Source organism: Clostridium paraputrificum AGR2156 (assembly GCF_000424025.1).
GTDB classification, from domain to species: domain Bacteria; phylum Bacillota; class Clostridia; order Clostridiales; family Clostridiaceae; genus Clostridium; species Clostridium paraputrificum.
In genome coordinates this window covers 173,014-230,684 of record NZ_AUJC01000001.1, presented here as the reverse complement: position 1 = coordinate 230,684, position 57,671 = coordinate 173,014, and the positions used below count along the sequence as shown (strand labels likewise).

The following is a 57,671-nucleotide window of genomic DNA, read 5'->3' as shown; positions in this document are numbered from 1 at the left end:
TAAATAATCAATTGATTTAACAAAGTCAAAGGAAGTTGGTTGAAGATACCCCATATAATGAGCGTATAATCCACCAGCAAGTCCTGCAAAGAAAGCTCCTATAATGAAAGCAGTCATTTTATACTTGAAGGCATTAACTCCCATAGATTCAGCTGCAATTTCATTTTCACGTACAGCTAACATTGCACGCCCTTGAGATGAGTGGATTATGTTATAAATAATTATTACTGTAAGTGCCATGACCCAGAAACTTATTGAAATAGTTGTTTTTGTAGGGATTCCAGTAAATCCTCTAGCACCACCTACATAATCAATATTCATAATTATTACTCTAATGATTTCACAGAAAGCTAAAGTAGTAATTGCAAAATAGTCTCCTGTAAGTCTTAATGTTGGAAAACCAATCAAAGCAGCAAAGAAAGCAGATACTATTGCACCAACTATAATCGCTAAGAAGAAAGGTAAGTTAGCTTTAGTACTTATAATTGCAGAAATATAAGCACCTATGGCCATAAAACCAGCATGTCCCAAACAAAGCTGACCAGTAAAGCCTACAATTAAATTAAGTGATACAGCTAAAATTATATTTATAAACGTTAAAAGAATAATTCCTTCATAGTAAGCACCTATTACTCCTGTTTTTAATAAGGTAAATAGGATACCGTAAACAAGTAGTATTACACCAAATATTAATAATGATTTTTTTTCTGATAATTTTTTCATTTATATCACCTACACTTTCTCTCTTGTTACCTTACCAAGTAAGCCAGAAGGTTTAATTAATAAAATAACAATTAGAATACCAAAAACTATTGCATCTGAAAAAGTAGTAGATATATATGCCTTTGAAAGTGTTTCTAATAAGCCAATAGATAATCCTCCTAGTAAAGCACCAGGTATACTTCCTATTCCTCCAAGTACTGCTGCAACAAAGGCTTTTAGACCAGGCATAACACCCATATAAGGAGTTATGCTAGGATAGGATATTGCTACTAGAACACCAGCTATACCAGCTAGAGCAGAACCAATAGCAAAAGTTAGTGATATTGTATTGTTAACGTTTATTCCCATCAAAGATGCAGCCTCTATATCAAAGGAAGCTGCTCTCATTGCCTTTCCAACCTTAGTTTTAAAAACAATAAATTGAAGGAGAAGTACAAGGATTGCAGATACAGCAAACATAAGTAGTGTCTTCCATTCTATATGAAGTGCACCTATTTCTAAGTAACCAGCTTTAATTAGGTCTGGAAATGGTTTTGGATTAGCACCAACTAAAACTCTCATACTATTTTGTAATAACAAAGAAACACCTATTGCAGTAATAAGTAATGTTATTCTTGGTGAGTTTCTTAGTGGCTTATATGCTACTTTCTCAATTATAATACCAGCTAGTGCAGATGCAGCCATTGCAGCTAATAACGTAGGTACTAGTGGTAAATTTAGTGTGGTAGCACAATAGAAGCCTGCAAAGGCTCCTATCATGTATATTTCACCATGGGCAAAGTTTATTAATTGAATTATTCCATATACCATTGTGTAACCTAAAGCTAGGAGTGCATATACGCTACCTAAAGCTAAGCCATTAATCAATTGTTGTAAAAATTCCATAGTAACTCCTCCTTTAGTTAAGTATTATATTAAGGATTAACCTTATCATTTAATTCCTTCTTGTCTCCATTAATTTTTATAATAGCTGCGCTCTTAACGGCTGATCTTTCTTCATTAAATTTTATATTTCCAGTTACGCTATTAATTTCCATTCCGGCTAAAGCATCTCTTATTGCAGTTCCATCTGTACTATTTGCTTTTTCTATAGCTTTAACTAAAATTTTAGCTGTATCATAAGAAAGAGCAGCAAAGCAGTCTGGAGTTTTGTTATATTTCTTAGTATAAGAATCAACGAAGCTCTTTACATCTTCATCAGTATCTTCAGCATAGTAGTGGTTAATGTATATAGCACTATCTACAGCAGTTCCACCAATTTTAGTTAATTCTTCAGATTCCCATCCGTCTCCACCTAAGAATTGAGAAGTTATGCCCATATCTCTAGCTTGTTTAGCTATTAAACCAACAACGTTGTAGTAATCAGGCAATACAATAACCTCTGGATTAGCAGATTTTATTTTAGTAAGTTGTGCTTTAAAGTCTGTTTCTTTATCACTACTATAAGATAAGAATTCTACTACTTGTCCACCATTTTTCTCTAAAGTTTCTTTATATGCATTTGCAATTCCTTTTGAATAGTCAGAAGAGGAATTGTATAAAACGGCAGCAGTAGTCTTTCCTAGCTTTTCCTTAGTGTATTTAGCTAATATCTCACCTTGGAATGAATCTACAAAACATCCTCTAAACATGAAATCTCCACCTACATTAGTTATTGTTGGTTCAGTTCCAGTAGGTGTAATCATAGGAATCTTTTTATTTGTTGAATTAGGTGCTATTGCTAAAGTAGTACCAGATGTAACTCCTCCAAGAATTGCACAAACTCCATCTTTATCAACTAATTTGTTAAATGCTGAAGCAGCTACAGTATTATCACTTTGATCATCTTCAAAAATGAATTCAACTTTCTTGCCATTTATACCTCCAGCTGCATTAATCTCTTCAGCTAAAAGATCTGCCCCTTCTTTAACTGATATACCGTAAGTTGAGTTTGGACCAGATAAAGGCCCTATTCCTCCTATTTTTATAACCTCTGAGTCAGCCCCGCCTTCAGAGTTACCTCCACATCCTGCAAGTACTGAGAAAGCCATAGCAGACGCTAAAATTCCACAAAGTAATTTCTTTTTCATAATAAGTCCCCCTTTAATATTTAATTCTTAAATAATAACAAAAATGATTAATAAATTATTATTGAGATTTAATAAATAGTATCAATATAATATCATACAAAGTAAAATATTACAATATTGTTATTTAATATTTTATAACAAATATAATAAAAAGTTCCATAAACATAAATAATTTGTAAATGTAAATGTTATCTTGAAGTTTAATAAAAAAATTTCCTGATAATTAAACAAAAATGAATAATATACGTCTTACTAATGTAGCTGTGATAAAATCCTTAATAAGGGAATGAGTATGTCCATATTTAGTAGTAGGAAAAGAGAAAAGATATTAGAAAACTACTTAGAGTCGAATAGCGATAAACTATATAGGCTTGCTTTTGTATATGTTAAAAATAAAAATGAATCCTTAGATATTCTTCAAGACTCTATAGTTAAAGCGTACAAAAATATTAATAAGATTAAAGATATGAAAGCATTAGAAAAGTGGATTAATAAAATATTAATTAATACAGCTTTGGACTATTTAAGGAAAAGGTCAAGGATTGTCTATTGTGATGATATATTTAAGAATATTGAATTAATAGAAGATAATAACAGTGAATTAATAGAATCTGTGGATAACTTACCTGAAGATTTAAAAACTGTGATTATTTTAAAATATTTTCATGGCTACACCATAAATGAAGTAAGTGAGATTTTAGAGATATCTGTTCCAACTGTAAAGAATAGACTTCATAAAGCACTTAATTTTCTTAGAAAAGAATTTAAGGAGGGTAGTTATGAGTAAGAATATTTTTGAAGAGGAAAAAAGAAATTATGAGAATATAGAAATCCCTGAAGAATTAAACTTTAGAGTTAAAAAAGCTATAATTATAGGGAAAAAGGAAAGATTGAAAAAACGTATATACAATGTAGGAAAAAGTGTGGCTGCATTATTTATAATTTTCGTTGCAAGTGTAAATATATCAGCTACAGCAGCAGAAGCATTCAGTTCAATACCAGGATTTAAAAAGTTAGTGGAATTAGTTAGATTCAATGGTGGTGATGATGGTTTTGAAAATGCTGTGGAGTTTGGATTGGTTCAAAGTATTAATTATTCTGAACAAAAGAATGGTATTAAATTTAAATTAAATAGTTTATCAGGAGATTATAAAAGGCTTTGGATCAATTATGAAATTGAAGATATAGATAAGTATGATGTTGATATAATGGTAAAACCTGATTATCCTATATCAAAGCAACTGTCAGTGGCTCAAGGAATTTTTAATATAAATGATAATTATTTTGAAACTACATTTAATGAGTTTCCATATGAAATAACATTTGAATTCAGGGTATACAAAAAAGGAGAAGGTGGATATTTAACAAGTTATGAGCCTATTTCAACATTTATAGTGCCAGTAAAGTTAGATGAAGCTTTCAATGTAGACATTAAAGAGTTTGATAGCAAAGCAGAACCATTAAAATTAGATGTTGGAACTATAAAATTTGTAAAGTTTGAAATAAGTAAAACTAGAACAGTTCTTAAATTTAAGTTTAATAGTAATTATTATGATAGTCTTATGTTCTTGCAGTGTAAAATAATTGATAAAGATAATAAGGTGTACGTGACAAGTAGTGTATCTATGAATAGTGAAATTTAATATGGTTATATGGAGTTCAATGGTGAAATTCCTTTTGATAAAAAGGAATTAATTATGAAGTTTGATGAAATTTATGTTCATCCAAAAGAAAAAGTAAAATTAAAGGTAGATATAAATAATAAAACAATAGATGAAAATTCATTTGGAATAGAAGTGGATAGCATTGATGGAAGTTATGTAATACTTAGAAGCAAAGTTGTAGAAGACTTTTCTATAGTGAGAGAAATTGAAGATGGTATAAGTGTTAATGGCGGGAATAAAGAGGGTGACTATGTTTATAATAATATAAGTATTTATGAAGCTAAAGAAGGTTTTGAAATATATAGTGTAATCTTTAAAGATGAAAGAGAAGTGAAATTAAAAATTAGTGAATGAAGAAGCTGCGAAAGCAGTTTCTTTTATTTTTATGAAGAAAAGAATGTAAGAACTTTTAAAGGTAAGAAGATAAGGAGTAAATAAATCGTCAGTGGAGGGATGAGAGTTCTATTCTTTATTTTGTATAGTCATTAATACATTAAGATGTATAAGTACTATACATTATAAAAACAATATTAATAATAAAAATAATATTATTTTTATAAATAAGATATCTTATAAAAGAATTTTTCTAAGAGAAATTCTTTTATGTCATAAAAATATAAGAACTTAAGAACTTTACAATATATAAATATATAAATATATAAATATGCTAAAACAATTCGAGAAAGAAGCAATAGTCTTTTGATAAGAAAGAGAAGCTTATGGAATTAGAAGTTTTCTGAAAGAAAATTATATTTAACTTTATTATTCTAATTATCTTGATTAACTAAAAAAGCTTTGCATCAGCAAAGCTTTTTCCAAATATCTATTTCTTCTTTCTTTAAGGTTTCTTTTTCTAAAAGTTCAATAGAGAACTTCTCTAATAATTCTTTATTATTATTTAGAAGTTTTAAAGTGTCATCATATAAAGAGTTAATTAAATCCTTACATTCTTCTATAACCTTTGTGCTATATCCAGATGCCATTGATCCTAAGGAAGAAAGTTTTAATAAGCCCAAGGTTTCTCCCATTCCATATTCACTAATCATTCCCATAGCAATGTTAGTAGCGTTGTTTAAATCACTAGAAGCACCAGTTGTTATTTTTTCTTTTCCAAAGATAATTTCTTCAGCAGCACGCCCACCAAGCATAACCATTATCTTTTTCTTTAAATAATCAGCTCTTTGGTAATTAGTATCTTCTGGTATAGTTAATGTGTATCCTCCAGCACCTTTAGTAGTTGGAATTATGGATATCTTTGAAACCTCATCTTCAGGTAATAATAATAATGATGTTAAAGCATGTCCAACTTCGTGGTAAGAAGTAAGTAATAGATCAGATGCTTTTAAGTGTGATCTCTCAAGTTTTTCATGTCCTGCTAGAACTATTGAATATGCTTTATCTATATGAGTTTCAGTTATACACTCAGAATTATCCTTAGCAGCAAGTATTGCAGCTTCATTAATTAAATTTTCTAGCTTAGCACCAGAAAAATAAGATGTCTTCTTTGCAATATCTTTAATGTTTAAATCAATATGAGGCTTATTGCTTAAATGAAGATTTATTATTTTTTCTCTTGCAGAAACATCTGGGAGAGCTACTTCTATATGCCTATCAAATCTACCAGGTCTAAGTAAAGCTTGGTCTAAAATATCTAATCTATTTGTAGCTGCCATTACAATTACACCTTCACTTTCTCCAAAGCCAGACATTTCTGTTAATAGAGCATTAAGGGTTTGATCCCTTTCATCATTTCCGCCAGCAGTTTTACCACCATCTCTATTTTTACCTATAGCATCTATCTCGTCTATAAAGATTACTGCTTTTCCGTGACTTCTTGCTTTTTTAAATAGATTTCTAATTCTAGCGGCACCAACACCCACATATACTTGCACAAAGTCTGATCCGCTTAAAGCATAGAAAGGTACTTTAGCTTCACCAGCAACAGCCTTAGCAAGAAGAGTTTTTCCTGTACCAGGATCACCATAAAGAATAACCCCTTTAGGCATTCTTGCACCATAACTTTTATATTTTTCAGGATTAGATAGAAAATCAACTATTTCCTTTAAACTTTCCTTTGCCTCCTCATTTCCAGCAACATCTTTAAAGCTTAGAGCTTTGCTACTATCTTCACTAAAATCTGTTAACTCTATTGATGTAGCAGAGGACATTCCTTTAGATTTATTTGTACTCATAAAAACTAGTGTTATTATTGAACCTAGCAATAAAAGACCAGCAAAGGTTTTTGTAACATTTATATTATTATTCTCATTTATAGAGATATTCTTACTTAATAGTTCTTCCTTTAAAGTAGGACTATTAGGATTGTCAGTCTTATAGCTTGTCCCATCTTTTAAATAAATAGTCATATAGGGGTTATTGCTTAAAGCAACTTTTAATACTTGGTTTAATTCTAAATCAGATTTAAAAGTATTATATGACTTATTATTTTTTGTATTAAAATTTACTGATGAGAAGAGTAGTATACCTAATGATAATATTGAAGTTATTATTGGAATTATAATATAATTTTTCTTTTGTTTATTCATTGGGTACCTCCAAAATATATTTATACTACTATTATAAATATTTTGAATATTATGTCTAATTAAAATCATAACATTTACCAATGTAAGTTATGGTATGTATTAAAGAAGGAAAGTTATTTTACAACTGATGAAATAAAGGGTAAAATATAAAAAGATTAGTAATATTGGAGGAAATACTATATGAAAATTTCAGGTGTACAAGCCCAATTGATTGGATCAGATATACTTAGTATAATTAATGAGTTTGTTAAGGTTGATGGATTAGAATTAAAGGAAGTAACAATAGATAATGCTATTAATATAAAAGGAACTTTTAAAAAAGGGGTTTCTATTGATTTTGCAGGACAGTTAACAATAGAAAAGGTAGAAAATTCAATAGTTACTGCTAAAGTTTCAAAGTTAAAACTTATGAAATTGGGATTCTTTAGGCCTATAAGAAGTTTAGCGTTAAAAATAGGATTAGGACAATTAAAGATAATTGGAATAGATGCAACAAAAGATAGAGTTATACTAGATATTAAAAAGTTGCTTAAGGATATTCCGTATGTAGATATAGATTTAAAAGCACTTTATATAAAAGGACAAGCGCTTCATGCAGAAGTAGAGAATATAAATATATCTTTAATGGGTAATATTATTAAAGTAGAAGAACCAGAAGTAATTACAGAAGATGCGGATGAGGTTGAAGAACCTGTAAATAAGGTGGCTGATTACTATACTTTAGGTAGAGACAAACTTCAGGAAAAGTTACCTGATGGAGCAAAGAAGATTTCAGATTATATATTTGTAGTTCCTGATATTGTTGCATTAATTTGCAGAATGCTTAAAGATAGTAGGGTACCAATAAAAACAAAGTTAGTTGTTTCTGCATCTTTAGCTTATGTAATTTTTCCTACAGATTTAATACCTGATAAAATACCTTTTATAGGAAAGATAGATGAAATTGCAGTTGTATTTTTTGCTTTAAATAGAATAGCAACAGATGTTCCAACAAAGGTTATTCTAGAAAATTGGGCAGGTAAGGATGAACTTGTTTTAGTGCTTAAAAATGGTCTAGAATATGTTACTAACTTTACTGGTGCAAAGAATGTAGAAAAGCTTTATAATGTGGTAGAAGAATTAAGTACGTTATAGAAAGGAATAATACTATGTCAAAATATTATTCAATATATAGAGGTAAGTCTGGAATTCCAATGATAGTTAGAACATGGGATGAATGTAAAGAAGAAGTAATAGGATGTAAGGGAGCAATATATAAAAGTTTTAAAAGTGAAAAGGAAGCAATAGACTTTTTAGCTTTAAATTCTGAAGGAAAGCCTAAAACAGTAAAGAATAAAAATAAGGCGGAAGTTGATTCAGATATAGATAATTCAGGACTTGTTGTTTATGTAGATGGTAGTTTCTCTTTAGAAAAAGAGAATTATTCTTATGGATTTATAGCTATCGATAATGGAGAAGAAGTTTTTGAAGATTGTGGAGTTGGGGAAGATAAAGACTCTGTTTCATTAAGAAATGTTGCAGGGGAAGTTTTAGGTTCTTTAAAAGCTACAGAGTTTGCTATAAATAAAGGATATGAAAAAGTTACTATAGTATATGATTATAAAGGTGTAGAATGTTGGGCCTTAGGCACTTGGAAAAGAAATAAAGAATTAACACAAGCTTATCATGAAAAGATGCAAAATAATATGAAAAAGATTGATATAAAATTTGTTAAGGTAAAGGGGCACAGTGGTGATAAGTACAATGATATTGCTGATAAATTAGCTAAAAAAGCATTGGGAATTATTGCATAGGTTAAAATATACTAAAGTACACACTCTATATTATGAGAAATATTATTTTATTAAAGAGGTGTGTACATATGGGAAGATATATTAGTGGAATGGTAGCTGGATTAGCTGTTGGAGCAACTATAGGAATGATAGTAATGCCTCAACTAGATAGAAAAACTCAAAAAAAAATTAAAAAAGCAGGATGTAAGTTATTAGATTTTGCTGAAGATTCCTATGGGGATATAATAGATTTCATTAATTAATAATATGAGAAAGAGAAGTTGATTTACAACTTCTCTTTTTTATGTACGCCCAGCATGGATGTACACTAATCGGTGAAAGTCCGTAACGGGGACTGATAGTGCCAACTGTATAGCTTAAGACAAGGGTGCCTATCGTGAGGTAGAATCTGAAGGAAGTCGGCGGCAAACCTTTGGTCTGAGGAACACGAATCACATGAGGCTTAATTTAGTGGGTAAGCTTGCCTAACAAAGCAAAGCCCAATAACTATCCGAAAACTAATTAAGTAAATGTGGCAGATAGATGAATGGAAAGTGTACGTTTTTACCTGGGGAGGTCTGATAATACATCAATAAGTAGATGAAATTTCGAAATTGATAACCTATATAGTGATGTATAGCTGAATTATCAGAAGTCAGTAGACGGCATAGTACTTTCTCTAATCGCGATAGCAAAGGGAAGGACTGAACATTAGAAGGTTTACAACTTTGATAAATCTAAGAATTATGGAGAGTGCAGAAATTTCCATAAGGAATCTGACTGTGGAGGTAGAAATGGAAGTTCAAGATAAACAGAAGGCGCAGAGTAAAACTGTAGATTTATTAAATAGAGAAAGCGTAAAAGATGAGTTATTTGATGCTAATAGGTTACTTGAAGATGTGCTTGAAAGAAATAATATGCTTAAAGCAATGTATAGAGTAATTATAAATAAAGGTAGTTATGGAATTGATGGTATGAAAGCCGATGAACTTTGAGAGCATGTCAAAAAGACTTGGGTTACAGTTAAAGCTAAACTGCTAGAGGGAAAATATAATCCATCTCCAGTAAGGAGAGTAGAAATTCCAAAGCCTGATGGAGGAGTAAGATTACTTGGAATACCAACAGTACAGGATAGAATGATTCAACAAGCTATTGCCCAAATACTTAGTAAATTATACGAGCCTACTTTCTCTGAAAGTAGTTTCGGATTCAGATCTAATAGAGGTGCAAAGAATGCTATTAAACAATCAGAAACATATATAAATCAAGGATATAAATGGGTTGTAGATATGGAATTAGAAAAATTCTTTGATAAAGTGAACCATAACATACTAATGGGGAAACTTGAAAAGAAAATTAAAGATAAAAGACTTCTGAAACTTATAAGAAAATATCTAGAAAGTGGAGTTCTTATAAATGGAATTAAAGTATCAAGTGAAGAAGGAACGGCACAAGGTGGGCCACTTAGCCCATTGTTAGCAATTATAATTTTAGACGATGTTGGTAAGGAACTTGAGAAAAGAGGGCATAAGTTTTGTAGATATGCCGATGATTGCAATATATATGTCAAGAGTAAAAGAGCAGGTTTGAGGGTAATGGATTCTATAACAAGAATCATTGAAAATGAACGTAAATTAAAAGTAAATAAAGATAAGAGTGCAGTTGATGTTGTAAGTAAAAGAAAGTTTTTAGGGTTTTCATTTTATTTCATTAAAGGTGTAGCCAAAATAAGAATACATGAGAAATGAATTAAAATATTCAAAGAGAAGGTAAAATCCATAACTAATAGAAACAGAGGAATCTCTATGGATTTAAGATTACTTAAATTAAATGCTTCTATTAAAGGATGGATTAATTATTTTGGAATAGCTAACGCTAAGCGGAAGCTGTTGGAACTAGATATAGAAATTTAGTGAAATTAGGAATCGATAACTGGAAGGCATGGGAATATGCCAATATAAGAAAAGACCACTGGAAAATCTCCGGTAGCCCAATTCTAAGTAAATCGCTTCATAATAAATATCCATTAAATTCTAGTGAACCGCCGTATACCGAACGGTACGTATGGTGGTGTGAGAGGATACTGAATAAAATAATTATTTAGTTCCTACTCGATTGTCTAGGAAAGTAAGAAATTTCGATTTGCTATAAATCAAAGGTATTATCACATCTTAATATTAAAAATTATAGATAATAATTTCCTTACTTTTAGTAGGAAGGAGATAGACGTTTATTTTTCGTGATTTGGAGCTTGCGACGGAAAGAGAAAAATAAATATCCACACTGCCTTCTTTATTGATAGAATGTTTTAAAGTTAATATAAGGATATTCGACAAAATTTTAAATGAAGCAGAGATTACCTATATATTAATAAAAGTATATATATAGTAAAAGAAAATAGAAATATTTATATAAATTTTTAGTATTTATTAAAGAAGTAGCAAATAAAATAAGAAAAAAACCCTAATAAAGTTACAAGTTGTTGTTTTCTTTTGCAAATTTATGGTATAATTTATGTAAAATTGATTTATTTATATCGTGATATCAATACTATTAAAAAGGAAGAGTGCAATATGGAAATTCTATCGTTAGGGGAAAAAATTAAAAGAAGAAGAAAAGAATTGAATATGACTTTAAAAGATTTAGCAAAAGATAGAATTACTCCGGGGCAAATAAGTCTTGTAGAGTCTGGTCGTTCTAATCCTTCTATGGACTTATTAGAGTATTTAGCTAATAGCTTGAATACTACAGTGGAGTATTTGATGGAGTCGGAAGAGAGTCAAGCTGAAAAAATATGTACATATTATGAGCAAGTTGCAGAGTCGTATATTTTAAGTGGAGATTATGTTACAGGGGAAAAATATATTGAGAATGCTCTGTATTATGCAGAAAGGTATAATTTAGAATACAGAAAAGCTAGAATATTATTCTTAAGAGCAGAAATTCATATTTCAAAGGGTGAGCTTGCAGTTGCACAGCAGTTCTTTTTATCATCTAATGTAATTTTTATAAAAAACAATGAATATGAAGAGATAGTTAAAACATTTTTAAAGTTAGGAAAAATTACTTTAGAGTTAAATGCATATCATTCTGCTAATAGTTATTTAAAGCAAGCAGAAAAGGTATATTTAGATAATAATATAGGTAATGATTTCTTATTGGGAGAAGTATATTACAATATGTCAAAAACTTACTATATTATTGAAGACTTACAAAAAGCAATGGATTATGCTTTTTTAGCAAAAGAAAAGTTTGATCAAATTCACAATAAAAAAGAGTACGCAAAAACACTTCTACTTTTATCAGAAGAATATAATAGAAGAGGTGATTTAAACAATGCTATAAAGTATTCCACAAAAACATTAGAGGTATATCATGAAATAAATGATCTTAAAAGTGTTTCTGATATAGAAAATAACCTAGGAAAATTATTTTATAACTTTGAAAATATTGAAGAATCTTTCAAGCACTATGAAATGGCTAGAGAAATTAGAACTAGAAATAATGATGACAGCTTAATAGAGACATTAATTAACATATGTAAAAATTATCTTAAGATAAAAGAAATAGATAAATGTGAAAAGCAATTAGAAGAAATATATCACATATTAAAAGATGATGATATAGATGGACGCATCGAATGCAACTTAATAAAATACAGAGTTTATACAATAAAAGATGAACTTAGCGAAGCTGAAGATGTTTTAGTTAATACGTACAAGCTTTCTAAAAATACAGATAAATTAAGAAAAGCAGGAGAGTTAGCAATAATGGTTGGGAAATTCTATATAGATCATAAGAATGATACTCAAGCAGCTAAATATCTTGATGAAGGGGTTAGCATATTTAAAGAATTAGGTATATTACAAAACTAATATTAAATGGGTGATTAAGATGGAGATATTATCTACTGGGGAAAAAATTAAAAGATCAAGGATTTATAAGGGAATAACGCTAAAGGAACTTTGTGGGGATAAAATTTCTATTTCTAAAATGAGCTGTATTGAAAATGGTAAGGTGAAAGCAGATAGTGAAATTATAAAGTATGTGGCTGATAAAATTGGGGTAGATTATGATTATTTAATTCAAGATGTATACGAACAAATATTAAACAATCTTAATTCAATAAAGAAGTCTACGAAAAAAGATTTGATATTTGAGGACAATATAAGGCATAACCTAGAGTATGCAATTGAATATGCATATTATGACTTAGCCTTTGAATTAATACATATAGTTTTCTCCTATTATTTAGAGGAAAATAAATGGGAGAAAATTCAGCTGATAATTTCACAATATTATGATCTATATCAAAGAACTAATACAGAAAGCAATACAGTAACTTATTTTAGAGATATGGCACAATATCTATTCCAAAATAGAGAGTATACTGAGGCGATAACTTATTATGGTAGGCTTAGAGAAATTATTTCTGAAAATGGAATTAAAGAAAAAAATACATATGCTTTTATTGCCTACAATGAAGGGATTTGTTATTGGAAGCTAAATAATTATGAAAAAGCTTACAAATTCCTATGTGAAGCAATAAAATATATTGATAGTATAAAAGACGATATAAATAAAGGGAAAATATATCATGCCTATGCTTTAATCTGCATAAAGTTAGGTCATAGTGAAGCAGAGGGGTACATAGAAAAAGCTTTTCAATGTCAAAAGGATAATCCTATATTAGTTGCAACTTCAAAAGGTGATTATGGTGAAGCATATTTTACTGCAGGTAATAGAAAAAAAGCTATATCAGAAATTGAAGAGGGAATTAAGCTATTTCCTAAACACAGCAAAGAAAAGTATGTTGAGTTTTTAAGTGAATGCATAAATGTTTTTCTTAGTAATAAGGAGTATGAAAAAGCATATGATTTGTCAGATGAGTCTTTAGACTTAGCAATAGAGACTGACAATATTAGGTTGATTGAAAAGGCTTATTCTTTAAAGGGAAAAGTTTTACAAAAAGAAAATAGATATAGAGAATCAGAAAGATATATGAATTTGGCATTAGATTCATTGTTTAAGTTTGGTACTAAAAAAGAAAGACATGATAGATATTTAGAAATGGCTAATATGTACTATAAATTAGGCGAAGTTAGAGATGCAATTAAATATTTTACATTAGCAATGAGCAAGGAAAAAAGTATATAAATTAAAAAGGGGGCATTCGGAAAGAATGCCCTTTTATTAGTTAAAAGAGATAAAAAACTTTTTGTACAAGTTTTATTCTTATCTTTATTATTCTTATTATCTTAATTAACTTTCATTATTTTTTTGTTGGTTTAATTAATATAAGTGTTGCTCCATATCCTTTTAGTTTAGTTATTATATTTAAAACAGGACTCTTTTTAGCATACTTAAATTCAATTTTTGGAAAAGATGCTTTTGAAAGTATCTCCATTTCTTCTTTGTTTAGTCGCTCAGGTTTACCCATAGATACCCAGTAGTCATATGAAGAACCCACCTTTTGATTTATTTCATAGAAGGTTATTCTAGAGTCGCTAGGTACATTAAATAAGTTTAAAGAAATTTTTCTTTCAGCAGACTTTAATTTTGAACTGTTTTTAAATAAGTCATCTATGTTTTCATTATAGGTATATAAAAGAATACTATATGTATCTCTATCTTTGGTTACTATATATCCATCATCCTTTGCTACAACATTTCCACTTAATTTGCTTAGTAGATAATATGCATAGTAGGAAGGTTTACGTATATCCATATCATTAATTATCCCAGATGCTCCTATAAAAACTTCATTATTTAAGTAAATTTCTTTTTCAATAACATCAAAAGCCCTAAGAAAACTTAAATCTTTATGGGTAAATATACTACTATGAATTATATAAGGTAGCATATATGCTGTATCATAAATAGGATTTAATTCTTTAAATGGAACAAACTCTTCTTCTAGTAAACTAAATTTACTATTATTAAAATATTTTCTTAGTTCCTCTTTTATCTCTAGAGAAAGAGTTGAGTTTAATTGAAATTTTACATCAGATAAATAATAGTATTCTATTTCTGAGAAATAAGAATGGAAGCTTTCTATAGTGTGAATATAGTCTTCTATTTCAAAATCATAATTATCGATAACTATAAGAGGTTTCAGTTCAATTGATGCCATAAACTCTAATACAGTTTTAACTCTGTTCCAATTTATAAAGTCACTACTCTTAAATATTCCCATATTATTATGGAAAAAATATTCTATCCTTCCGTATTCAAAATGAATTTCATTTTGAAGAGATTCAAGAATATCCTTATTATCTTCAATCATTAAATCAAAAATATCTCCAAGACTAATAATTTCTCTAAATTTATCACTATATTTTTCGATGTTGTTATTTATGTCTACATCAATAGTCCAAAGTTTATTTTCGTAATTAAATCTTTCATAGTTTTCTAAATAAGTAGATAAAATATCAATAGAATCTTCAAGTGGAAGAAGGGTAATGTCCTTCATTTTTTCTAAAGTAGCTTCATCAAACTTATTTTTTCTTCTAAATTGAAGAGGGGTACAGTTATAATAGCTTTTAAAGTGCTTATTAAAGTACCTAGTATGTGAAAATCCAACCTCTTCAGAAATTTCATATATACTCATATCTGTATCTAAAAGTAGCTTAACTGATTCTTCAACTCTAGTTAGGTTTATAAGGTCAGTAAAGCTATATCCAGTTACATTTTTTATTTCATGTGAAAGATAGTGGGGGCTTAAAAACTCTTTTTTAGCAATAGCTTGAAGAGTAATATTATTATTGTAGTTATTAAAAATATATTTTGAAATTCTATGATATCTTTCAAGTTGCTCTTTGTTATCTTTTAGCTCTTCTTGGTCATAGATTAAGTAATGAAAATTATTTATTAGGTGGAAGAGTAAGTCTATTAAAATAGATTCTATCTCTTCATCATAATTTTCAACCTTTTGAACTGACTCACAAAGTAGTTTTGCAAGTAATGTTCTAAATATAATGTATTCTTCACCTTCTTGAGCTCCTAAATCTGATGTATTTGTATAAAAATAAATATTTTTAATATCTTTATAGTACTTTTCAAAAAAGCTTTGGTCTATATGAAATAGTAGGATTTTATTATCCTCATTAGAATAAAGTCTATGAGATTCATCAACATTTATTATTTCTAGTTCATTTTCATAAAGTTCAAAGTTATCTGTATCTATAGATATATTTATTTTTCCTTTTAACACATAGACTATTTCAATGGCATTATGCCAATGTAGAGGATATTCTTTGATAGTAGCATAAGTAATTTGTATTGGTAGGTCCGAGTTATATGTAACATACTCTTTCCTCATAAGCTTCACCTCATAAAAATTGTAATTAATAAAATTATATCAAAAAGAACAAAAAAATAAAATATAACTTTGACTTTCTTTGACTTTTGTATTATTATAAAAATATAGAAAAGAATATTAAAAGGAGATTAAAGGAGGAAAGATTTATGAATGTTGATAAAATGACAATAAGAGTTCAACAAGCATTAAATGATGCTAATTTAATTGCTGTTAAGTATAATCATCAACAAATAGAAGTAATACATCTTTTTGCTGCTCTTGTAGAACAAGAGGATGGATTAATTCCTAATATTCTAACAAAGATGAATGTTGATGTAAGAGGTTTAAAGAGTACGTTAAACAGAACTTTAGATAATATGCCTAAAGTTTTAGGTGAAGGTGCTAATAGTTCAGGAGTATATATAACTAGAAAAGTTGAGGAAGTTTTAATAAAAGCAGAAGAACTTGCTAAAAAGTTTGAAGATTCTTATATAAGTGTTGAACATTTGATGTTAGCTATTCTAGATAAAGAAAAGTCAGGAGCTGTAGGAGATATTTTAAAATCTTATAGCATTACTGAAAAGAACTTTATGAAAGTTTTAAGTGAAGTTAGAGGAAGTCAAAGAGTAGAGACAAATGACCCAGAAGGAACTTATGATGCTTTAGCAAAGTATGGTACAAATTTAGTTGAGTTAGCTAAAAAGCATAAATTAGATCCTGTAATAGGAAGAGATGAAGAAATTAGAAGGGCAGTTAGAATTCTTTCTAGAAGGACTAAGAATAATCCAGTGTTAATTGGTGAACCTGGTGTAGGTAAAACTGCTATTGTAGAAGGATTAGCTGAAAGAATAGTAAGAGGAGATGTGCCAGAAGGATTAAAGGATAAGATAATTTTCTCATTAGATATGGGTTCTTTAATTGCTGGTGCAAAATATAGAGGAGAATTTGAAGAAAGATTAAAGGCTGTTTTAAAGGAAGTACAAAATAGTGAAGGTAGAATAATTTTATTTATAGATGAAATTCATACAATAGTTGGTGCTGGTAAAACAGATGGAGCAATGGATGCTGGCAATCTAATTAAGCCTTTACTTGCAAGAGGTGAACTTCACTGTATTGGTGCAACCACTTTTGATGAATATAGACAATACATCGAAAAAGATAAGGCTCTTGAAAGAAGATTCCAACCTGTCATTGTAGATGAACCATCAGTAGATGATACAATTTCAATATTAAGAGGATTAAAAGAAAAATTTGAAATTCACCATGGAATCAGAATTCATGACTCTGCTATAGTTGCAGCTGCGAAATTATCTAATAGATATATTCAAGATAGATATTTACCAGATAAAGCTATAGATTTAATTGATGAAGCAGGTTCTATGATAAGGTCAGAAATTGACTCTTTGCCAACTGAATTAGATGTTATACGAAGAAAAGTATTCCAATTAGAAATTGAAAAGGAAGCTCTAGAAAAAGAAAAGGATGAAGGTTCTAAAAAGAGATTAGAAGCTTTAACTAAGGAGTTAGCTGAATTAAAAGAAAAGAATGATGAAATGACAGCTAAATATGAGAAAGAAAAAGAGCATATAACATCTTTAAAAGATTTAAAAACTAAGCTTGATGAAGCACGTGGTGACCTTGAAAGATATGAAAGAGAATATGATTATAATAAGGTTGCAGAAATTAGATACTCAGTAATTCCTAAGATAGAGGAAGAAATAAAAACAAAAGAAGCTGAGGTTAAGGAAAACTATGAAGGTGCATTATTAAAAGAAGAAGTTACTGAAGAAGAAATTTCAGAGGTACTTTCAAAGTGGACTGGAATTCCCGTAAGTAATCTTCTTGAAGGAGAAAGAGAGAAGTTATTAAGATTAGACTCTGAATTACAAAAAAGAGTTATAGGTCAAGATGCAGCAGTTGAAGCAGTATCTAACGCTATATTAAGAGCAAGAGCAGGGCTTAAAGATGTAAATAAGCCAATTGGTTCATTTATTTTCTTAGGACCAACAGGCGTAGGTAAAACAGAATTAGCTAAAACTTTAGCTAGAACTATGTTTGATAGCGAAGATGCTATGATAAGAATTGATATGTCTGAATATATGGAGAAGCATGCTGTATCTAGATTAGTTGGAGCGCCTCCAGGATATGTTGGATATGAACAAGGTGGTCAGCTAACAGAAGCTGTTAGAAGAAAACCATATAGTGTACTATTATTTGATGAAATTGAAAAGGCACATGAAGATGTATTTAATATGTTCCTTCAAATTTTAGATGATGGTAGATTAACGGATAATAAAGGTAAAACTGTAGATTTTAAAAATACAATTATAATAATGACTTCAAATATTGGTTCTCAATATTTATTAGATAACCAAGGTGATGAAATAACTGATGAAAGTAAAGATAAAGTTATGGCTTCTTTAAGAAATAAGTTTAAACCAGAATTCTTAAACAGAGTTGATGATATTATTATGTTTAAGCCTTTATCAGAAGAAGGAATTAAGAAGATAATTGATATATTCTTAGATGAAGTAAGAGCAAGACTTGTTGATAAGAATATAAAACTAGAAGTAACAGATGAAGCTAAGAGTATTTTAGCAAAAGAAGGATATGATCCAGTATATGGTGCAAGACCACTTAAGAGATATATCCAAAATACCCTTGAAAATAACTTGGCTAGAAGAATTATTAAAGGTGATGTTCATTATGGTTCAACTGTAGTTGTAGATGGACAAAACAATGAATTGACACTTTATACAAGGGAAAAATAGCTTGTATACAAAACCTCCTTTAGGCAGAAAATAAGAATAGGTAGTAGGTAAGAAGGTACTAGGTAAAAAATTATAAGATTAAAAGGTATTAAACTAAGTTTTGGTTTGTACTTAGCATTATGTATTTTACCTTGTACCTCGTACCTTGTACCTTACTTGTTACAAGGAGGTTTTTTATTATGGATTACATTACGCCTTTTAATAATTATATAGTGGTTTCTCAGACAGGAGATGTTACTGGTTTTGTAGAACTTTCAAATGCACGTGGGTATATAACTACACTTTATTTAGAAAGACTTTTATCCATATCTCATTTTGGAAAGTATTCTTACTTTGATATGACACAAGAAAGGGACATGGAAGATTCGGGTTTAATAGCTGGTGTATACGAAGGAGAAGCATATATTTATAATTTAGATGAGTTTATAGAAAAGATTAGAGAGAGTGCAATGTTCCAAGATGAAAAGGATGAGCTGATTTCAAAGCTTTTAGAAAAAGAGATAAAAATGAATATTAGAGATTATGCAATAGAGCATCTATTAACTGAAGTTGAACAAAAGTGGACAGTATAAATAAAGTAATTTCGCCACGTTTTAGAGAAGAAATTTATTTTTCAGCCATACCACAGTTTCCAAGATTGCTTTTAGTATTTTGTGGTGGCACTATATTCTAATAATTTTTAGACGTTAAAAAGGATTACGGATAATCCGTAATCCTTTTTAAGTTTTATTTTTGGTTAATTATTTTAACCCTTGTTCGTATTGTTGAACCATTCTCTTAACCATTTCTCCACCAACGCTACCGCATTGCTTTGAAGTTAAGTTTCCGTTGTAATCTGTGAATGGAACTCCCATTGCACCTGCAACTTCATTCTTGAAATTGTTTAATCCTTGTTTTGCTTCTGGAACTAAAGCTCTGTTATTATTGTTTGACATACAAATTCCTCCTTTAACGGTACAATATTTTTTGCTAAGCTTTATTTGCTTTGCACTATTATTGTGTGTAAAGTAGTTTTATATAAACTATGAAGTGAGAGGCAAAGAAGGAAAAAAGTACAAACTATACTTGTACAAAAGTTGGATATAATATATATATAATGCATATTTTTAGAACTCAAGGTTCTGTGTTCATAGGGCTTTATCACTTAAAAATGGTTATATTTTTCTAGATATTAAAAAAGTTTGTGGAGAAGTATCCACAAACTTTTTACTTTATATAATATTTCAAACAATTATAAGTTAATTAATAAAATCTATACTACTTGTTATAACCATTATAAAATTATCTTCTTTTATTTAATTTAAATAAAGCTAAACATACAGGTACTACAATCATAACGGCTACTATACATTCAGGAATTCCGTTAGATACTGCAATAGTTCCTAGTGCACCTGCAACAGCTGCTGAACTAATTTCTTTTAAAGTTGCAAACTGTTCCATAGCAAGTATATATGTTAATCCTAAAACACCAGCTGTATTAGTAATTGTACCAGCTATAGCTGCTAGAATTAGACCTAACTTTTCTTTATTAAACTTTTCTTTCATTATCTTGAAAACATAATAAGATACAATACCAATTAAAACTCTTGGAATTATTGCTATTATTGGATTCATAAATATTGGTGATAAAAGTACTGGTTGACTCATATTTAGATACATAGAAAATAGACCAAATATTAAACCAACAATTCCACCAATAATAGGTCCTTCAACAATTCCACCAATTATTACAGGTAAATGTTGAATAGTAATTTTCATCCAAGGTGTTGGAATCATACCAAAACCTGTAAGTCCCATAAACATTGATATTCCCGAAAGCATACCAATTACCACTAATTGTCTAGTTCCAAATTTTTTATTTACATACGATCTTTCCATTTTAATTCCCCCGTTCTTATTCCTTTTGGATATAATTCGGCAAATAGTAAGTATAGATTTAATGTTCAGTTTCTTAAAAAAGAATACCGACGATTTTAATTTTATCACGATATATAAATTTTGCAATACACTTTTGTTAATTTATTAACAAAAAATGAAAAAGTAGGATTTTATTTAAAGTGAATATAATAAAAGACATTATCATTATTGAATTGAATTAAGAGCTGTTATACAATGAATATAACAGAAGTTAGGGTGGTGAAAAAATGTTTCTAAGAATCGATTTAGAGTCAGAAGAACCTATTTATCTTCAAATAAGAAATGAAGTAATTAAGGGAATAGCTAAAGGAGAAATAGTAGAGGGAGATGAACTTCCTTCAGTTAGAGCTTTAGCAGAAGAAATTGGGGTTAATATGCATACAGTAAATAAAAGCTATGCACTTTTAAAGGAAGATGGATATGTAAGGATGGATAGAAGAAAAGGTGCAGTAATTTCCTTTTCTTTAGATGATAGTAATAGAAAGTTTATAAGAAATATGGAAAAGGATATGGAGCTGATGGTAGCTCAATGTATAAATAGAGGAATAAGTGAAGAAGAAGCGAAGAAAAACATAGAAGAATTATTTAAGAAGTTTAATTCTTAGGGGGTGACATTGATGGATTTATTTATAGGATATTTAACTTTAGTTTTAGTAGTAGGTATGTTATTTTTCCAAGGTCTTTTTGTTGAGAAGTTTTCTAATAACGGAATAATATATGGAATTAGAGTTCCAGAAGAATATAAGAATTTAGAGGCAATAAATTATATTAAGAAAAGATATAGAAAAAGATATTTAGTTACAATGACTATTTTATGCTCTATTTTATTTTCTATAATTTATATATATGATAAGGCCTTTTTGTTATCTTTAGGGGTTATAATATTTTTGGTAACTAATTATACTATTTATTATTTCTCATGGAAAGAAATGAAGGGATTAAAAAGAAAATTTGATTTTAATTCTTGTGGCAATAATATATTAGTAGTTGATATGAATATAAAAAAGAAAGACATAAAAACTAATGAACCCTTATCAGTAAAGTATTATTGGGGATATGGAATAATTATTTTAATGACTTTACTTTTTACAGTAGTATTTTATAAGGATTTACCACATACTTTTCCAACACATTTCAATGGAAAAGGCATGGCAGATAGTTTTGCTGTTAAAGGTACATTAAAGGGGTACTTAGGGGTATTGTCTCTTCCGTTAACTCAAATAGGAATGACAATAATGTTTATATTCCTTCATAGGTATACAATAAGCTCCAAGAAAATAATAAATAGTGGAACTGCTAAGGGAACATTGGAACAGCAAAATAAGTTTAGAAGATATGCAGCTGTATTCTTATATGTAATGGGACTTGATACAATAATAATGTTTTTTGCTATGCAAATTGCCATATTAAAAGGATTAGAAATGAAATTAATTGTAGGTGTATTTGGAACGATAACAACATTAATAGGCATTATAGGAGTAGTTATATTAATATACATTGGTCAAGGTGGGAAAAATATAAAGGTTAAAGATGAGGGAGAAATAATTTATCGAGATGATGATAGATTCTATAAGATAGGACTGTTTTATTATAATAAGCAAGATCCAGCTATTATGATACAAAAGAGAGTTGGAATAGGATATGACTTAAACTATGGAAATCCAATATCAAAAATATTAGCTATAATAGTAGGAATAATTCTTATAGGTACTGTGATTTGTTTATTTATTAATGATCAAAGTATAATAGAAAGCTTTATGAAGTAGAGAGGATGATAAGCTTTTGGGAAGTGGATACACAATAAAGACCTATCCAGAAAAGTCGTGGAGTATATCTAAGATGAAAGTAATGGAGAATTGCTATAGGGAGTATTATTATACATATTATGGCTCTCATAATGGGTGGATAGATAATGTTACAGATGAACAAAAAGTTGCTTGGAGATTAAAGAAGTTAACGAATATATGGTTAATGTTTGGAGATAAACTTCATGATGTTATAAAGAAAACAATTAAAAATAAACATAATTTAAATATAACTCCTAATTACTTAAAGGAGTATATGAGGAAAGTTTTAAACCATGGAGTAAAGGAAAGTATAGAAAAGTATAAGGATGGATTATGGGATGACTATCCTAGAGGAGAAATGCTTCAAGAGTATTATTATGGTGAGAAACTTGATGAGGAAAGTGTTAAAGAGGTAAAAAGAAGAATAGAATTATGTATAGACGGATTTTTTAATTCAAAAAGTTATAAAGATATTTTAAAGGAAAAGTCTATAGTATTAGAGGTAGATGAAGGTAACTTTGATTATATATTTGTACATGGTGTAAAAGTATTTGCTTTAATAGATATGCTTTATATTAATGAAGATGGGTATTATGTTATAACGGATTGGAAGACAGGAAAAATAGGAGAGCATGATAGAGAGCAACTTTTAGTTTATGTGCTATATGTAATGAAAAAGTATAATGTTTCCTTAGATAAAATTAAAGGAAGAGTAGAATACTTATTACTAGGAGAAAGTGCAGATTATAAATTTAATGAAGATGATTTAATGAATATTAATCATAGAATAGGTTTAGATTTAAATGTTATAGATGCATTTTTAATAGACAAAGAGTTAAATCAACCAAGGGATAAAGAGTACTTTAGAAAATGTGACTCTTTAAACAAGTGTAAAAAGTGTAGATTTAAAAAGTTGTGTATGAATGAAGAGGTGTTTTAGTTATGAAATTAGAGGGTATAGAACAGTTAGAAGACACAAAGTATTTAAATATGTATAAACTTAAACTCATTAATAAGGTTGGAAACATTAAAGATTATTTTATGGTAAGTAGACGTAAAAAGGAAGAATTAATCTGCGTTACAAAAGATCATTCTAAGTGTGATGGAGTTATGATACTTCCTATAACTGAGAATGAAGAGGTTATAATTTTAAAACAATATAGACCGGTTATAGATGATTATTTATATGAATTACCAGCTGGAATTGTTGATCCAGGTGAAACAATTGAAGAAGCAGCTAGAAGAGAATTATTTGAGGAAACAGGATTAAAGTGCAAGAGTTATGAACTAATATTAAAACCAAGTTATTCATCTGTTGGAATTACAGATGAGACTACTGCTGTTGTGAAAATGATAGTAGAAGGAGAGATAACTAAGGATAATTTAGAGGAAAATGAGGAGATTGAAGTTCTAAAGGTAAAAAAGGAAAATGTAAAAGACTTTGTGAAAAAACATAATTTTTCTATAAAAGGAGCATTAGTATTATTAGGACTTTAATAGGGAAAGTTAATAAATATTGTAAAAAGAGATTGCTTAAGCAGTCTCTTTTTATTATTAGATAATTTAAATAATATAAAATTTTTTTGGAAATTTATATTGACAAAAGATGTAAAGAATACTATATTACAATTAAAGAGAGTGAAAATCATTATCAATAGAATAGGGGGAGGAAAAATGAAAATATTATTTTGGAGTGGTACAGGCAATACAGAAACTATGGCACGTTTAATTTCAAAGGGTATTAAAGATACTGGAAAAGAAGTAGAGTTAATTAACATTTCCCATAATACAATACCTGATATTAAGAATGAAAGTATAATTGTTCTAGGATGTCCATCAATGGGAGAAGAAGAATTAGAGGAATCAGAATTCTTACCATTCTTTGAAAGCATTGAGCCATATTTAAATGGTAAAAAAGTCTTACTGTTTGGTTCTTATGGATGGGGAAATGGTCAATGGATGAGAAACTGGGAAGAAAGAGTTCAAGATCTTGGAGCAGTTGTCTCTTTAGATCCAATAATAATAAATTATGCTCCAGAAGGGGATACTGAAACTGAATGTATTGATTATGGCAAACAAATTGCAAAGTTGTAATTTTTACGGAGGAAGATAATGACTAACAAACTAAACAACTTTTATAAATTATTAAATAATTTAAATGATAAGGAATATATAGAAATGCTTATTTCTTATAATGTTTCTTTAATAAGTGCTAGATTAAAGCCTTCAATAACTTTAAATTTAGCTAAGAGTAATAATAAAAATACTTATGAATTGTGGCACGAATATGGTGAAGATTATTTAGAGAGTTTAGGAATAAAGTTTATAAAGTTAAGAGAGTCGGAAAAATCTTTAGTAATTTTAATATATGAGCATGAATTATTGGAAACATTTATAAATATTCCTGAAAATAAAAACTTTCTAAGGTCTTTAGGGTATCCAAATAAATTTTCTGTAGAAGAAGCATTAGAGATTTTACAAGAAAGATATAAACTATATAATTGTCCACATGAATTAGGAATTTTTTTGGGTTTTCCATTAGAGGATGTTAAAGATTTTATGACTTGTTCTGACAAAAAGTGTTTAGTTTGTGGTTATTGGAAAGTTTATAATAAATGCAATAAAGCCAAAAGAATTTTCAACCTATTTGATAGAGTTAAAGAAGAGACTTTAGATAATATATTAGATGGACATAGACATTGTATATTATCTAATAATTTAAAGAATAAATTTGAATCACATCAAAAATTAATTTTAAATTAGAACATACAAAAAATTATTTTGTATACTTTTCTCTAAATAAGAATCCTTTCATAAGGATTCTTATTTTTTTGTATTTATAAGTAGTTATTTCTATATATACATTGTGTTAGTTAATATTAGGAAAAAACTTCTTGTGTATCATTTACATACACTTGTATTCAAAATAGCTACATGATATTATACTATAAAAGGAATGTGTGACAAAAAATGAAAAAATATTTGGGGTGATTAAATGAAATTTCAAAGTACAAGAGGGCTAGAAAGAGATGTAAAATCTGCAGAAGGTATTATAAGAGGGATTGCAAAGGATGGTGGGTTATTCGTTCCAGATTCATTTCCTAATTTATATGAAATTCTAAAAAAGAACAAGGGCTTATCTTATGAAGAATTGGCTTTTAAAATAATAAAAGAATTCTTTACAGATATAGATGAAAATGAGTTGAGGGAAGCTATTGATGAGGCTTACAATAATAGATTTAAGCCAGAGTTAAATAAGAATTATCTTGAACTTTATCATGGACCAACTTGTGCTTTTAAGGATGCAGCATTACTATTTCTTCCACAAATAATGAAAAGAGCAAAGAAGTCTTTAGGAGTAAATGAGGAAATAGTGATTTTAACAGCTACTTCAGGGGATACTGGTAAGGCTGCTTTAGAAGGGTTTAGTAGTGTAGATGGATTTAAGGTGGTTGTTTATTATCCTAAAAACGGTGTTAGTGCTATTCAGGAGAGACAGATGGCAACACAAGAAGGGGAGAATGTAAAAGTATTTGGTATAAATGGTAACTTTGATAATGCACAGACTGGGGTAAAAAAGATATTTGGAGATGAAAAATTAAAAGAAGAATTAAAAAAGAATGGATATATCTTATCTTCAGCTAACTCTATAAATATAGGAAGATTAGTTCCTCAAATTGTTTATTATTTCTATGGATATTTTAAGCTAATAGAACAAGGTAAGATTAAAGAGGATGAGGAAATAAATGTAGTAGTACCTACGGGGAATTTTGGCAATATATTAGCTTCTTACTACGGAAAGCAAATGGGATTACCAATAAATAAGTTTATATGTGCATCTAATGAAAATAAGGTTTTAACAGACTTTTTCCAAACTGGTATTTATGATAAGAGAAGAGAACTTATTTTAACTCAATCTCCTTCAATGGATATTTTGGTATCTTCAAATTTAGAAAGATTACTATATGAAGGTAGTGGCAGAGATGGAGAAGAAATAAAAGCATTAATGGACGGACTTATGGCAAATGGAGTATATGAAGTATCTTCAAAAGTTAGAGAATTCTTAAAAGAATTTTATGGAAACTTTGCTACAGAAGAAGAAGTTCATAAGACAATTAAGAATGTATATGAAAAAGAAAATTATCTAATGGATACTCATACTGCTGTAGGGAAGACTGTTTGGGAAAAATATAAGAATGAAACAGGAGATGACAGAGAAGCTTTAATAGCCTCGACTGCTAGTCCTTATAAGTTTCCAGTTAATATTTGTAATGCATTAGGCATAGATATAAGTAATGTAGATGATTTTGGAGTTTTAAAGGAATTAAATAAGGCAACAAATGTAGATATACCTAGAAATCTAAAAGGTTTAGATAAGAAAGAAATTCTTCATAATGAAGTTTGGGATAAGGATGAAATGTTAGATGCCTTATTATCTTTCTTGAAGTAGAGGAGATAAGAATGATTAGGGTAAGAGTGCCTGCAACATCCGCTAATATGGGACCAGGATTTGATTCTATAGGAATTGCAGTAGAATTATATAATGAATTTGGATTTGAAGAAACAGAGAGTGGTTTAAAGTTTAATGGAGTAGCAGAAGAATTTTGTAATGAAAATAATGTAGTTTATGAAGCTATGATGTTTTGTTTTAATAAAGGAAAATATAACCCAAAAGGGTTAGAAATAAGTACAATTAAGCAAGATATCCCTATTTCTAGAGGCTTGGGAAGTAGTTCTAGTTGTATAGTTGCTGGTCTTATTGGTGCAAATGCAATAATGGGAAACAAGTTTTCTAAAGATGAGATATTACAAATGGCTGTAGAGATAGAAGGACATCCTGATAATGTTGCACCTGCTGTTTTAGGTGGAATGGTTGTTGCTATAATGGAAGGAGGTAGGGTATACTATGATATAGTGAAGGTTCAAGAACATGTTAAGTTCATTCCTATAATACCTGATTTTAGACTTTCAACTAAGGATGCTAGAGTGGTTTTACCTAAGGAAATATCCTTAAAAGACGGGGTATATAATGTGAGTAGAGCATCTCTAATGGTAACTGCATTAACTAACGGAAATTATGATTTATTAAAGTATGCATGTCGGGATGCTTTTCATGAAAATTATAGGAGTAAGTTAATAAAAGGATTTTATGAAGTAAAAGAGGAATCAAATAGATTAGGTGCTTTAGCAACATATTTAAGCGGAGCAGGTCCAACTATAATGGCAATGATTTCTGATAAAAACTATAAGTTTAAAAGCCATATGGAGAAGTTTTTAGAGGTAAAGTCCTTAAATTGGGCTATTCATGAACTTTCTATAGATAAAAATGGTGCAATAATAATAGAGGGTGATAAATAGTGGATGGAAATTATTTTGTAATTCATAAGAGGGTTTTACCTGAGGTATATGAAAAAGTGCTAAATGCTAAGAAGCTTATAAAAGAAGGAAAAGTTAAGGAAGTAACAGAAGCTACCAAGATGGCTGGAATTAGTAGAAGTGTATATTATAAATATAAAGATTATATTTATGAGTTTTCTGAAAGTCCTCAGGGAAGGAAAGCTACATTCAATATAATGATAATTGATGGTAGGGGAATTCTATCTAGAATATTAAACTTCATTTCAGGTCAAGGAGGAAATATACTTACTATTAATCAAGGTATACCTCTTAATGGGTATGCATATATAAGCTTAACTATAGATATAAGTAACTTAGAGGGAGACATTACATCATTAATGGATGGAATAAGTGATATAGAAAAGGTAGAAAAAGTAGAATTTATAGCAATGGAATAAACAAAAAAAGAAGATATTTTTACATTTAGGTAAATATCTTCTTTTTTTATTTATATATTTATAGGAAATGTAATGGCTAAATTTCTTTTTTTAAGTAGAAGTGATCTTTATCAGCAGCGCAAAGCTCCCAACCTTCTCTACCTAATGAATTTAGTTTTTCTAAAACTTGCCTTTCTCTTTCTTCTTCATTGAAAGTTGTTTTTAAATCAAATGAAATATGTTCAACCTTGTATTCGTACATTTTCATATAAAACACCCCATTGTTAGTACTCTAAAATTAATTATACATCTACTACCAAATAATTACAATAAGTAAATTTAAACTTGATGTAAAAAGGTGTTATATATTATACTAAGGTATTACTTGTAGAAATATAGATAATACTAAATTTAGTAGAAGAGGTGAGAAGTATGGAAATTTATTTAGATAATGCAGCTACTACTAAGCCAAAAGAAGAAGTTATTGAGGCAATATGTGATGGAATGAAAAAATATTATGCAAATCCATCATCTTCACACAAGTTAGGTATGGAATCAGAAAAAAAACTAGATGAATGCAGAGAAGTAATTGCAAAAACAATAAATTGCAGTAATGATGAAATATATTTTACTTCAGGAGGAAGTGAAGGAAACAACTTTATAATTAAAGGATTAGTGAAGACAGGAACACATTTAATTACAACTCCTTTTGAACATAGTTCAATAAAGAATACTGTTGAAGCTCTTGAAAAATCTGGGGTAAGAGTTACATATCTTTCTGTTAATGAATTTGGAGAAATTGATATTGAAGAACTAAGAGAAGCTATTACTAAAGATACTGTTTTAGTTTCAGTTATGTTTGTTAACAATGAAGTTGGAAGCATACAGAATTTAAAAGAGATAGGTGAAACTATAAAGTCTATAAGTAATAGAGCAAAGTTCCATGTAGATGGAGTCCAAGGGTATGGTAAATTTACTATAGATGTTAAGAAAATGAAGATTGATGCATTAACAGTTAGTGCACATAAAATTCATGGACCTAAGGGTGTTGGATTCTGCTATTTAGCTAAAGGGATGAGTATAGTACCTCATATTCATGGGGGAACTCAAGAAAGAGGATTAAGAGCTGGAACTGAGAATATACATGGAATAATGGGATTAACAGTTGCTGCTAAAGATATTATTAAGAATATGGATCTAAACTATGAAAAAGTTAGTGAATTAAAAGAATATATGATAAAAAGATTTTCTGAGATAGATGATATTAGAATAAATAGTCCAATGAATGATAAGTTTTCTCCATACATTTTAAATGTTTCATTTAGAGGAATTAGAGGAGAAGTATTGCTACATTTATTAGAAGATGCTAATATTTTTGTATCTACAGGTTCAGCTTGTACTTCTAAATCTAAGGGTGGAGTTATAGGAAGTCATGTTTTGGAAGCTATGAAGCTGACTAAGAAAGAGGTTGAGGGAGCAATAAGATTTTCTTTCTCCCCAGAAAATACAAAAGAAGAGATAGATAAGACTATTGATGCCCTAAAAAAGGGATTAGTATTCTTAAGGAGGATTAGAAGATGAGTAAATTAATATTAGTTAAGTATGCCTCAGAGATATTTCTAAAAGGATTAAATAGAAATAAATTTGAGAAGAAGCTAAGAGATAATATAGCTATAAAACTTGAAGGCTTAAATTTTGAAATAATATCAGATCAAAATAGATATTTCATAAAAGTTGATGAAATAGATGAAGCTATAGTTAGAATTAAAAGAGTTTTTGGTGTTGCTGAGGTTTGTATAGTAACTAAGGTTGATAGGGATATGGTAGCGATTAAGGAAGAAGCTTTAAAGAAGGTAAGAGAAAGTGGAAGTAAAACTTTTAAGATAATAACAAATAGAGCAAATAAGTTGTTCCCACAAAACTCTATGGAAACTTCAAGAGAAGTTGGTGGCTATGTATTACACCGTATGGATGGACAAATAACAGTTGATGTTAAGAATCCTGAATGTGCATTAAATATTGAAATTAGAGAATATGCTTATATATGGACTAATAAGGATAAGATTAAAGGTGCAGGTGGGCTTCCTTATGGAATAAATGGAAGTACTATGCTTATGTTATCAGGAGGTATAGATTCACCAGTTGCAGGGTATCTAATGGCTAGAAGAGGGGTTGCATTAAACTGCGTTTATTATCACAGTCATCCATATACTTCTGAAAGAGCTAAGGATAAAGTTAAAACTCTTGCTAAAATTCTTGCTAGGTACACTGAAGAAGTTAATTTATATATAGTTCCATTTACAGATGTTCAAATGGAAATTATAGAAAAGTGTAGAGAAGACGAGCTTACAATTATAATGAGAAGATTTATGATGAGAATAGCTTGTGAGTTATCAGATAGACTAGGAATAGATTCTGTAGCTACTGGAGAAAGTATAGGCCAAGTTGCAAGCCAAACTATGGAGGGATTAATCGTAAGTACAGATTGTGCTGATAGACCAGTATTTAGACCACTTATAGCTATGGATAAGGAAGATATTATGGATATAGCTAGAGACATCGATACATATGAAACTTCAATTCTTCCATATGAGGATTGCTGTACAATATTTGTCCCAAAGCATCCTAAAACAAAACCTCAAGTTGAAGCTATGAGAAAGAGTGAAAGTAAGCTTGATGTTGAAAAACTAGTTAATGAAGCAATTGATAATATGGAAGTTGTAAAATTAAAGTAAATTATATTTGACTATTGTGGAACTTAAAGTTTTGCAATAGTCTTTTTCTATGGTAAAATTTATATGTTATATTTTTGCAGAAGAGGGGGATATTTGTGAAATACATAGATACAAAATATGATGATTTTAAGTTGAGAGAAACTACAGTAGAAGATACTTCCTTAATTCTTTCGTTTATTAAGGGAATTGCTGAGTATGAAAAAATGAGTAATGAAGTTGTTGCAACTGAGGAAGTTTTGAGGAAAAGTATATTTGAAGATAATAGAGCTAAGGTTTTAGTTGCTGAAGAAAATGGACAACCAATAGGATTTGCTTTATATTTCTTTAACTTTTCTACTTTTATAGGAAAAGCAGGATTATATCTAGAAGATATATTTATATTACCTGAGCATAGAGGTAAAGGATATGGTAAAGAAATATTTAAGGTTCTAGCTAAGATAGCAGTAGAAAATTCATGTGAAAGAATGGAATGGGTTTGTTTAAATTGGAATGAACCTTCAATAAGGTTCTATAAAGGCTTTGGTTCTATTGGAATGGAAGAATGGACAACATATAGATTAGCAGGAAATAAGATTGGTGAATTAGCCAATAGCAAATAGATAATAATTATAAGTTTTTAGAAATCACCTTTGGTGGTTTCTTTTTTTCTTTAGTAAAATTTTGTGAAATATATATAGAAAATATTGACAATATATAAAGTAAAGCATATTATAATTTTAAGGATTTATTACTTTAATATGTTAAATTGGTAAAGAAGGATGGAGGGGGCAATGGTTAATAAAAATATTATTCCTGAAGGAACAAGAGATCTTATTTTAGATGAATGTGTTAGAAAAAAAGAGTTGGAGTTAGAAATTGAAAATATACTAAATAAGTGGGGATATAAAGAGGTTATAACTCCTACAATAGAATATTATCAAACCTTTAATGGAGGATTTCAAAATCTAAGAGAAGAAGATATGTATAAGTTCTTCGATGATAAAGGTAGAATTTTAGTTTTAAGACCAGATATGACAATACCTATAGCAAGGGTAGTTGCTACAAAATTTAAGGAGATTAATCCACCTATTAGATTAAGATATACTTCCAATGTATTTAGAGTTCATGAAAGTTTAGGTGGAAAAAAGAATGAATATACTGATTGTGGTGTTGAACTTATTGGATTAAATGGAATTGATTCAGATGTTGAAATTCTTATTACAGCATTAGAAAGTTTAAAAATACTAAAAGAAACTGGTTATAAAATAGAAGTAGGTAATATAAACTTTTTTAATTCTGCAGTTGAGTGGTTAAAGTTAGATCTTGAACAGAGAAGTTTTTTAGCAAAACTTATTGATGAAAAAAGTATGAAGGAATTAGAAGAGTATCTGGATATGTTAAATGTAGGAGATGACTATAAGAATTTCTTCATGAAATTACCTTGGCTTTTTGGAGGCGTAGAGATTCTAGATATAGGAGAAAAGTACGCTATTAATAATGAAATATTAAATGAAATTAAGTATTTAAGAAATATATATGAAATATTGGACAACCTAGGATATGGAGATAAGCTTACTTTTGATTTAGGAATTGTACCAAGATTAAATTATTATACAGGGATTATATTTAAAGGATATGTAGAAGGTATTGGGGATACAGTTCTTAGAGGGGGAAGGTATGATGATCTTATATCAACATTTGGAAGAGATTTGCCTGCTGTAGGATTTTCTATAAATCTAGATCCATTAGTTCAATTAGAAGATGAGAAGAACAATGGTAAAGAAGAAAAGTATAGAATTATTTATAATCCTAAGGATATAGTTGTAGCCATAAAACAAGGACAAGTTTTAAGAAATTTAGGTTATGTGGCAGAACTTGTACCTTCTAAAGATATTCAAGGAATAAAGGTATTAAAGGAGGAGGTGATTGAATGAGTATAAGTATTGCAATGACAAAAGGAAGGCTAGAGAAAGAGACAATAAAGTTATTAGATAAGGCTAATTTCGGTACAGAAGAACTTAAGAACAAAGGAAGAAAGCTTGTTTTTAATGATACTATTGAGGACATTAAATACTTTTTAGTTAAAGCAGCAGATTCTATAACTTATGTAGAACATGGAGTAGCTGATATTGGTGTGGTTGGTAAAGATACGCTAATGGAAAGTGATAATAACTATTATGAAGTATTAGATCTAGAAATAGGTAAATGTAATTTTATAGTAGCATCATTACCAGAAAAAGATGTTTTTAAAAAGGTTGGTCATATAAAGATTGGAACTAAGTATCCTAAGGTAGCTAGAGAATATTTTAAGAAAAGAGGTATGGATGTAGAAATAATAAAAATTGAGGGATCAGTTGAACTAGCACCTATATTAGGGCTGTGTGATGCCATAGTAGATATTATGGAAACAGGGACAACTTTAAAAGAAAATGGATTAATTGTTTTTGATAGGATATGTGATATAAGTGCAAGAGTTATAGTAAACAAGGCTAGTTTTAAAATGAAGAGAGAAGAAATTGGGGCTTTTATCAACAGGTTAAAACAAGTTTTGTAAAGTATAAGCAATAAATAAAGAGGGGGCAAGAGTATGTTAAAGCTTATAAATCTTGAAAATAAAGATTGGGACATTCTTTTAAGTGAGCTTAAAGATAGAGAAGAAGAAGTAAAAGAAGAAGTTTTAAAAAGTGTTTCTAATATTCTAGAAGATGTTAAAAAAAATGGAGATAAAGCATTACAGTCATATACAGAGAAGTTTGATAGAGTTTTGTTAGATGACTTTGAAGTAAGTATAGAAGAATTAGATGAATGTTTTATAAAGGTTGAAAAAAACTTTATAGACAATTTAGAAGAAGCGAAAAAAAATATAGAATATTATCATAATGCACAAAAAAGTAGAGGGTTTATTTTAAATAAAGACAATGGTATTTTTCTAGGTCAAAGAGTTATACCTTTAGACTCTGTAGGAGTATATGTTCCAGGAGGAACAGCTGCTTATCCATCATCTGTTCTTATGAATGTAATACCGGCAAAAGTTGCAGGAGTTAAAGAGATAATAATGATAACACCTCCTAATAAGGAAGGGAAATTAAATCCGTATATAGGGGTAGCGGCTAAAGTTGCAGGAGTAAGTAAAATTTATAAAGTTGGGGGAGCACAGGGGATAGCTGCCTTAGCAAATGGAACAGAAAGTATACCAAAGGTAGATAAAATAGTAGGTCCTGGTAATATTTTTGTGGCAACAGCAAAGAGATTAGTATTTGGCAAGGTTGATATAGATATGATAGCAGGACCAAGTGAAATACTTGTAGTAGCAGATGAAAATGCTAATCCGAAATATATTGCAGCAGATTTAATGTCTCAGGCTGAACACGATAGGTTGGCATCATCTATTTTAGTTACTACATCTAAGCAGCTATATGAAGAGATAGAGAAAGAATTAGAGGCTCAAATAAAAGATTTGGATAGAAAAGAAATAATAGAAGAGGCATTAAAGAATTATGGAAAAGCTATTATTTGTAATTCAATAGATGAATGTATAGAGGTTTCAAATAGGTTTGCACCAGAACATCTTGAACTTATGGCTGAGAATCCTATGGAACTTTTAGGAAAGATTAGACATGCAGGTTCTGTTTTCCTAGGAAATAATACGCCAGAGCCTGTTGGAGATTATTTTGGAGGTACTAACCACGTATTGCCTACTAATGGAACAGCAAGGTTTTACTCGGCTCTTTCAGTGGATAGTTTTATAAAAAAATCATCATTTCTTTATTATTCTGAAGAAGCAATAAAAAGAGATGGAGAAAAGATTATTAATATAGCTAACAAAGAAGGACTTACAGCACATGCAAATTCTGTGAAGGTGAGGGTGAAGTAATATGAAAGGGATACAATCATATATAAATTTATATGATAATTTAGAAATTAGACTAAATGCTAATGAAAGTTACTTTGGAATAGATGAAAAAATGAAGTTAGATATTAAAACTTATATATGTAATTTAGAGTTAAACAGGTATCCAGAAGATAGTAGTGAAGTTCTAAAAGAATTATATGGGGGATATGCAGGCGTTGATAAAGAAAATATAGTAGTTGGAAATGGATCTGATGAAATGATTGGGTTAGTAATAGGATTAAACATTGCAGAGGGAAAGAAATTACTAACTCTTAACCCTGATTTCTCAATGTATGATTACTATGTTTCTATGCATTCGGGTAAGATGGTTAAATATAACACAAAAGAAGATGGAAGCTTTGATATAGATGAATTTATAGAGTTAGGTAAAAAAGAAAATGTAGATATGATCATTTTCTCTAACCCAAACAATCCAACAGGGCATGCAATTGAACCATTTAAAATAACTAAGATATTAGAAGAATTTAAGGATAAAGTAGTATTAGTAGATGAGGCATATTATGAGTTTTTTGGAGAATCTATGATACCTTACATTAATAGATATAAGAATCTATTAGTTACAAGAACCCTTTCAAAGGCTTGGGGGTTAGCAGCAACAAGAGTAGGTTTTTTAATTGGTAATAGTGAAGAAATCAAAAAAATAAATAAGTATAAAGTGCCATATAACGTTAATTCCTTATCTCAAGTTATAGCTAGTATTGTCTTAAAGGACAGAATGTATGTTGAAAAAAATACTAAAGAAATTGTATCTGAAAGAGAAAAGCTTTATAAATCATTAAAAGAAATTCAAGAGAATTCAGCCTTATATATTGAGTTTTACCCTTCAAAAGCAAATTATATCTATGGAAGAACAGAGTATAAAGAAGCGTTAATTAACGGATTAAAATCAAGAGGAATTCTTATAAGAAGTTTTGAGAAAAATAATTTTAGAATTACTGTGGGGTGCTCCTTTGAGAATAACAAACTTCTTCAAGCAATAAGAGAAATAGTTGGATACGGGGGAGTAAGCTATGCTTAAAAGGGAATGTAGCATAAATAGAAATACTAATGAAACTAAAATTCAGTTAAAAATTAATTTGGATGGTGATGGAAAGTCTAATATAAAAACAGGAATAGGTTTTTTTGATCATATGTTGGACTTAATGGCTTTTCATAGTGGAATAGATTTAGAAGTAATAGCCCATGGTGATTTGGATGTATGTGACCACCATACTGTTGAGGATGTTGGAATAATTTTAGGCCAAGCTTTTAAAGAAGCATTAGGTGAAAAAGTAGGTATAAAGAGGTATGGAAGCTTCTTTATACCTATGGATGAAACTTTGTCACAAGTATCTTTAGATATAAGTGGAAGAAGCTTTTTAGTATTTGAAGGTGATTTTAAAAGAGATAGTATAGGAAATTTTTCAACAGAGATGGTTAAGGAATTTTTGAGAGCTTTTGCTTTTAATGCTGGAATAACATTACATGCAAGAGTTATATACGGAGAAAATGATCACCATAAAGTAGAAGCAATATTTAAGGCATTAGGAAGAGCATTAAAAGAAGCAAAAGAAATAGAAACTGGTAGGATACCTTCTACAAAAGGAATTCTTTAGGAGGAAATATGGTTGTTATTATAGATTATGGAATGGGAAATCTAAAAAGTGTATATAATGCTTTGAATAAGATAGGGTGTAGGTGCAAAGTTAGTTCTGAAGTTAGAGATATAAGAACTGCTAGTGGCTTGATTTTGCCTGGAGTAGGAGCATTTAAAGATTGTATGGATAATTTGACGAAATCAAATTTAGATCAAATATTAAAAGAGGAAGTGGAAAAGGGAAAACCCCTTTTAGGAATATGTTTAGGTATGCAGGTTCTTTTTGAAAAAGGATATGAAGGAGAAGAAAGAGCAGGATTAGGTTTATTGAAAGGTAAGATTGTAAGGATGGAGGATCCTAATGTAAAGATACCTCATATAGGATGGAACAACTTAGAAAAGAATAGGGAAGATGAATTAATTTCTATCTCAGAGAAAGCTCCTTTTGTATATTATGTACATTCATACTATGCCCAAGATTATAATGATGAAGATTTAGTAGGGTTTTCATATTATGGTAGTTTAAAAATACCCGGATTAGTTAGAAGGAAAAATGTAATGGGGGCGCAGTTCCATCCAGAAAAAAGTGGAGAAGCAGGTCTTAATATTTTAAGAAATTTTAAGGAGTTGATTTGATGATAATAATACCAGCAATAGATATTATAGATGGAAAGCCAGTTAGGTTATATCAAGGAGACTATAATAAAAAAGAAATAGTAGCAAAAGATGTCTTAGATACTTCAAAAAATTTTGAATACCTTGGAGCACAATGGATACACTTAGTAGATTTGGATGGAGCCAAAAAAGGTGAATTGGTTAATTTAAATGTAATTATAGAGATAGCACAAACATTATCTATTCATGTTGAGGTAGGTGGCGGTATAAGAACCTTTGAAGATATAAAGTATCTTATAGATAATGGAGTTTCAAGGGTTATTTTAGGTACAAGCGCTATGGAAGATGAAAAACTTTTAAATAAGGCTTTAAGAGAGTATGGAGAAAAAATAGCAGTAGGAATAGATTGCAAGGATGGGTATGTATGTGGAAGAGGATGGCTTCAAAAAAGCTCTATTCACTATATAGAATTTGCAAAGAGGTTAGAAAAGTTAGGGGTTAAAAATATTATAGTTACTGATATTTCTAAGGATGGGACTTTAGAGGGGCCTAATATTGAAATGTTAAATGAGTTAAAGAAAGAGGTTTGTATGGATATTACAGCTTCAGGAGGAATAAGAGATGTATCTAACATAAAAGCTTTAAAAGAAATAGATGTATATGGAGCAATAACTGGAAAGGCTATATATGCAAAAACTCTTTCTTTAGAAGAAGCTATAAAAGTTACTAGGGAGGAATAGTGTATGCATACAAAGAGAATTATACCTTGTCTAGATGTAAAAGAAGGAAGAGTTGTAAAAGGAGTTAACTTTGTTGGTCTTAAAGATGTTGGGAATCCTGTAGACTTAGCTGAATATTACTATAAGGCAGGAGCAGATGAATTAGTGTTTTTAGATATTACAGCTACTCATGAAGGTAGGGGAATAATGAGAAGGGTAGTAGAGAAAGTAGCTGAAAAAATATTTATTCCATTTACAGTTGGGGGAGGGCTAAAAAACTTAGAGGATATTAAGGAGATACTAAGAGCTGGTGCAGATAAAGTAAGTTTAAATTCAGCTGCTGTAAGGGATAAACAACTTATAAAAAAAGGAGCATATTATTTTGGAAATCAGTGTATTGTACTAGCAGTTGATGCAAAGAAAAGAGAAGATAATACAGGATGGAATGTAGTTATAAATGGTGGCAGAATTGATACAGGAATTGATGCCTTGAGATGGATTGAAGAGGGGATAAGGCTAGGGGCTGGAGAAATATTATTAACTTCTATGGATGCTGATGGAACTAAAAAAGGGTTTGATATTGAACTTACTAAGTCAGTGTCTAATATAACTAATGTGCCAGTTATAGCTTCAGGGGGATGTGGAGAACTTGAACATTTTTATGAAGTTTTTAAGGATGAAGTGGCAGATGCAGCTCTTGCAGCATCACTTTTTCACTATGGAGAATTATCGGTAGAAGAAGTAAAGAAATATTTAAAGGATAGAAATATAAGTGTTAGATACTAGGAGTATAAGTATATGAATAGGGAAGAGATAATAAAAAAAGTACAAGAAGTAGACTTTAAAAAAGGAAATGGACTAGTACCAACAATTGTTCAAGATATAAATAGTAATGAAGTTTTAATGCTTGCTTACATGTCGGAAGAAAGTTTAATTAAGACTTTGGAGGGGGATACAACATGGTTTTATAGTAGAAGTAGGAATGAACTATGGAATAAGGGAGCAACTTCTGGACATTTACAGTATGTTAAAGAGATAAAGATAGATTGTGATAATGATACTTTATTAGTTTTAGTAGAACAAGTAGGAGCAGCATGTCATACAGGAGAAAGAAGTTGCTTTTACAGAAATTTATAGGAGGCAAGTAAATGGAGGATATTTTAAAGGAGTTATATAAAACAATATTAACTAGAAAAGATATAAGAGAAGATGGATCATATACAGCATATTTATTTGATAAAGGTTTAGAAAAAATATTAAAGAAGGTTGGAGAAGAGTCAACAGAGGTTGTTATTAGTAGCCTAGGAGATAATAAGGATAATCAAGTAAATGAAATGTGTGACTTGATATATCACATTTTAGTGTTAATGGCTGAATTGGGAATTTCACTTGAAGATATAAAATTAGAGTTAGAGAAAAGAAGTAAAAAAGTAAACAATTTCAAGGGAGAAAGAAAAGAAATTGAAAATATATAATTTTTCTTGATAGCGTTTGGTAAAAGTTGTAAAATATAAATGTATTATACAAAAAGAGGTAGGGGGAGATAAATAGTATGCAAAAAAAGATAGAAACAATGGTTTTGGGTATAGGAGAGTTATCCTTAGATGCTATTAGTACTTGGTTCCCTAGCAAAAATAAAGAAACTATTGCGAAAGCAATTGAGACATCAGAAGTAATCGGAATAAAAGGTAATAAGGTAATGGCAAAATCTAAAATGGATGCAATTGAAAAAGAAAGCGTTACAAAGAAAAAAATTAATTTAGCTAAAATCCCAGAAAAGCTAGAGGCTAAAGAGATACAAGAGAATGAGATTAAAAAGGAATATACGGAAGAGATAAATTATGGTGAGCTTCTTGAATTAATAATGAAGTATAACAGGAGAGTAAAAGAGCAGTATGAAAAATTAATAGCTAGAAACTTTGATAATATGAAAGAGGCTATAATTAAATATTATGAAGCAAAATTTGAAGTGGTTAAAAATCCATTTAAGGTTAGTGGGAAATCTGAAATGTATTCATTAGTTCATAAGAAAACAAAGTTTGAAGTTGCATATTTATATGTTGGTGAATTTTTGTCTGAGGAAGATTTCAACAAGATATCTTCTAATTTTGTTGAGGATACAGTTTATTTTTGTATAACAAAAGATGCTGAAGTTCTACCAAATGTAAGTGATAGAGAATATTACTTAAAGGATGTAGATGATATAGTAAATAAGTATTTAAATCAATATAAATTGAAAGAAATAGATACAACAATATTGAAAATAAACTAAAAGGGCGGGAAACCAGCCTTTTTTCTTTACAGTATATTTTTATAGAGATAAGTAGTTGTCAAATAAAGGGTAAAGATTCTATGATTAAAAGGATAGAAATTTGTAATATTTATAGGTATACTAAAAGAAGGAAACGAAAGGAGAAATAATATGAAAGAATTATTTAAAGTAAATGAGTTAAGTTTTTATGAAGAGGATTTTTTAGATGATATAAATGAATATTTAGATATTTTAGATATATTAAGAGATATGCAAAGTGAATTAACTTATGAGAAGGTAACTTGTGCCACTCAAAACGATTGTTGTGAGAAGAGTAAGGATAACTATTTTATCCAAGTACATGGTTTTATTAATAAAGAGGATGAGTTCATCACAAAGGAAGAAGTTTATATGTTTGCAAAGAATATAAAACAAGATGAACTTGATCTTTTTGTTATTAGAGTTTATAAGTGTATTGAATGTGGAAAGTGGATTATTGATATCTTAGAATAATTTATCGAGGGGTATTATATGAAAGAGGATTTGAAAAATTATTTTTCTGATTTAATTAAAGATATTAAGAGCATAAAGAGAGAGACTATCTTTGAAATTATGAAGAAGAGAGGAAAACTTTTAACTATTCTAGCATTAGTGATACTTATGTTTTTAGGATTTGGTATTGGTAGAATAAATACTTCTAAAGAGCATTTATTGAGTAAATTAGAAGTAGCTTTAAAAAACGAAAGTTCAAACAAACTTTCTTCAATTGCTAAGTTTAACAATAAAAAGGTAAGTAAAAAGGAAGTTCAACCGCTTATTAATTATTATTCCAAAGATAATTCTAGAGTTGATTCACTAATAAATAAATTGAAGACAGTAGGAGAGACAGAAGATTTAAAACTTGTTGAAGAGAATAGAGTATTTGGAACAAGATGTTATATAGATATTAAACCATATAGTTTGAAAATTGATAGTGAATTTAAGGATAGTAGATTTACTATAGATGATAAAAATTATATAAATGCAGGAAGTAAAATAGATAAGTTAATCCCAGGTGTTTATACAGTAAAAGGAATTTTAGAAAGTGGATTTGGAGATATAGAAGCATCTAAAGAAATAGTGCTTATGAAAGATGAAGAGATAGATATGGAATTTGATGCTGTAATGCTTAATATATCATCAGCATTTTATGATGCAGAAGTATTTGCTAATGGACAATCAACTGGTATCTTGGTAAAAGATGCAAAAAATATAGGACCATTTCCTACTACAGGAGAAGTTAAATTACATATTGAAAAAGAGTTTCCTTGGGGGAGAGTTAAAGGTGAAGAAGTTCAAGTTAAAGATATCCCTAATTTAACACTTAATTTAAGTATGGAAAATGAAACTCTAAAGTCAGAAATAGATACTGTAGTTGATGAATTTTATAGGAGTGTTTTTTTATCCCTTAATGAGGAAGATAAGAGCGTTATAAAAGGTGGAACGGAAAATGCCATTAATAAAATTTACGATGTGTTAGAAAAAAAGTATTTCATTTTAAAAAATAAATATAACATAAAGGATATAAGAATAGTTGAGGATAAAAACCAATATAGACATGAAGATGGAATATATAGTGCAACTATTGTAGTAAGTGTTGACTATACAGTAAGTAAGAGTTTTCTTGGATTGAATAAAGAAGAAAGTAATAAATTATTTTTCACTAAAATGATCTATAACGGGAAAGAGTGGAAGGTAGAAGATATAGAAAACTTTAGTTTATAATTTAAAAAGGGGGAGGAGTAATGAAGAAAAGTTTAATAAAGGTAGTAACTATTATTTCGTTATCTTGTTTTATTTTTGAGAGTCCAATTGTTTATGCAACTAATTCATCTGATATAAAAGATCAAATTAATAATAATAATCAAGCCATAGACAATTTACAAAATGAAAAGGACAAAATACAAAATCAAGTTAATAATGTAAATAAAGAATTAGATAAGATTACGGAACAGATGGAAGCAAAAAATAAGGAGTTAGAGAAATCTAGCAAAAAGGTAAATGAGTTCCAAAGTAAGATAGATTCATTACAAGCTGAAATAGATAGTGTACAAGCTAAAATAAATGAGGCTGAAGAGGAAATAGTTAAAAAAGAGGAACTTATAGTTCAAAAGGAAAATGAATCAGAAGAAAGAGAAAAGATGCTTGGATTAAGAATAAGAAATTATTACAAAAATGATATGACTAGTCAGATGTTAGCCTTTTTAGTAAGTAGTGATGGTCTTTCAAGCTTTATAGGTAATATATACAATATGAAAAAGATACTTGATACTGATAAAAAGCTTATTGATGAAGTAAATAGTATGAAAGAAGCACTAAATAATGAAAAGAAGTTATTGGAAGAAAAAATTGTTGAATTGGATGAGGAAAAAGTAGAAATAAAAAATAAACAACAAGAATTAGTTAGTGCTCAAAAAGAATTCGTAGATGAAAAAAATAAGTATTTATCTCAAGTAAATGATTTAAAAGGAATAGAGAGCAAAAAGCAAAGCATGATTAATTCTCTATCAGATAAGGAGAGAGAGTTACAGGAGAAAATAGGTGATTTGACAGACTTTAATCAAGATTTACAGAATAAATTAGATGATTTATTCAATGGACTTGATGATGAAAATAGTGGAAATTCTCAAGGAGAAACCTTTTTAAGACCAACTAGTGGACATGTTACTAGTGAATATGGTCCTAGAATTCATCCAATTAGTGGGCAGAGTGGTTTCCATACAGGCATAGATTTAGCATCTCCATCTGGTACTCCTATTAAAGCTTCAAAGAGCGGAACTGTGGTGTATTCTGGATGGCAAGGTGGATATGGACAAGTAGTTATTATAGATCATGGTGGTGGATATAGAACTTTATATGCGCATTGCTCTAAATTAAATGTGGTTAAAAATCAAAAAGTTAGCAGGGGACAGACTGTTGCTTTAGTTGGTTCTACAGGTAATAGCACAGGACCTCATTTGCACTTTGAAGTAAGAGTAAATAATAAACATCAAAATCCTAGAAAATATGTACCTATTTAATTAAAATAATTAATAAAAGTAAACATATATTATTGTAGATAAGAAATTGCCTGTGGCAATTTCTTATTTTTATCTAAGACATAGGAAAAATATAAAAAACCTGCACTTATAATAAGTACAGGTTAAAGGGTATGTTCATTTAAGAAAGGGAATAAATGAACATATATGTGGGGTTTATAAAAACTCTTACTAATAAAAAATATTAGTAGAGTGTATGGGCTAAATTTTAAAATACTTATACTTAAATTATAAATTAAAAATAGATAAAATCAATAGAAAAAAATCAAATTTTTTCTAATTTTTCATAAAAGTTTTCGACAAATATATACTATTTTAATTAATTTTAAAAAAGCATTGAAATATATGGATAAAGTATACTAGTATTATAGATAATAAAAATATTGTGTATAAATGAAGGTGAGAAAATGAACATAAGAGAAGAGTTTAATAGTATTTTTAAGATAAATAATGACCAAGTAGAATTTATTAAGGAGAAGCTTAACTACAAAGATAAGTTATTAATTGTTGGAGTTGAGGCAAATGAAGATTTAAATGATAAAGTTTCAAAATATGAATATTTTATCGAAAAAAATAGTGATGCTTTTCTGAATAACTTTTATAAAAAGGGAAAAAGTTTTAAAGAAATATGTTTTTTATGTCAGGTGGTAAAAGAGTTAAGAGAAATTAGAGTTATAAGAGAGTTATCGAAGAAAATATACGAGCAATTAGGGGTAAATGGATATATAGTGTTGCAAATTATTAATTATGACAAATTTATAATTGGTGGTAATAAAGAGAAAATATTTAGTGATACTGAAATTATTTCTCCTATTTGGAAAGAAGATTTGATTAATGTATTAAAGAATATTGGATTTGTAGATATTGAAGTATATGGATCTTTTGATAAGGATAATTTTAATGAGATAAATTCTAACTCTATGATTGTAAGGGCAAGAAAGTATGAGGATTTATTAAAAGATACTCGAGATTATGAAGATTATAGTGAAAATGTTGTTGAGTCTAAAGTGTGTGGTGGTTGTTGTAGCAAGAAGTCTGGCGGATGTTCTGGTTGTAGTGGATGTTCAAAGGGCTGTAATAGGCATTAATTCATAATTACTAAGAAAAAATTAATATTTAGAAATACCAAAAAGAATTAATATAATGTATAATATTAACTAGAATAAAAAGCAAAATGGGGAACTTTGTATTGTTTTTATGAATTATATGAAGGAGGTATGAAACTTGGCAAAACCAAGCATATTTAGTAGAGATTACGAGAAAAAAATGAGAAGAAGAAAACGTAGGATAACAATAGGAATTATTTTGATGTTGCTAGTTGTAGTAATAGCATTTGTTAAATTTCAGTTACCTAACATAGATTTCACACAAGTTAAAGCAAAGATACAAGCTTGGGTTGATACAGGAAAATCTGTAGAGCAAGAGGAAGATGCAGTGGACGAAGAATCAATAGATGAAGAGAAACCGCAGGATGTTGAAAAGGAACCAGAGAGAACATATATTGATTTTAATATAAAAGAAGGTACTGTTGCTAAAGCAGAGTACGTAGAAGCAGAAGGTGTTAAGAAGTTTGTAGCATTAGAACCTATAGAAGGGTATACTTTTTCCTTAAGTCCTTCACAACAACAAATGATTGTAATGGATCCTAATCAAAATTTATATCTTTTAAATGTAGATGGTAGTCTAAAAGATGTAACGAAAAAAGAGTATATTTCAACGTCTAAGCAGACATTTCCTAAAGATAAAATGTTATCCGCTTATGAAGGATATATCTGGAATTCTATACCAAGTTTCATAGATGAAAATACTATTATTTATGTATCTCAACTACCGTATTTTGGAGAGTCGGCAACTCATAAGTACATATGGATAAAGGATTTGATTAACAATACAGATAAAACTTTATGGAAAACAAAAGGAATGGACATTCAAATTGGAGAAGTTGTACCTGATAAAGGCATAACAGTAACAATAGATGGAAATATAAAGTACATTAACGCTGATGGAATAATTTCTCAATAAAGAATGAGTATTTACAGATTAGTGTAAAAGAAACAAATAATTTGATAATAATTAGGAATATGTGATATAATATCCTAGTCTATCAATAGGTAAATAACTATTTTAGGAGGAATAATAAAAAAGATGGAAGCTAAAATGGAAAAAATAGAAAACAACGTAGTTAAGTTAGAAGTAAGAGTTGAAGCAGAAAAGTTTAACGAAGCACTAAAGAAAGCATATAATAAGAATAAGATGCACTTCAATGTACAAGGGTTTAGAAAAGGTAAGGTTCCAATGGCTATGGTTAAGAAGTACTATGGAATAGAAGTACTTTTTGATGATGCTATTAACTTTGTTATAGACGAGACTTATCCAAAGACTATAGAAGAAAATAACCTAAGACCGGTTGATTACCCACAAATAAACGTTGTAGAAGTTGGGGAAGGAAAAGACCTTGTATATATTGCACAAGTAACTGTATATCCAGAAGTTATTCTTGGAGAATACAAGGGATTAGAAGTAGCTAAGAATTCTTATGAAGTAAAAGAAGAAGAAGTTGAAGCTCAATTAAAGTCAATGCAAGAAAAGAACGCTAGAGTTGAAGTTAAGGCAGAAGGTACAGTTGAAAATGGAGACATAGCTGTTATAGATTTCAAAGGATTCATTGATGGAGTTGCATTTGAAGGTGGAGAAGGAAAGGATTATCCTTTAGAAATTGGTTCAGGTTCATTCATAGATAACTTTGAAGAACAATTAGTTGGTGCTGCTGTTGGAGAAACTAGAGAAGTTAAAGTTAAGTTCCCAGAAGCATACGGAAACGAAGAATTAAACGATAAGGATGCTACTTTTGAAGTAACAGTTAAAGAAATTAAGGCAAAAGAACTTCCAACTTTAGATGATGAATTTGCTAAGGATGTTTCTGAATTTGATACAATAGCTGAATTAAAAGAAGACGTAGCTAAGAAGATTCAAGAAAACAATGATAATAGAGCTGAAAGAGAATATGAAGATGCAGTTATTAATGCTGCTATAGAAACAGCTACAATTGATTTACCAGAAGTTATGGTAGAAAAAGAAATAGATCATATGATTAAAGATTTAGAATCTAGATTACAATATCAAGGTTTAACTTTAGATCAATATATGGAATTTACAGGAAATACTGTTGAAAAGATGAGAGATTATATGAGAGCAAATGCGGAAAGAAAGGTTAAAGCTGATCTAGTTCTTGAAGCAATTGCTAAGGCTGAAAATATAGTAGCAACAGAAGAAGAACTAAAGGAAAAAGCTACTGAAGTTGCAAAGATGTACTCAGCTGGAGAAACAGAAAAAATGGTTGAATTATTAATTAATTCACAAAAAGCTATGTTAGAAAATGATATAGTTATGGGTAAAACAATTCAATTATTAAAAGATAATTGTAAAACAGCTTAATATATACAAGAGATAATTGCCAGAAAGTATTTCTGGCAATTATTTCAAATTAATATTAACAATTAAAGACAAATCAAGTATAATTTAAATATAATTTAATTAATATTATAATTATATAAGATTGGGTATGTTAATTAGGAGGTAGTATTATGGCATTAGTTCCAATGGTAGTAGAACAAACAGGCAGAGGAGAAAGATCTTATGATATTTTCTCAAGATTATTAAAAGATAGGATAATCATGCTAAGCGGTGAGGTAACAGATGAATCTGCTAACCTAATTGTAGCTCAATTATTATTCTTAGAAAGTGAAGATCCAGATAAGGATATATTCTTATATATAAATAGTCCAGGTGGATCAGTTACAGCTGGTATGGCTATTTATGATACTATGAATTATATTAAGGCAGATGTATCAACTATATGCGTAGGAATGGCAGCTTCAATGGGGGCTTTCTTACTATCTAGTGGTGCAAAAGGAAAGAGATATGCTCTACCAAATGCTGAGGTTATGATTCATCAACCTCTTGGAGGATTCCAAGGTCAAGCAACAGATATTGGCATTCATGCAAATAGAATGTTAAAGATTAAAGAGAGATTAAATAAGATCTTAAGTGAAAATACTAATCAACCATTAGAAAAATTATCAGCTGATGTAGAAAGAGATTATTTCTTAGACGGTGAAGAAGCTGTAGAATATGGAATTGTTGATAAAGTAATAACAAAGAACGAATTAGGGAAAGATAAATAACAACCTATTGTCTAAGTGAGGTGAATGTATGGCTAAATTTGATGACAAGAAACAGCTGAAGTGTTCTTTTTGCGGTAAGAATCAAGACCAAGTAAAAAGATTAATAGCTGGACCTGGTGTATATATTTGTGATGAGTGTATTGATTTATGCTCAGAAATCATAGCAGATGAGTTTGAAGATACTCTAGAGTTTGATACTAAAACACTTCCTAAGCCACAAGAAATTAAAGAATATTTAGATTCTTACGTTATTGGTCAAGAAAGTGCAAAGAAATCTTTAGCAGTTGCTGTTTATAACCACTATAAAAGAATAAATTCTAATGAGAGCAATGATGATGTTGAATTACAAAAAAGTAATATACTTTTACTAGGACCAACAGGGTCAGGTAAAACATTTTTAGCTCAAACATTAGCAAAATTCTTAAATGTTCCATTTGCTATAGCTGATGCCACAACATTAACAGAGGCTGGATATGTTGGAGAAGATGTAGAAAATATTCTATTAAGATTAATCCAGAATGCAGATTATGATGTTGAAAGAGCAGAAAAGGGAATCATTTATATAGATGAAATAGATAAGATAGCAAGGAAATCTGAAAATCCATCTATTACAAGAGATGTTTCGGGAGAAGGTGTTCAACAAGCACTTCTTAAGATATTAGAAGGAACAGTTGCATCTGTACCACCTCAAGGAGGTCGTAAACATCCACATCAAGAATTCATTCAAATTAACACTGGAAATATATTATTTATTTGTGGTGGAGCTTTTGATGGATTGGATAAGATAATTGAAAAAAGAACAAGAAAGAGTTCTATTGGATTTGGAGCTGATATTCAATCTAAGGCTGAAAAAGATATTGGAAGCCTATTAAAAGCAATAGAACCAGAAGATTTATTAAAGTTTGGTTTAATTCCTGAATTTGTAGGAAGATTACCACTTGTAGTAACTCTTCAATCTCTTGATAAAGAAGCACTTGTTAATATTTTAAGTAAGCCTAAAAATGCTTTAGTAAAACAATACATGAAGCTATTTGAAATTGATAATGTAGAATTAGAGTTTACAGATAAAGCACTTGAAGCAATTGCAGAAAAGGCTATAGAAAGAAAGACAGGAGCAAGAGGACTAAGATCTATAATTGAAGATGTAATGACAGAGATTATGTTTGAAATTCCTTCTGATGAAAGAATAAACAAGGTTGTTATTACTGAGCCTACAATTAATAAGAAGGAAAGACCAGAGATTCAAATGCTTCCGGAAGGTGAGGTTAGACCTCAATTAAAAGCTAAGAAGCCTAAAAAGAAAAAAGGTGTAGAAACTGCTTAATAAAAAAGGTTGTTTTTACAGCCTTTTTTTTGTTGTCTAGGAAATTATACTTATAACAAACTCGTGAATACCTTCGACATTTTTATGTTACTGAAGTTTTTTGATTTATAAAAATTATCAATTAATTCTTATTTATGTATAGCAGACTTAGGAAGAGTTAATAATTATAAACGGATATAATTAATGACTTGGAGGTAGAGTAATGGCAGAAATTTTGATTTTATTACAGATAGTTTTAATGGGGTTAATGATATATCTTATTATATCTAATAATAAGAGTATGAGGGCAAGAAAAGTAGTTATAGATAAAGAAAGTACTAAGGAATTAGAGAAGTTATACAAAATGAGGGGAATTACATTGACAGTACCCTTAACAGAAAAAAGTAGGCCTAGTAGTTTTCAAGAGGTAGTTGGTCAAGATAAGGGGATAAAAGCGTTAAAAGCAGCTTTATGTGGCCCTAATCCACAACATGTAATAATATATGGCCCTCCAGGAGTTGGTAAGACAGCAGCTGCTAGATTGGTTCTGGAAGAAGCTAAGAAAAACAGTAGCTCTCCTTTTAAGAAAGAATCTAAGTTTGTTGAAATAGATGCAACAACAATTAGGTTTGATGAGAGAGGGATTGCGGACCCATTAATAGGTTCTGTACATGACCCGATATATCAGGGGGCAGGCTCTTTAGGAGTAGCTGGAATACCACAGCCTAAACCTGGAGCAGTTACAAAGGCTCATGGAGGAGTACTGTTTATAGATGAAATAGGTGAACTTCATCCTATAGAACTAAATAAGTTATTAAAAGTTCTTGAGGACAGGAAGGTCTTTTTAGATAGTTCCTATTATAGTTCGGAAGATCCTAATATGCCTAAATATATTAAGGAGGTTTTTGAAAATGGTTTGCCTGCAGATTTTAGATTAATTGGCGCAACAACTAAAAGTCCAGAAGATATTCTTCCTGCAATAAGGTCAAGGTGCGTAGAAATATTCTTTAGAGCATTAGATTCAGATGAGATAATAAAAATTGGAGTAGATGCATCAAGAAAAGCAGGGTTAAAGTTAGACAAAAAGTGTGAAGAATTAATAGGAGAATTCTGTAGTAATGGTAGAGAGGTTATCAATTTAATACAGTTATGTTCAGGGGTTGCTTTAAATGAAAATAGAGATTATATAACTAACAATGATGTGGAATGGGTAATAGAAAATTGCCAGTATACAAAGAGAATAGAAGAAAAGGTATTTGAGGCCCCTTCTATAGGAAAAGTAAATGGTTTGGCTGTTTATGGCGCTAATATAGGAGCTGTTATGACTATAGAAGCATCTGCTAAGAGGGTTAAGGATGGTGTTGGAAAGTTAAAGGTATCTGGAGTAGTTGAAGAGGAGAGTATATCTAGTAATAATAAAAAGGTTACAAGGAAAAGTATGATTATTTCTTCTGTAGAAAATGTTCTAACAATACTAAGTAATATATTCGATATTGATTGTAAGAAATATGATATACACGTTAATATTCCGGGTGGTTCTTTAGTTGATGGTCCTTCAGCTGGTATAGCTATTGCTACTGCAATTTATAGTGCAATAAAAGATATGAAAGTAAATAATAAAGTAGCTATGACAGGTGAAGTAGGATTATTAGGTGGAGTAAAACCAATAGGTGGAGTTAGAGCTAAAATAATAGGGGCAAAGAAAGCTGGAGCAAGTAAAGTTATTATACCAAAAGAAAATTGGAGTGAAGGTCTTCTTGAAGTAGGTGGTATTGAAATATGTCCAGTTGAAAATATTAAAGAAGTATTTAATATGGCCTTTATAAATTTCCCTATATCTTTAGAAGAAGAGGATTTGAATATTCTTTCAGCCAGTGGTGAAAGCAAAGAGAAAGGTGTTTGCTAATTATAGCTAACACCTTTTAAAGTCTAATTATTGAAAAAAATATATATTATGTGTATACTAATTAAGTCTAAATAATTATAACATGGATGGAGGGAGAGTATCATGAAAGAGTATATTAGACTTCCTTTGATTCCTTTAAGGGGACTAACTATTTTTCCTAATATGGTATTACATTTTGATGTAGGACGTGAAAAATCAGTTGCTGCTATTGAAGAAGCAATGTTAAATGATGAAAATATATTTTTAGCATCACAAAGAGATCCGGAGATAGAAGAACCTACTTCTGAGAATATAAGTAAGATAGGAACTTTATGTAAGATAAAGCAAATAATAAAGATGCCTGGAGATACTATGAGAGTATTAGTAGAAGGTAAGGTAAGAGGCGAAATAAAGGAATATTTTAATAACGAAAACTACTTTGAGGTTTCTATAAGTGAGGTTAATGAAACTTTAGAAGAAAGTCCGGAGATAGAAGCTTACTTTAATTCTTTAAAGAAAACTCTTGCAAGATTTTTAAAACAAGCAGGCGAAAACACTAGTGAATTTGCCAAAGAAATAAAACTTGTAGATAACGTAATAGAGTATGTGGATATGGTTTCTGGATATTTACCAATATCTGAGGAAAAGAAACAAGAAATACTTGAAACTTTAGATATAAAGAAGAGAATAGAAGCTATCATAGTATTTATAGAAAATGAGATAAAGGTTGTTCAAGTGCAAAAGAAGCTTGCTAAAAAGATGAAGAAGAGTGTTGATGATTCTCAAAAAGAATTCTATTTAAGAGAGCAGCTTAAGTTTATTCAACAAGAATTAGGACAAGACGATGAAGAGACTAAAATAATAAAGGAATATGAACAAAAGCTTGAGACTATGAGATTTCCTAAGGAAGTTAAGGAGAAAGCTTCATATGAGCTAAAAAAGCTAAAAGGAATGAATATCTCTTCTTCTGAAGGAAGTACAATTCAAAGCTATTTAGATTGGGTATTTGATTTACCATGGGGTAAGAATACAAAGGAACGATTAGATATAAATAGGGCTGAAGAAGTTTTAAATGAAGAGCATTATGGATTAGAGGATGTAAAAGAAAGAATATTAGAGTATCTTTCTGTTAAGAAGATGAGTGGAACTTTAAAAGGACCAATTTTATGCTTAGTAGGACCTCCAGGTGTTGGTAAAACATCTATTGCAAGGTCTATTGCAAAGGCTGTAAATAGAAAGTATGTAAGAATGTCCTTAGGTGGAATGAGAGATGAAGCTGAAATTAGGGGACATAGGAGAACTTATGTTGGAGCTATTCCAGGTAGAATAGTTTATTCATTGAAAGAAGCTAAATCAATGAACCCTCTAATATTATTAGATGAGATTGATAAGTTAAGCTCAGATTATAAGGGGAATCCAGGGGATGCTCTATTGGAGGTATTAGATAGCGAACAAAACAAAACATTTAGGGATAATTACATGGAGCTTCCAATAGATTTATCTAAGGTTTTATTTATTACAACTGCAAATAGCTTGGATACAATACCACGACCATTGTTAGATAGAATGGAAGTTGTAGAAGTATCAGGATATACTTATGAAGAAAAGTTTAATATAGCAAGAAATCATTTGATTCCAAAAATATTTAAAGAATACAAATTAAATAATGAAGTTATTACTATAAATGATGAAGCTATTAGGTTTGTTATAGATGGTTATACAAGGGAATCTGGTGTAAGAAGCCTTGAAAGAGTTATTTCTTCTTTAATTAGAAAGTCAATGGCGTCTATATTAAAGAAAAATTTAAAGGGCATGAATATAGATAAGGCTAAGGTAGAAGAGTTACTTGGAACTAAGAGATATAGCTTTGATGAAAAGATGAAAGAAGACAAGATTGGTGTAGTTACAGGAATGGCTTGGACTGTATATGGTGGAGATACTTTACCAGTAGAAGCTATGGTTATGAGTGGTAGTGGTAAACTTCAGCTTACAGGACAGCTTGGTGATGTAATGCAAGAATCAGCAAAGGCAGCCTATACATATGTAAGGGCAAATGCATCTAAGTACAATATAAAAGAAGATTTCTATAAGACTAAGGACATACATATTCATGTTCCAGAAGGTGCGGTTCCTAAGGATGGACCTTCTGCTGGTGTTACTATGGTAACTGCTCTTGTATCAGCGTTATCAGGTAATAAGGTTAAGTGTAACGTAGCTATGACAGGTGAAGTTACTTTAACAGGAAGGGTTTTAGCTATAGGTGGTTTAAAAGAAAAATCTTTAGCAGCTTATAGAATGGGAATAGATACAATAATAATTCCAAAAGAAAATGAAAAAGATATAGAAAAGATACCTTCTTCAGTTAAGGAAAACCTTACTATTATAACAGCAGAGGATGTTGGAGAGGTATTAAAAAATGCTATAGTTGGAGATGAAGCCAATGAGAATTAAACAAAGTGAATTTATAATTTCGGCTGTAAAAAGAGACCAGTATCCTAAAGATGATAGGGTAGAGGTAGCTTTTGTTGGAAGGTCAAACGTAGGTAAGAGTTCAATTATAAATGCTCTTACTAATAGAAGAAAGTTAGCTAAAGTAAGTGGTACTCCAGGAAAGACAAGGCTAATTAATTTCTTTCTTATAAATAATGACTTTTATTTAGTAGATTTACCTGGGTATGGATATGCAAAGGTGTCAAAGAAAGAAAAGGAGAGCTGGGGGAAGACAATAGAAACTTACTTAAATGGTAGAGAAGAGCTTAAGAGGGTTGTTCTTCTAGTGGATTCAAGACATAAGCCAACAGCTGATGATATCATGATGCATGAATGGATAAAGCATTATGGATATGATGTTATAGTGGTTGCAACGAAGAGTGATAAGTTATCTAATAATGAATTAGGCAAAAGCAAAAAGATAATAAAAGAAACTTTAAAGTTAAGTCCGGAAGATAAATTGTATTACTTCTCATCATTAAATAAAAAAGGAAAAGATGAGTTAATAGATAATTTATTTGGAGATTTAGCTTCAGAAGAGTAGTAAATAGAGCAATTTAGAGTTTTTTCTAAGTTGCTCTATTTATTTTTTTGTAGTAAATAAGAAATTTTATATGAAAATTGTGTCAAATAATTTTTTATAGAATAAGATATACTATAAAAATTAAATATTAAATCCCAAGGAGGAAATGATATGGAAATCAATGACATTATTAATGGATTAAACTGTAATAATGGCACAAACAACAATAATTGTGGAACTAACAATAATAATTGTGGTTGTGGCGGAAATGGCGGATTTGGTAACTGCGGATTTGGTAACTGCGGTGGATTCGGCGGCGGATTCGGCGGTTGGTGGATTTGGATAATCTTATTATTCTTCTTCTTCGGTTGGGGCGGAAATGGCTTTGGCGGAGGCTTTGGTGGTAACTATGGTGGAAATAATTGTTGCTGCTGCTGCGAAAAGAAGAGAAAGAAAGATGATTGTTGCTGCTGCTGCGGAGGAAATAACTACAACAATGGATGCGGATGCGGAAATGGAAACAATAATGGATTCTTTGGCGGATCTTGGTGGTTATTCTTACTAGTTCTATTATTTATATGCTCTGGTGATTGTGGTGGTTGTGGCAACTTTATAGGTGATGGTTGCGGTTGCGGATGCTAATAAAATAGCTATCTGACTAATCTAGAAGGGAGCGATAGTTATGTCAAAGAAGAAGCGTAGAAAAGATAATTACTGCTGTTGCGAATGTTGTGATCCATGCAATTGTTGCAATTGCTGTGATTGTTGTTGTGATGATTGTTGCTGTGGAGGCAATAACAACAATGGAATGGGCTGTGGTATTCTAGAAGCTATTATATTCTGGCTAATAGCTTGCGGAGCAGGATTATTAAACACTAATTCAATCTTAATAATATTACTATTTTTACTTTATGGTTGGAGCTGCGGTAGTTGCGGATTCGACGGATTTGGTTGGTAGTAAAGTTATGTGGAGGGCAGAAATGCCCTCCAAAAAATTTGCCATAAATTATAACCAAAATATGCATTTGTACATATAATATCATAAATAATACTCATTTTAGGAGGATCATTATGTCAAAACGTAGGCATAGAGATAGATCAAGAGAGAGTAATAATATGGGTAGGAATCAAGGCTTTGGTGCAAACTCAAATAATAGATTTCCATTTGGAATTAATCCACAACAACTTCTTGGGATGTTAGGTGGAAACTTTGATATGAATAGACTAGGAAGCATATTAAATTCGATGAATATGGAAGGCTTTGATTTAAACTCAATGAATCAACAGATGAATAACAATAATAACGGAAACTCTAATATGAATAGTAACAACAATAATTTTAACTTTGAAAGTATGATGAATGCAATGAATGGAATGAATATGATGGGGAATCATATGGACAACAATAAAGTAAATACGGAAAATACATCTAAATTCGATGAAAGCTCATATTCTGAAGAAGTTGATGATGAGAACATACAGATATTATTATCTTTGAGAAAAATAGTTGACCCTAATAAAGTACAATTTGTAGATAAAATAATAGAATTATATAATAATGGTGCATTTAATGAAAAATAAAACTGTATAATTCTCATAAATATAGTCAATAATATTAATGTACCGGAGAAAGTATTCTCCTATAGCTACATGAAGTTATTCTTCATAAAGCTAAAACCCCCCATCCCCCTTTTAGGCCGCAGTTGATGCGGCCTTTTCACTTTTTATTTTTTGTATATTGAGGATATTTTGTATGAATTATCTCCGCTCTTTATTGTATTTACATAGAATGTAGTTTCAGTCTTTGATGAATCATCTTTTTCACGGATATATTTTTCAAAAGATAATGTCCATTTCATTGATGTTATATTACCTTCGTTATCAATAGATTCGTCATAAAAGAAAGCATTTTGAAAGCTGTATTGATTATGTTCTTTATCAAGGTTCCACAATAACCCTAGTTCGCTTTCTGAGATGTTTTCAGTGAATATATCTGGCACTTCATCTAATTCATAATCTTTTTGCAACAAGTCAATTAAAGACAGGATGTTGCCAAGATCCGGAATTTTAATGCTATCTTTAGTTATATTTATTGTGGCATTATCTATTATCATAAACGAATCTAAAGATGAGTTGCCAGAAGATGAGTTTAATGAGTAACATTGTGGAGTTTTATTTCCATTTGAATCTAGTATGCCAAAAATGTTTTTGTTAGATGTAAAGACCTTTTTAAAGTCACCATCTATCCATTTAAAGACATAAGATATACTTTTATCTTGTGATGCTTGTACTATTATCTCTGGCGTGGAGCTTCTAGAAAGGTTTTTTATAAATACTTTTGTTGGCCAATAGGGTTTTGTTTTTCCTAATTGATTGTTTTCACATAATTTACTTAGGAAATAGTTTTTATTTCCAATAGTAATTTTTATATCATCAAAGCCATCATTAGATATTATTTCAATAGTATCTTCTATATTGTCCCCGTTTAGATCAATTGATGTGGCTTTTCCATAATCTATGGGGGCTATAACATTAATATCAGTTTCATTTTTAGGGATTCGTAACAAAATTAATGTAGAGATTATTAGTATTATAAAAAATGAGAAGATTAGAATTTGTTTCTTTTTTATAATTAGTACCTTCAATTTACTCACCTCATATACATTATATGAAGAGTTTAATAAGAATATAAATAAAAAAAGATCACTTTATATAAAGTGACCTTTTACTTGTCGCAATCAGGACATATTCCATAGAAGTATATTTGGTTTGATAAAATCTTGTACTTTGAAAGCTTACTAGCTTCAGTATTTAAGTTATCTAAGCATAGAGAATCTAAATCTTCTACTTTACTACAATTTATACATTGAAGATGTGGATGTGGATGAGTAGTTCCATCATATCTGAAGTTACCTTCACCAACATTTATTTCTTGTATTAACCCGACCTCAGCTAATGTTTTTAGTGCTTTATAAACGGTAGCTAAACTCATAGTAGGATATTCTGTTTGAATAGCCTTATAAATTGCTTCTGCAGAAGGATGTTCCTTTGTGCTCATAAGATACTTATATACTGCAAGTCTTTGAGGAGTAAGCTTTAATTTTTTTTCTTTAAAAACAGCAGTTATGTTTTCCATAAGAGTCATCCTTTCCAGTTTGTTAACAATATTATAATAAATTATTAAATAAGTGTCAATGATTATTCGTGGAAGTTAGTGAGTATTTAATAATAATTATTGTTTATTTAAATAAAAAGTGTTTGCTTAACCCTCAGAAGTATGTTAAAATATAAACAAATATGTTAAATATTTAACATCAGTTCATGTTCAATTTCATTTTATAGGGGTATATAAATACTCCTATATTTTTTTATTTTCTTACCTTTAGTAGGAGTGGGGTGAGAGATATTTGTTTTCATGTGACTTGGAGTATGCGATGGAACGAGAAAAATAAATATTCCCAACCTTTTTTGTAAAAGACCTTGTTTACAATATATTCATTATTATTCTTATTATTGCAATAGCAGGTAATCAGTGATACACTAAGTTATGTTAGGAGATATTGGAATCTATAGGAGGTCTTAAATATGGCAAAATATAAAGTTGGAGACGAATTAATAATTGTAAATGATCCAAGTGAAGAGAAAGGAAAGCTTCAAGAGTTAAGTAAGTTAACTGTAGAGGATGATTATGCACAGTTCTCTTGGGGAGTTAAAATATTAAATGTTGAGTATGACAAACCGTATGTTACTCTAACATATAGAAATGTTAGAGGAGAAAAACACAAGGTTTTTGCTGAATGTAAAGATATAGAAAATTTTGATCAACAAAAGGTTTTAGAAAAAGCTTTATTAAAAGCATTCCAAAATGAGATCATAGATATATCAGTAGTTAAAAATTCAGGATTATAGGATTTAAAGGAGAAATTACAAGTGTAGTTTCTCTTTTTTAATTCTTGTACAATATAGATTTTTATCATAATTAATAAAGTAAAGAGTTGAGTCTATATAGAGTGAAAATGAATTTTACCTCACTACATTAACGATAATAAAAGTTAAAAAAGAGGACTAAAGTCATAAAATGTTAAAAACCATAGAAAA

Annotated in this window: 61 protein-coding genes (1 of these 61 running past the window's edge); 51 read left to right on the top strand and 10 right to left on the bottom strand. The window is 29.7% G+C overall.

What is annotated here, in order from left to right; genetic code table 11:
* The 3 genes in view from G594_RS0101070 to G594_RS0101060 are tightly spaced (at most 29 nt apart) and all read right to left on the bottom strand, a layout consistent with a single transcriptional unit that may run on beyond the window.
* On the bottom strand, positions 1 to 723 hold the 5' portion of the coding sequence (locus G594_RS0101070; RefSeq protein ID WP_027096860.1) for a branched-chain amino acid ABC transporter permease. The gene continues 249 nt to the left of window position 1, outside the view; only the first 723 of its 972 coding nucleotides appear in the window; its start codon is at positions 721 to 723; the stop codon falls past the left edge of the window.
* Positions 724 to 732: 9 nt separating this feature from the next.
* Positions 733 to 1,608: a branched-chain amino acid ABC transporter permease gene (locus G594_RS0101065; RefSeq protein WP_027096859.1), complete on the bottom strand. Its 876-nt coding sequence runs from the start codon at positions 1,606 to 1,608 to the stop codon at positions 733 to 735.
* 29 nt (positions 1,609 to 1,637) lie between these two features.
* A complete protein-coding gene (locus G594_RS0101060) occupies positions 1,638 to 2,792 on the bottom strand; it encodes an ABC transporter substrate-binding protein (RefSeq protein WP_027096858.1) in 1,155 nt (384 codons plus the stop codon).
* A gap of 292 nt (positions 2,793 to 3,084) precedes the next feature.
* Between G594_RS0101060 and G594_RS0101055 the strand changes: the two genes are divergently transcribed.
* Genes G594_RS0101055 through G594_RS0101045 form a run of 3 tightly spaced genes read left to right on the top strand, consistent with a single transcriptional unit; the run spans position 3,085 to position 4,810 of the window.
* Complete coding sequence (locus tag G594_RS0101055; protein ID WP_027096857.1) at positions 3,085 to 3,579, top strand: sigma-70 family RNA polymerase sigma factor; 495 nt, start codon at positions 3,085 to 3,087, stop codon at positions 3,577 to 3,579.
* The gene (locus G594_RS0101050) at positions 3,572 to 4,435 is read left to right on the top strand and encodes a DUF4179 domain-containing protein (RefSeq protein WP_027096856.1); all 864 of its coding nucleotides are present in this window, start codon (positions 3,572 to 3,574) and stop codon (positions 4,433 to 4,435) included. Before G594_RS0101055 ends, G594_RS0101050 begins: the two co-directional genes overlap by 8 nt.
* 9 nt (positions 4,436 to 4,444) lie before the next feature.
* Complete coding sequence (locus tag G594_RS0101045) at positions 4,445 to 4,810, top strand: hypothetical protein (RefSeq protein WP_027096855.1); 366 nt, start codon at positions 4,445 to 4,447, stop codon at positions 4,808 to 4,810.
* 446 nt (positions 4,811 to 5,256) lie between these two features.
* Here the strand turns inward: G594_RS0101045 and G594_RS0101040 are convergent, their stop codons facing one another.
* Complete coding sequence (locus G594_RS0101040; protein ID WP_027096854.1) at positions 5,257 to 7,002, bottom strand: ATP-dependent metallopeptidase FtsH/Yme1/Tma family protein; 1,746 nt, start codon at positions 7,000 to 7,002, stop codon at positions 5,257 to 5,259.
* A gap of 180 nt (positions 7,003 to 7,182) precedes the next feature.
* Between G594_RS0101040 and G594_RS0101035 the strand changes: the two genes are divergently transcribed.
* The 8 genes from G594_RS0101035 (at position 7,183) to G594_RS0101010 (ending at position 13,931) form a co-directional block, all read left to right on the top strand.
* Positions 7,183 to 8,136, top strand: coding sequence for a YkvA family protein (locus tag G594_RS0101035; protein WP_027096853.1), 954 nt, complete (start codon positions 7,183 to 7,185; stop codon positions 8,134 to 8,136).
* A 14-nt stretch (positions 8,137 to 8,150) separates the two neighbouring features.
* Complete coding sequence (locus tag G594_RS0101030) at positions 8,151 to 8,795, top strand: ribonuclease H1 domain-containing protein (RefSeq protein ID WP_027096852.1); 645 nt, start codon at positions 8,151 to 8,153, stop codon at positions 8,793 to 8,795.
* 68 nt (positions 8,796 to 8,863) lie between these two features.
* On the top strand, positions 8,864 to 9,037 hold the full coding sequence (locus G594_RS20015; RefSeq protein WP_111918117.1) for a YtxH domain-containing protein: 174 nt from the start codon (positions 8,864 to 8,866) through the stop codon (positions 9,035 to 9,037).
* A 531-nt stretch (positions 9,038 to 9,568) separates the two neighbouring features.
* Positions 9,569 to 9,769, top strand: a complete 201-nt coding sequence (locus G594_RS20685; protein WP_271842164.1) for a hypothetical protein — start codon at positions 9,569 to 9,571, stop codon at positions 9,767 to 9,769.
* Between the two features lie 39 nt (positions 9,770 to 9,808).
* The gene (ltrA, locus tag G594_RS20680) at positions 9,809 to 10,522 is read left to right on the top strand and encodes a group II intron reverse transcriptase/maturase (protein ID WP_316110057.1); all 714 of its coding nucleotides are present in this window, start codon (positions 9,809 to 9,811) and stop codon (positions 10,520 to 10,522) included.
* 57 nt (positions 10,523 to 10,579) lie between these two features.
* Positions 10,580 to 10,687 carry a group II intron maturase-specific domain-containing protein gene (locus G594_RS20675; protein ID WP_316109976.1) on the top strand — a complete coding sequence of 36 codons (108 nt, stop codon included), beginning with the start codon at positions 10,580 to 10,582 and terminating at the stop codon, positions 10,685 to 10,687.
* Between the two features lie 660 nt (positions 10,688 to 11,347).
* The gene (locus G594_RS0101015; protein WP_027096851.1) at positions 11,348 to 12,649 is read left to right on the top strand and encodes a helix-turn-helix domain-containing protein; all 1,302 of its coding nucleotides are present in this window, start codon (positions 11,348 to 11,350) and stop codon (positions 12,647 to 12,649) included.
* 19 nt (positions 12,650 to 12,668) lie between these two features.
* Positions 12,669 to 13,931: a helix-turn-helix transcriptional regulator gene (locus tag G594_RS0101010; protein WP_027096850.1), complete on the top strand. Its 1,263-nt coding sequence runs from the start codon at positions 12,669 to 12,671 to the stop codon at positions 13,929 to 13,931.
* A 115-nt stretch (positions 13,932 to 14,046) separates the two neighbouring features.
* On the opposite strand, the gene G594_RS0101005 is transcribed toward G594_RS0101010, so the two are convergent.
* Complete coding sequence (locus G594_RS0101005; protein ID WP_027096849.1) at positions 14,047 to 16,095, bottom strand: helix-turn-helix domain-containing protein; 2,049 nt, start codon at positions 16,093 to 16,095, stop codon at positions 14,047 to 14,049.
* A gap of 146 nt (positions 16,096 to 16,241) precedes the next feature.
* Between G594_RS0101005 and clpB the strand changes: the two genes are divergently transcribed.
* Both clpB and G594_RS0100995 read left to right on the top strand, forming a co-directional pair.
* Positions 16,242 to 18,845: an ATP-dependent chaperone ClpB gene (clpB, locus tag G594_RS0101000; protein ID WP_027096848.1), complete on the top strand. Its 2,604-nt coding sequence runs from the start codon at positions 16,242 to 16,244 to the stop codon at positions 18,843 to 18,845.
* A gap of 179 nt (positions 18,846 to 19,024) precedes the next feature.
* Positions 19,025 to 19,417, top strand: coding sequence for a hypothetical protein (locus tag G594_RS0100995; RefSeq protein WP_034865798.1), 393 nt, complete (start codon positions 19,025 to 19,027; stop codon positions 19,415 to 19,417).
* 168 nt (positions 19,418 to 19,585) lie between these two features.
* On the opposite strand, the gene G594_RS0100990 is transcribed toward G594_RS0100995, so the two are convergent.
* Complete coding sequence (locus G594_RS0100990; RefSeq protein WP_027096846.1) at positions 19,586 to 19,780, bottom strand: alpha/beta-type small acid-soluble spore protein; 195 nt, start codon at positions 19,778 to 19,780, stop codon at positions 19,586 to 19,588.
* 346 nt (positions 19,781 to 20,126) lie between these two features.
* Positions 20,127 to 20,723 (bottom strand): ECF transporter S component, encoded by a 597-nt coding sequence (locus G594_RS0100985; RefSeq protein ID WP_027096845.1) that lies wholly within the window; start codon positions 20,721 to 20,723, stop codon positions 20,127 to 20,129.
* 266 nt (positions 20,724 to 20,989) lie between these two features.
* On the opposite strand from G594_RS0100985, the gene G594_RS0100980 reads away from it, so the two are divergent.
* From G594_RS0100980 to G594_RS0100940, 9 genes are all read left to right on the top strand, one after another.
* On the top strand, positions 20,990 to 21,367 hold the full coding sequence (locus G594_RS0100980; RefSeq protein ID WP_027096844.1) for a GntR family transcriptional regulator: 378 nt from the start codon (positions 20,990 to 20,992) through the stop codon (positions 21,365 to 21,367).
* Between the two features lie 12 nt (positions 21,368 to 21,379).
* Positions 21,380 to 22,528, top strand: coding sequence for a DUF1648 domain-containing protein (locus tag G594_RS0100975; protein ID WP_027096843.1), 1,149 nt, complete (start codon positions 21,380 to 21,382; stop codon positions 22,526 to 22,528).
* A 16-nt stretch (positions 22,529 to 22,544) separates the two neighbouring features.
* On the top strand, positions 22,545 to 23,489 hold the full coding sequence (locus tag G594_RS0100970; RefSeq protein ID WP_027096842.1) for a PD-(D/E)XK nuclease family protein: 945 nt from the start codon (positions 22,545 to 22,547) through the stop codon (positions 23,487 to 23,489).
* A 2-nt stretch (positions 23,490 to 23,491) separates the two neighbouring features.
* Positions 23,492 to 24,046: an NUDIX hydrolase gene (locus G594_RS0100965; protein WP_027096841.1), complete on the top strand. Its 555-nt coding sequence runs from the start codon at positions 23,492 to 23,494 to the stop codon at positions 24,044 to 24,046.
* A 177-nt stretch (positions 24,047 to 24,223) separates the two neighbouring features.
* Complete coding sequence (locus tag G594_RS0100960; RefSeq protein WP_027096840.1) at positions 24,224 to 24,643, top strand: flavodoxin; 420 nt, start codon at positions 24,224 to 24,226, stop codon at positions 24,641 to 24,643.
* 18 nt (positions 24,644 to 24,661) lie between these two features.
* Positions 24,662 to 25,312, top strand: coding sequence for a DUF3793 family protein (locus G594_RS0100955; RefSeq protein WP_034865797.1), 651 nt, complete (start codon positions 24,662 to 24,664; stop codon positions 25,310 to 25,312).
* A 232-nt stretch (positions 25,313 to 25,544) separates the two neighbouring features.
* The gene (gene thrC / locus G594_RS0100950) at positions 25,545 to 26,999 is read left to right on the top strand and encodes a threonine synthase (RefSeq protein WP_027096838.1); all 1,455 of its coding nucleotides are present in this window, start codon (positions 25,545 to 25,547) and stop codon (positions 26,997 to 26,999) included.
* An 11-nt stretch (positions 27,000 to 27,010) separates the two neighbouring features.
* The gene (gene thrB / locus G594_RS0100945; RefSeq protein ID WP_027096837.1) at positions 27,011 to 27,907 is read left to right on the top strand and encodes a homoserine kinase; all 897 of its coding nucleotides are present in this window, start codon (positions 27,011 to 27,013) and stop codon (positions 27,905 to 27,907) included.
* Positions 27,907 to 28,344, top strand: coding sequence for an ACT domain-containing protein (locus G594_RS0100940; RefSeq protein WP_027096836.1), 438 nt, complete (start codon positions 27,907 to 27,909; stop codon positions 28,342 to 28,344). Before thrB ends, G594_RS0100940 begins: the two co-directional genes overlap by 1 nt.
* Before the next feature lie 76 nt (positions 28,345 to 28,420).
* Here G594_RS0100940 and G594_RS20010 read toward each other — a convergent pair whose 3' ends face one another.
* On the bottom strand, positions 28,421 to 28,591 hold the full coding sequence (locus tag G594_RS20010; RefSeq protein WP_120362401.1) for a DUF4177 domain-containing protein: 171 nt from the start codon (positions 28,589 to 28,591) through the stop codon (positions 28,421 to 28,423).
* A 164-nt stretch (positions 28,592 to 28,755) separates the two neighbouring features.
* On the opposite strand from G594_RS20010, the gene G594_RS0100930 reads away from it, so the two are divergent.
* The 28 genes from G594_RS0100930 to G594_RS0100795 all read left to right on the top strand — a co-directional run bounded on the left by G594_RS0100930 (position 28,756) and on the right by G594_RS0100795 (position 55,154).
* Positions 28,756 to 29,904: a cysteine desulfurase family protein gene (locus G594_RS0100930; RefSeq protein WP_027096835.1), complete on the top strand. Its 1,149-nt coding sequence runs from the start codon at positions 28,756 to 28,758 to the stop codon at positions 29,902 to 29,904.
* Positions 29,901 to 31,058, top strand: coding sequence for a tRNA uracil 4-sulfurtransferase ThiI (thiI, locus tag G594_RS0100925; protein ID WP_027096834.1), 1,158 nt, complete (start codon positions 29,901 to 29,903; stop codon positions 31,056 to 31,058). The genes G594_RS0100930 and thiI overlap by 4 nt, the downstream gene beginning before the upstream one ends.
* A gap of 95 nt (positions 31,059 to 31,153) precedes the next feature.
* Complete coding sequence (locus G594_RS0100920; protein WP_027096833.1) at positions 31,154 to 31,657, top strand: GNAT family N-acetyltransferase; 504 nt, start codon at positions 31,154 to 31,156, stop codon at positions 31,655 to 31,657.
* A 171-nt stretch (positions 31,658 to 31,828) separates the two neighbouring features.
* Entirely contained in the window at positions 31,829 to 32,971 is a 1,143-nt protein-coding gene (gene hisZ, locus G594_RS0100915) for an ATP phosphoribosyltransferase regulatory subunit (protein WP_027096832.1), read from the top strand.
* Positions 32,968 to 33,591 (top strand): ATP phosphoribosyltransferase, encoded by a 624-nt coding sequence (gene hisG / locus G594_RS0100910; RefSeq protein ID WP_027096831.1) that lies wholly within the window; start codon positions 32,968 to 32,970, stop codon positions 33,589 to 33,591. The genes hisZ and hisG overlap by 4 nt, the downstream gene beginning before the upstream one ends.
* 33 nt (positions 33,592 to 33,624) lie before the next feature.
* Positions 33,625 to 34,911: a histidinol dehydrogenase gene (gene hisD, locus G594_RS0100905; protein ID WP_027096830.1), complete on the top strand. Its 1,287-nt coding sequence runs from the start codon at positions 33,625 to 33,627 to the stop codon at positions 34,909 to 34,911.
* 1 nt (position 34,912) lies between these two features.
* Positions 34,913 to 35,968 (top strand): histidinol-phosphate transaminase, encoded by a 1,056-nt coding sequence (gene hisC, locus G594_RS0100900; protein ID WP_027096829.1) that lies wholly within the window; start codon positions 34,913 to 34,915, stop codon positions 35,966 to 35,968.
* Positions 35,961 to 36,545, top strand: a complete 585-nt coding sequence (gene hisB / locus G594_RS0100895) for an imidazoleglycerol-phosphate dehydratase HisB (protein WP_027096828.1) — start codon at positions 35,961 to 35,963, stop codon at positions 36,543 to 36,545. Before hisC ends, hisB begins: the two co-directional genes overlap by 8 nt.
* 8 nt (positions 36,546 to 36,553) lie before the next feature.
* Complete coding sequence (hisH, locus tag G594_RS0100890; protein ID WP_027096827.1) at positions 36,554 to 37,162, top strand: imidazole glycerol phosphate synthase subunit HisH; 609 nt, start codon at positions 36,554 to 36,556, stop codon at positions 37,160 to 37,162.
* Positions 37,162 to 37,881 carry a 1-(5-phosphoribosyl)-5-[(5-phosphoribosylamino)methylideneamino]imidazole-4-carboxamide isomerase gene (gene hisA, locus G594_RS0100885; protein ID WP_027096826.1) on the top strand — a complete coding sequence of 240 codons (720 nt, stop codon included), beginning with the start codon at positions 37,162 to 37,164 and terminating at the stop codon, positions 37,879 to 37,881. The genes hisH and hisA overlap by 1 nt, the downstream gene beginning before the upstream one ends.
* Positions 37,882 to 37,884: 3 nt before the next feature.
* Positions 37,885 to 38,646, top strand: a complete 762-nt coding sequence (gene hisF, locus G594_RS0100880; protein ID WP_027096825.1) for an imidazole glycerol phosphate synthase subunit HisF — start codon at positions 37,885 to 37,887, stop codon at positions 38,644 to 38,646.
* Positions 38,647 to 38,658: 12 nt separating this feature from the next.
* Entirely contained in the window at positions 38,659 to 38,997 is a 339-nt protein-coding gene (gene hisI / locus G594_RS0100875) for a phosphoribosyl-AMP cyclohydrolase (RefSeq protein WP_027096824.1), read from the top strand.
* Between the two features lie 11 nt (positions 38,998 to 39,008).
* Complete coding sequence (gene hisE / locus G594_RS0100870) at positions 39,009 to 39,335, top strand: phosphoribosyl-ATP diphosphatase (protein ID WP_027096823.1); 327 nt, start codon at positions 39,009 to 39,011, stop codon at positions 39,333 to 39,335.
* 77 nt (positions 39,336 to 39,412) lie between these two features.
* Positions 39,413 to 40,132: a hypothetical protein gene (locus tag G594_RS0100865; RefSeq protein WP_027096822.1), complete on the top strand. Its 720-nt coding sequence runs from the start codon at positions 39,413 to 39,415 to the stop codon at positions 40,130 to 40,132.
* A 150-nt stretch (positions 40,133 to 40,282) separates the two neighbouring features.
* Complete coding sequence (locus G594_RS0100860) at positions 40,283 to 40,624, top strand: hypothetical protein (protein WP_027096821.1); 342 nt, start codon at positions 40,283 to 40,285, stop codon at positions 40,622 to 40,624.
* An 18-nt stretch (positions 40,625 to 40,642) separates the two neighbouring features.
* Positions 40,643 to 41,875, top strand: coding sequence for a TcaA 3rd/4th domain-containing protein (locus G594_RS0100855; protein WP_027096820.1), 1,233 nt, complete (start codon positions 40,643 to 40,645; stop codon positions 41,873 to 41,875).
* A gap of 20 nt (positions 41,876 to 41,895) precedes the next feature.
* Positions 41,896 to 43,170 (top strand): murein hydrolase activator EnvC family protein, encoded by a 1,275-nt coding sequence (locus G594_RS19445; RefSeq protein WP_027096819.1) that lies wholly within the window; start codon positions 41,896 to 41,898, stop codon positions 43,168 to 43,170.
* Positions 43,171 to 43,595: 425 nt separating this feature from the next.
* On the top strand, positions 43,596 to 44,276 hold the full coding sequence (locus G594_RS18090; RefSeq protein WP_034865796.1) for a hypothetical protein: 681 nt from the start codon (positions 43,596 to 43,598) through the stop codon (positions 44,274 to 44,276).
* Between the two features lie 136 nt (positions 44,277 to 44,412).
* A complete protein-coding gene (locus G594_RS0100840) occupies positions 44,413 to 45,210 on the top strand; it encodes a hypothetical protein (protein WP_027096818.1) in 798 nt (265 codons plus the stop codon).
* A gap of 123 nt (positions 45,211 to 45,333) precedes the next feature.
* Positions 45,334 to 46,623 carry a trigger factor gene (gene tig / locus G594_RS0100835; protein WP_027096817.1) on the top strand — a complete coding sequence of 430 codons (1,290 nt, stop codon included), beginning with the start codon at positions 45,334 to 45,336 and terminating at the stop codon, positions 46,621 to 46,623.
* A gap of 149 nt (positions 46,624 to 46,772) precedes the next feature.
* Positions 46,773 to 47,372, top strand: a complete 600-nt coding sequence (clpP, locus tag G594_RS0100830; protein WP_027096816.1) for an ATP-dependent Clp endopeptidase proteolytic subunit ClpP — start codon at positions 46,773 to 46,775, stop codon at positions 47,370 to 47,372.
* Positions 47,373 to 47,400: 28 nt separating this feature from the next.
* A complete protein-coding gene (gene clpX, locus G594_RS0100825; protein ID WP_027096815.1) occupies positions 47,401 to 48,696 on the top strand; it encodes an ATP-dependent Clp protease ATP-binding subunit ClpX in 1,296 nt (431 codons plus the stop codon).
* Between the two features lie 202 nt (positions 48,697 to 48,898).
* Complete coding sequence (lonB, locus tag G594_RS0100820) at positions 48,899 to 50,581, top strand: ATP-dependent protease LonB (RefSeq protein ID WP_027096814.1); 1,683 nt, start codon at positions 48,899 to 48,901, stop codon at positions 50,579 to 50,581.
* A gap of 102 nt (positions 50,582 to 50,683) precedes the next feature.
* Positions 50,684 to 53,011, top strand: a complete 2,328-nt coding sequence (gene lon / locus G594_RS0100815; protein WP_027096813.1) for an endopeptidase La — start codon at positions 50,684 to 50,686, stop codon at positions 53,009 to 53,011.
* Positions 53,001 to 53,594 (top strand): ribosome biogenesis GTP-binding protein YihA/YsxC, encoded by a 594-nt coding sequence (yihA, locus tag G594_RS0100810; RefSeq protein ID WP_027096812.1) that lies wholly within the window; start codon positions 53,001 to 53,003, stop codon positions 53,592 to 53,594. The genes lon and yihA overlap by 11 nt, the downstream gene beginning before the upstream one ends.
* 150 nt (positions 53,595 to 53,744) lie before the next feature.
* Positions 53,745 to 54,215 (top strand): hypothetical protein, encoded by a 471-nt coding sequence (locus G594_RS0100805; RefSeq protein ID WP_027096811.1) that lies wholly within the window; start codon positions 53,745 to 53,747, stop codon positions 54,213 to 54,215.
* A 40-nt stretch (positions 54,216 to 54,255) separates the two neighbouring features.
* Positions 54,256 to 54,531 (top strand): hypothetical protein, encoded by a 276-nt coding sequence (locus tag G594_RS0100800; protein ID WP_027096810.1) that lies wholly within the window; start codon positions 54,256 to 54,258, stop codon positions 54,529 to 54,531.
* Positions 54,532 to 54,644: 113 nt separating this feature from the next.
* Positions 54,645 to 55,154, top strand: a complete 510-nt coding sequence (locus tag G594_RS0100795; RefSeq protein WP_027096809.1) for a hypothetical protein — start codon at positions 54,645 to 54,647, stop codon at positions 55,152 to 55,154.
* 143 nt (positions 55,155 to 55,297) lie between these two features.
* Here G594_RS0100795 and G594_RS0100790 read toward each other — a convergent pair whose 3' ends face one another.
* Both G594_RS0100790 and perR read right to left on the bottom strand, forming a co-directional pair.
* Complete coding sequence (locus G594_RS0100790; RefSeq protein ID WP_027096808.1) at positions 55,298 to 56,218, bottom strand: hypothetical protein; 921 nt, start codon at positions 56,216 to 56,218, stop codon at positions 55,298 to 55,300.
* A gap of 80 nt (positions 56,219 to 56,298) precedes the next feature.
* A complete protein-coding gene (gene perR / locus G594_RS0100785; protein ID WP_027096807.1) occupies positions 56,299 to 56,709 on the bottom strand; it encodes a transcriptional regulator PerR in 411 nt (136 codons plus the stop codon).
* Between the two features lie 449 nt (positions 56,710 to 57,158).
* Between perR and G594_RS0100780 the strand changes: the two genes are divergently transcribed.
* Positions 57,159 to 57,482, top strand: a complete 324-nt coding sequence (locus G594_RS0100780; protein WP_027096806.1) for a hypothetical protein — start codon at positions 57,159 to 57,161, stop codon at positions 57,480 to 57,482.
* Positions 57,483 to 57,671: the final 189 nt, after the last annotated feature.

Bases quoted from the DNA above. Each gene is read 5' to 3' on its own strand.
- G594_RS0101065 (WP_027096859.1), bottom strand. From the start codon at position 1,608: ATGGAATTTTTACAACAATTGATTAATGGCTTAGCTTTAGGTAGCGTA.
- G594_RS0101060 (WP_027096858.1), bottom strand. From the start codon at position 2,792: ATGAAAAAGAAATTACTTTGTGGAATTTTAGCGTCTGCTATGGCTTTC.
- G594_RS0101055 (WP_027096857.1), top strand. From the start codon at position 3,085: ATGTCCATATTTAGTAGTAGGAAAAGAGAAAAGATATTAGAAAACTAC.
- G594_RS0101050 (WP_027096856.1), top strand. From the start codon at position 3,572: ATGAGTAAGAATATTTTTGAAGAGGAAAAAAGAAATTATGAGAATATA.
- G594_RS0101045 (WP_027096855.1), top strand. From the start codon at position 4,445: ATGGAGTTCAATGGTGAAATTCCTTTTGATAAAAAGGAATTAATTATG.
- G594_RS0101040 (WP_027096854.1), bottom strand. From the start codon at position 7,002: ATGAATAAACAAAAGAAAAATTATATTATAATTCCAATAATAACTTCA.
- G594_RS0101035 (WP_027096853.1), top strand. From the start codon at position 7,183: ATGAAAATTTCAGGTGTACAAGCCCAATTGATTGGATCAGATATACTT.
- G594_RS0101030 (WP_027096852.1), top strand. From the start codon at position 8,151: ATGTCAAAATATTATTCAATATATAGAGGTAAGTCTGGAATTCCAATG.
- G594_RS20015 (WP_111918117.1), top strand. From the start codon at position 8,864: ATGGGAAGATATATTAGTGGAATGGTAGCTGGATTAGCTGTTGGAGCA.
- G594_RS20685 (WP_271842164.1), top strand. From the start codon at position 9,569: ATGGAAGTTCAAGATAAACAGAAGGCGCAGAGTAAAACTGTAGATTTA.
- G594_RS20675 (WP_316109976.1), top strand. From the start codon at position 10,580: ATGGATTTAAGATTACTTAAATTAAATGCTTCTATTAAAGGATGGATT.
- G594_RS0101015 (WP_027096851.1), top strand. From the start codon at position 11,348: ATGGAAATTCTATCGTTAGGGGAAAAAATTAAAAGAAGAAGAAAAGAA.
- G594_RS0101010 (WP_027096850.1), top strand. From the start codon at position 12,669: ATGGAGATATTATCTACTGGGGAAAAAATTAAAAGATCAAGGATTTAT.
- G594_RS0101005 (WP_027096849.1), bottom strand. From the start codon at position 16,095: ATGAGGAAAGAGTATGTTACATATAACTCGGACCTACCAATACAAATT.
- clpB (WP_027096848.1), top strand. From the start codon at position 16,242: ATGAATGTTGATAAAATGACAATAAGAGTTCAACAAGCATTAAATGAT.
- G594_RS0100995 (WP_034865798.1), top strand. From the start codon at position 19,025: ATGGATTACATTACGCCTTTTAATAATTATATAGTGGTTTCTCAGACA.
- G594_RS0100990 (WP_027096846.1), bottom strand. From the start codon at position 19,780: ATGTCAAACAATAATAACAGAGCTTTAGTTCCAGAAGCAAAACAAGGA.
- G594_RS0100985 (WP_027096845.1), bottom strand. From the start codon at position 20,723: ATGGAAAGATCGTATGTAAATAAAAAATTTGGAACTAGACAATTAGTG.
- G594_RS0100980 (WP_027096844.1), top strand. From the start codon at position 20,990: ATGTTTCTAAGAATCGATTTAGAGTCAGAAGAACCTATTTATCTTCAA.
- G594_RS0100975 (WP_027096843.1), top strand. From the start codon at position 21,380: ATGGATTTATTTATAGGATATTTAACTTTAGTTTTAGTAGTAGGTATG.
- G594_RS0100965 (WP_027096841.1), top strand. From the start codon at position 23,492: ATGAAATTAGAGGGTATAGAACAGTTAGAAGACACAAAGTATTTAAAT.
- G594_RS0100960 (WP_027096840.1), top strand. From the start codon at position 24,224: ATGAAAATATTATTTTGGAGTGGTACAGGCAATACAGAAACTATGGCA.
- G594_RS0100955 (WP_034865797.1), top strand. From the start codon at position 24,662: ATGACTAACAAACTAAACAACTTTTATAAATTATTAAATAATTTAAAT.
- thrC (WP_027096838.1), top strand. From the start codon at position 25,545: ATGAAATTTCAAAGTACAAGAGGGCTAGAAAGAGATGTAAAATCTGCA.
- thrB (WP_027096837.1), top strand. From the start codon at position 27,011: ATGATTAGGGTAAGAGTGCCTGCAACATCCGCTAATATGGGACCAGGA.
- G594_RS20010 (WP_120362401.1), bottom strand. From the start codon at position 28,591: ATGAAAATGTACGAATACAAGGTTGAACATATTTCATTTGATTTAAAA.
- G594_RS0100930 (WP_027096835.1), top strand. From the start codon at position 28,756: ATGGAAATTTATTTAGATAATGCAGCTACTACTAAGCCAAAAGAAGAA.
- thiI (WP_027096834.1), top strand. From the start codon at position 29,901: ATGAGTAAATTAATATTAGTTAAGTATGCCTCAGAGATATTTCTAAAA.
- hisZ (WP_027096832.1), top strand. From the start codon at position 31,829: ATGGTTAATAAAAATATTATTCCTGAAGGAACAAGAGATCTTATTTTA.
- hisG (WP_027096831.1), top strand. From the start codon at position 32,968: ATGAGTATAAGTATTGCAATGACAAAAGGAAGGCTAGAGAAAGAGACA.
- hisD (WP_027096830.1), top strand. From the start codon at position 33,625: ATGTTAAAGCTTATAAATCTTGAAAATAAAGATTGGGACATTCTTTTA.
- hisC (WP_027096829.1), top strand. From the start codon at position 34,913: ATGAAAGGGATACAATCATATATAAATTTATATGATAATTTAGAAATT.
- hisB (WP_027096828.1), top strand. From the start codon at position 35,961: ATGCTTAAAAGGGAATGTAGCATAAATAGAAATACTAATGAAACTAAA.
- hisH (WP_027096827.1), top strand. From the start codon at position 36,554: ATGGTTGTTATTATAGATTATGGAATGGGAAATCTAAAAAGTGTATAT.
- hisA (WP_027096826.1), top strand. From the start codon at position 37,162: ATGATAATAATACCAGCAATAGATATTATAGATGGAAAGCCAGTTAGG.
- hisF (WP_027096825.1), top strand. From the start codon at position 37,885: ATGCATACAAAGAGAATTATACCTTGTCTAGATGTAAAAGAAGGAAGA.
- hisI (WP_027096824.1), top strand. From the start codon at position 38,659: ATGAATAGGGAAGAGATAATAAAAAAAGTACAAGAAGTAGACTTTAAA.
- hisE (WP_027096823.1), top strand. From the start codon at position 39,009: ATGGAGGATATTTTAAAGGAGTTATATAAAACAATATTAACTAGAAAA.
- G594_RS0100865 (WP_027096822.1), top strand. From the start codon at position 39,413: ATGCAAAAAAAGATAGAAACAATGGTTTTGGGTATAGGAGAGTTATCC.
- G594_RS0100860 (WP_027096821.1), top strand. From the start codon at position 40,283: ATGAAAGAATTATTTAAAGTAAATGAGTTAAGTTTTTATGAAGAGGAT.
- G594_RS0100855 (WP_027096820.1), top strand. From the start codon at position 40,643: ATGAAAGAGGATTTGAAAAATTATTTTTCTGATTTAATTAAAGATATT.
- G594_RS19445 (WP_027096819.1), top strand. From the start codon at position 41,896: ATGAAGAAAAGTTTAATAAAGGTAGTAACTATTATTTCGTTATCTTGT.
- G594_RS18090 (WP_034865796.1), top strand. From the start codon at position 43,596: ATGAACATAAGAGAAGAGTTTAATAGTATTTTTAAGATAAATAATGAC.
- tig (WP_027096817.1), top strand. From the start codon at position 45,334: ATGGAAGCTAAAATGGAAAAAATAGAAAACAACGTAGTTAAGTTAGAA.
- clpP (WP_027096816.1), top strand. From the start codon at position 46,773: ATGGCATTAGTTCCAATGGTAGTAGAACAAACAGGCAGAGGAGAAAGA.
- clpX (WP_027096815.1), top strand. From the start codon at position 47,401: ATGGCTAAATTTGATGACAAGAAACAGCTGAAGTGTTCTTTTTGCGGT.
- lonB (WP_027096814.1), top strand. From the start codon at position 48,899: ATGGCAGAAATTTTGATTTTATTACAGATAGTTTTAATGGGGTTAATG.
- lon (WP_027096813.1), top strand. From the start codon at position 50,684: ATGAAAGAGTATATTAGACTTCCTTTGATTCCTTTAAGGGGACTAACT.
- yihA (WP_027096812.1), top strand. From the start codon at position 53,001: ATGAGAATTAAACAAAGTGAATTTATAATTTCGGCTGTAAAAAGAGAC.
- G594_RS0100805 (WP_027096811.1), top strand. From the start codon at position 53,745: ATGGAAATCAATGACATTATTAATGGATTAAACTGTAATAATGGCACA.
- G594_RS0100800 (WP_027096810.1), top strand. From the start codon at position 54,256: ATGTCAAAGAAGAAGCGTAGAAAAGATAATTACTGCTGTTGCGAATGT.
- G594_RS0100795 (WP_027096809.1), top strand. From the start codon at position 54,645: ATGTCAAAACGTAGGCATAGAGATAGATCAAGAGAGAGTAATAATATG.
- perR (WP_027096807.1), bottom strand. From the start codon at position 56,709: ATGGAAAACATAACTGCTGTTTTTAAAGAAAAAAAATTAAAGCTTACT.
- G594_RS0100780 (WP_027096806.1), top strand. From the start codon at position 57,159: ATGGCAAAATATAAAGTTGGAGACGAATTAATAATTGTAAATGATCCA.